Origin of the sequence: Dokdonella aquatica (assembly GCF_051987395.1) — a bacterium.
Lineage (GTDB): Bacteria > Pseudomonadota > Gammaproteobacteria > Xanthomonadales > Rhodanobacteraceae > Dokdonella.
Genome location: NZ_CP197094.1, coordinates 114303 through 171973 on the forward strand (window position 1 = coordinate 114303; position 57671 = coordinate 171973).

Consider the following 57671-nt stretch of genomic DNA (forward strand, 5'->3'; position numbering starts at 1 on the left):
CGAGAACCCCTTCTTCCATGCGGTAGCGCTCGAGCACGCCGAGCCGATGCAGCCAGAGGCTGCCGTCCGCCGCGAACGCGGACGTGTCGACAGGCCCCGGAGGGCCGCCGCGGACATCGTCGAAGCGGTCGAGCAGCGCGTCGTGGCGCTGCAGCCCCGCACCGCCCGCGACCCACGGCACGCCACGCGCATCGAGCCGCAAGGCACCCAGATCACTGCTGCGCAGCGTGCCTTCGCGCGGCGTATAGCGGCGTACGCCGAGCGTCGCCGCATCGATGCGTGCGACGCCACCGCCCACCACCACGGCCCAGACGACGCCGTCCGGTGCCTCGGCGAGGATGCCGACGTAGCCGACCGGCAGCGCGTCCGGGCGCGCGGCGTCGACGTCGAGTTCGACGGTATCGCCGCCATCGAGCGCGTAGCGGCGAAGGCCGGCCTGGTGGCCGATCCATACATGGCGGTCACGCGGCAGCACCGCACGCACGACGTAGCCACGTACGCCGAGCCGGCTGCCCCAGCGCTCGACTTCGCCGCTGCCGGCGTCGATGCGATCCAGGCCGTCACGCCCGCTGGTCGCCCAGACGTTGCCCTCGTGGTCGAGCGCGACGCCACGGATGCGCGCGTGGCGCAGGCTGTCGTCCTGGCCCGGCCGGTGACGCCATGCGGCGAAATTGCGCCAGTGTGCGCCGAGCCGCGCGATGCCGCCGTCGGCGAACGCGAACCACATGCCGCCCTCGTGGTCGCGCAGGATGTCGGCGACCTGGGTGCCGGGCATCTCCCCGGGGATGAATTCGCTCGAGTCGTAGCGGTGCTCACCCTCGCCATCGACGTGCACGACGCCTCCCGAGGTCCCCGCCCACAGTCCGCCTGCGGCGTCGCGCATCATCGCGCGCACGACCAGCCCCGACGAGTCGAACACCTCGCCCGCGAACGCCAGCGAGGCGTCGACGCGCGCGATGCCGAGACTCGTGCCGACGAGCATCGTGCCGTCCGGCTCGTCGAGCAGGCTCGACACGAGCAGGCCTCGCGGCCCTGCCCGCTCGAACGGAGGCAGCGCGACATGCACGATGCGACCGTCGCCGAGACGCACGTCGAGGCCCTGGTCCGTTCCGATCCAGAGCCGGCCGCGGCCATCGGCGCGCAACGCGAGGATCACATCCGAGCGCAGGCTCGACGGATCGTCCGGATCGTGCACCACGCGCTCGACCCGCCCGTCTTCGTGCAGGCGGTTGAGGCCGCCGAGGTAGGTTCCCGCCCAGACCGTGTCGTCGGGGTCCACGGCGAGCGCGAACACGTCGTCGCTGCCGAGGCTGTGCGGATCGGCGGCGGCGTGGCGGAAGCGGCGGAAACGCCCGTCGGGCAGCAGCAGGTTCACGCCCGCGGCCTCGCCACCGCACCAGACCCGCCCGCGCGCATCGATCGCGAGCGCGGACACGTCGTTGCCGGCGAGCGAATGCAGGTCACGCGGATCGTGCTGCCAGACGCGGAAACCGAGGCCGTCGTAACGCGCGAGGCCATCACGGGTGCCGATCCAGACGAAGCCGTCCGGCCCCTGCTCGATGGCGGCAACGACGCTCGATGGCAGGCCGTCGGCGACACGCAGGCTCTCGAACAGCGGCGGCGCCGGCGGCAGTTCGGCCTGCACGCAGGCGGCAGCGAGCGTACAGGCCAGGATCAGGCCGATCCTCGAAGACATTCCGTGTCCTCCCGATGGTGCGCGTGGCCATGGTGCCAGTGCACACGCGGCACGGCCAGTGTGCAGCGAGGCTAGAATCGCCGGCATGTCGACACCCCGCATCCCGTTGCGCCTCGTCCTGTTCGCCGTGATCGCGATCGGCGGCGTGCTGCTGGTCGGCTTCCTCGTCGGGCTCGCGAACAGCCTGCTCGAACTCTACGAACGCATGGCCGCGCTGCCACTGCTGCTGCGCGTGCCACTGCTCGTCGCGCTCGCCCTCGCCGTCGTCGCGACCGGCGTGCTCGCATGGCGGTTGATGCGGCCTGCAGCGCGCGACGACGCGAAGGCTCCGGTCGGTCGCCCTGTCGCGGCCTCGCGCGACGCGATCGAGGTGCGCGTCGCCGACCTACAGGCGCGCGACGCCGCGGCGGCCTCGCTGCGCGACGAGCTCGCCGAACTCGACCGCCGCCGCGCCGAGGGCGACTGCCACGTCGCGCTGTTCGGCGAGATCAGCACGGGCAAGTCGAGCCTCGTGCGCGCACTCGCCGCCGATGCCGCCCCCGATGTCGATGCCCTCGGCGGCACCACGCGCGCGGTCCACCACTACCGCGGCCGCCTGCCCGACGGCCGCGACCTCGTGCTCGCCGACATGCCGGGTACCGCGGAAGTCGACGGCCTGCAGCGCGAGCAGCTCGCGCGCGACGAAGCCCTGCGCGCGCACGCGGTCGTCTACGTCGTCGCCTCGGACCTTACGCGCCAGCAGGATGCCGAACTGCGCTGGCTCGGGACGTTCGGCAAGCCCGTGGTGCTCGTGCTCAACAAGGCCGACCAGCTCGGCGATGCCGAACGCGCGCAACTGCTCGCGCGCTTCGACGAGCGCTATCGCGACATCGTGCGCGAGCGCGTGATCGCACGCCCTGGCGGCCGCGAGCACATCGAGCGAAGGCTCGCCGACGGCAGCGTCGAGACCGTCGAGCGCGAGCGCGAGGCCGACGTCGGTGCCTTGCGCGAGGCTTTGCAGCGCCTCACGCGCGGCGGCACCGAAGCGCTCGAACCCGCGCGCGAGGCCGCCGTGCTCGCGCGTGTCGCCGAGCGCAGCGACGCGATCGCCGCGGACATCGCGGCACGCGAGGCCGAGGCCACGATCGCGCGATACACGCGCCGCGCCGTCGTCGGCGCGATGGCCGCGGTCGCGCCGGGCAGCGACGTGCTGATCCAGGGCGCGCTTGGCACCGGCCTCGTGCGCGAGCTCGCGCGCCTGCACGGCGTGCCGGTGCGCGAGCTCGATGTCGAGGCCCTGCTCGCGAGGCTCGGCCTGACCGTGCGCAACACCACCGCGATCGTGCTCGCGATCGCCGGGAACGCGCTCAAGGCCTTCCCGGGCCTCGGCACGCTCGGCGGCGGTGTGCTGCACGCGATCGCCTACGGCCTCGTCTTCGACAGCCTCGGCCGCGCTGTCGCGGCGACCCTGGCCGAGCACGCACGCCTCGACCAGGCCGATACCGAGCAGCGTGTACGCACGCTGCTCGCCGAGCCCGGCCAGGCCCGCCTCGAACGCGTCGCCCGGCTCGTGCTCGACAGCTGGCGCGAACGCGACGAGGCGCCGCGCAAGGATTGATCACGCCGCGGCGACACACCGTCCCGCGGCCGCCGGTGGCGGCGACCACGGGTTTTTGCCAAGCTGGCCGCATGCGCCGGACCGCCGCCCTGATGCTGCCCTTGCTGATCGCCGCCGCGCCCACCACGGCGCGCGCCGCCGACACGACGACGTGGCGGCTCGACACCACGCATACGCAGATCGTGTTCTTCGCGGACCACCTCGGCCTGTCGCACGGCATCGGGCGCGTGCGCGTACGCGAGGGCTGGTTCCGTTTCGATCCCGATGACTGGTCGAACACGCAGGCCGAGGTCGTGATCGACCTCGCCAGCGTCGACCTGGGCGACGCGAAATGGAGCGACGCGGTGCGCTCGGGACAATTCCTCGACGTGTCGCGCTGGCCGACCGCGCGCTTCACCGCATCACGCCTCGAGAAGACCGGCGACGCCAGCGGGGTGCTGCACGGCGAGCTGAGCCTGCGCGGCAAGACGCAGCCGGTCGAGCTCGCGGTCACGTTCAACCGCATCGGCCGCGATCCCTACGCGTTCCGCACCAAGGCCGGCTTCACCGCGACGACCACGCTCGCACGCAGCACCTTCGGCATGACGCGCTTCGCCGACGTGGTCGGCGAGAACGTTTCGCTGCGCATCGAGGTCGAAGGCATCCGCGACGCCAAGGCAGAGGAGAAGACCACCGATGGCACTGAAGAGCAGCACTGAGCGCTGGGGCGGCGTCGCCAAGACGTTCCACTGGGTCATGGCGCTCGGCATCATCGGCGTCGGCATCCTCGGCCTGTACATGACCGGCATGGACCGCGGCATGGCCAAGGTCAACACGTTCGCGCTGCACAAGTCGATCGGCCTGACCCTGCTCGCGCTCGCGCTGCTGCGCCTGGCCTGGCGCTTCGTCGACCGCAAGCCGCGCGACGAGGCCATGCCGCGCTGGCAGCGCATCGCCGCACACGCCACGCACGGCCTGCTCTACCTGCTCATGCTCGCGATCCCGCTCAGCGGCTGGCTGTTCAACTCCGCACGCGGCTACGCGCTGCAGTGGTTCAAGCAGTTCAACCTGCCCGCGCTGGTGGAGAAGAACGAGTCGCTCGGTGACCTCGCCATCACGTTGCACGTCGCGTTCTTCTGGATCCTCGCCGCGCTGCTCGTCGCGCACGTCGGCGGCGCGCTCCTGCACCACGTCTTCGAACGCGACAACACCTTGCTGCGCATGCTGCCGTTCGCGCGCCTGCGCAAGCGCCCTGAAGGAGAGACGACACCATGATCCCCCGCATCCTCGCCCCGCTGCTCGGCCTGCTCGTCGCCACGCCCGCGTTCGCGGCCGACTACACGGTCGGCGCCGGCAGCACGCTCGGCTTCACCTCGAGCTTCCAGGGCGAAAGCTTCGACGGCACGTTCAAGACGTTCGAGGCGACGATCCGCTACGACCCTGCCGACCTCGCGACGGCCTCGTTCGACGTCAGCGTCGACCTCGCCAGTGTCGTCACCGGCGACGCGGACCGTGACGGCGCGCTGCCCGATGCCGAGTTCTTCGACGTCAAGAAGGCACCCAAGGCGCACTTCAAGACCACCGCGTTCCGCAAGGAAGGCGCCGGCGTCGTCGCCGACGGCACGCTCACGCTCAAGGGCGTGACCAAGCCGGTCACGCTCGCGGTCACGTTCACGCCGGCCGGCAATGGTGCAACGCTCGACGTGACGACGACGCTCAAGCGCCTCGAGTTCAATGTCGGCACCGGCGAGTACGCCGACACGTCGACGATCGCCGACGCCGTCAAGGTCAAGGGCAGCCTCAAGCTCGTCGCGAAGTGACCTGCGCCGCGGGCCGGCCGCGCTTCCCGCGCCGCCGGCCCGCGCTTACCATCGCGGCGTGAACGTCCTGACCTCGCTGTGGCGGCGCCTGCGTGGCGACCGCACTCCTGCCGACGCCGTCCAGGCACCGCGCGGCGGCACCTCGCGGCATCATGCGCAGGCCACCGACAGCCTGCGTGCGCTGGTCGGCGACACCGCCATCCCGCCCGCGATCCGCGCCTCGCTCGCGGCCGATTTCGAACGCCTCGAGGCGATGCTCGACAAGCTCGAACGCGACGAACTGCATCTCGCCGTGTTCGGGCGTGTCAGCGTCGGCAAGTCGGCGCTGTCGAACGCGCTGCTCGGCGAGGATGCGTTCGAGGTCGGCGTGCTGCACGGCACGACGCGTGACGCGGTGCCGAAGCGCTGGCGCGACGTGGCCGGCGGCGGCGTGCATCTCATCGACACGCCCGGCATCGACGAGCTCGACGGCGAGGCGCGCGAGAAGCTCGCATTCGAGGTGGCCGGCATCAGCGACCTCGTCGTGTTCGTCGTCGACGGCGACATGACCACGCGCGAACGCGACGCACTCGCGCTGCTCGCACGCACCGAGCGCCCGCTTCTGCTCGCCCTCAACAAGGCCGACCGCTACGGCGACGACGAGCGCATGCGCCTGCTGCAGCGCCTGCGCGAACATGCGCAAGGCTTCGTGCGCCCCGAGGACGTCGTCGCGGTCGCCGCGCGGCCCGCACCGACGCGTGTGGTGCAGGTCGATGCAGACGGCAGCGAACGCGTCGTCGAGCGTGCCGCGGCGCCCGACATCGCTGCACTGCGCGAGCGCCTCATCGATGTGCTCGCACGCGAGGGCCGCACGCTGTCGGCGCTCAATGCGAGCCTGTTCGCGGGCCGCCTCAGTGACGCGGTCGGTTCGCGCATCGTCGAGGCGCGCCGCGAACTCGCGGGCAAGGTCATCCGACAGTACTGTCTCGCCAAGGCGATCGCGGTCGCGCTCAATCCGATCCCGGTCGCGGACCTGCTCGCCGCAGGCGCGCTCGATGCGGCGTTGGTCGTGCACCTCGCCCGCGTGCACGGCCTGCCGATGACGCGTGTCGAGGCCGGCGGCCTGCTCGCGACGATCGCCGCGCAGCTCGTCGCGCTGATGGGTGCGGTCTGGGGCGTGCATCTCGTCGCGTCGGCGCTCAAGGGCGTCAGCGCCGGCGTCTCGACCGTGCTGACCGCCGCCGCGCAGGGCGCACTCGCGTGGTACGCGACCGAGATCGTCGGCCGTGCGGCCGAGCGTTACCTCGCGGCCGGGAAATCCTGGGGCGAGCAAGGCCCCAAGCGCGTCGTTCGCGACATCGTCGCAGGGCTCGACCGCGATTCGATCCTGCGCGAGGCGCGCGAGGAGATCCTGTCGCGCCTGCGCGGCGCCGAGGCGTCGCGCTGAACCTTCACGCGGCGTCGAGGAACGCGCGCACGCGCGCGGCGTCGAACGGCCAGTCGAGTTCGCGGCCCGAGGCCGCGTCGTGCAGCACGGGAATGCGGATGCCGTAGCGCGCCTCGAGGGCGTCGTCGCCGTCGATGAACACGCTCTCGAACGCCGGTGCGCGCGCCGCCGCGAGGATGCCGAGCGCCTCGTCGCAGAGGCAGCAGTCGTCGCGCTGGTAAAGCAGCAGGCTCATCGGGCGGGCGCTCGTCGGGGCGGCGTAGAATACGCGACCTGCCACGGACCTGAACGCGCATGTCCATCAGCGTCTTCGACATCTTCAAGATCGGCATCGGCCCGTCGTCGTCGCACACGATCGGCCCGATGCGAGCGGCCGCGCGCTTCGTGCAGCGCTGGCTCGACGAGCGCGGCGTGCTCGAGCGCACCGTGCGCATGCGCGCCGACCTCTACGGCTCGCTCGCGCTGACCGGCCGCGGCCACGGCACCGACAAGGCCGTGCTGTGCGGACTCGAGGGCGAGTGGCCCGACCGCATCGATCCCGACATCGTCGATCCCAAGCTCGCACGCATCCGCAAGACGAAGCGCCTGCTGCTCGGTGGTCGCCACGAGATCGCGTTCGACGAGAAGGCCGACCTCGTCTTCAACAAGCGCCAGAAGCTGCCGTACCACACCAACGGCATGCGTTTCACCGCCTACGACGCGGAAGGCAACGAACTCGCCACGCGCGACTACTACTCGGTCGGCGGCGGCTTCGTGGTCAACCACGACGAGGCGGCCGAAGACCGCATCGTGCCCGACACGACGCCGCTGCCCCATCCGTTCCACTCGGGCGACGAACTGCTCGCGCGCTGCGAGGCCGCGGGTCTCTCGATCGCAGGCGTCATGCTCGCGAACGAGAAGGTCTGGCGCAGCGAGGCGCAGATCCGCGAAGGTTTGCTCACGATCTGGAAGGCGATGCAGGCCTGCGTCTCGCGCGGCCTGCGCCAGCCCGGTGTGCTGCCGGGCGGGCTCAAGGTGCAGCGCCGCGCGCCGACGATGTACTCGGAGCTGTGCTCGCGCCCCGAGATCGCCCTGCGCGATCCGCTGACGATCCTCGACTGGGTCAACCTGTACGCGCTCGCGGTCAACGAGGAGAATGCAGCGGGCGGTCGCGTCGTCACCGCGCCGACCAACGGCGCGGCCGGCATCATGCCGGCGGTCATGCACTACTACGACCGCTTCGCGCCGAACGCGAACGAGGACGGCATCGTCGACTTCCTGCTCACCTCGGGCGCGATCGGCATCCTCTACAAGGAGAACGCCTCGATCTCGGGCGCCGAGGTCGGCTGCCAGGGCGAGGTCGGCGTGGCCTGCTCGATGGCCGCAGGCGGCCTCACCGCCGCGCTCGGTGGAACCATCTACCAGGTCGAGAACGCCGCCGAGATCGGCATGGAGCACAACCTCGGACTGACGTGCGACCCGATCGGCGGTCTCGTGCAGATCCCGTGCATCGAACGCAACGCGATGGGCTCGGTCAAGGCGATCAACGCCCAGCGCATGGCCATGCGCGGCGACGGCAAGCACCGCGTGTCGCTCGACAAGGTGATCAAGACCATGCGCGACACCGGCCGCGACATGCAGGACAAGTACAAGGAAACCTCGCGCGGAGGCCTCGCGGTCAACGTGATCGAGTGTTGACGCGGCGCTTCCGGCGGGCATGAAAAAAGGCGGGGTTTCCCCCGCCTTTTTCTTTGCGCTTCAGGCGAGCATGCCGGCCGCGCGAGCGCGACCGGCATGCTCCGTGATCACGGGATCGTGATCGCGGCGCCCGAGTTGTCGTACGCGTAGCTGACGATCGTCGCCGGGAAACCCGTCGTGCCGGTCGTCTGCATGCGCGCGTAGCCGTAGTTGACCTGACCGGTCGTGGTGTTCTGGAAGCGGAAGCCGAAATAGCCGTTGACGTTCGCCGCCTGGCGCCAGTTGGCTGCGGCGGTAGCCGCGGCAGAGGCCGAGAAGGTCGACGACGGGCCGATGCTCGCACCCGACGTCAGGACGCTGTAGACGGACCCGACGGCGACGCCGCCGTGCGTGTTGGCCGGCGTGCTCACCGGGAAGAAGAACGCGAGGTTCCCACCGGTCGCCCAGCCATTGAACATGTACGGCGAGGTGTCGCACGCGCAGGTCGCACCCGTCAGCCAGTTGATCGCACCGCCCGTTCCGTCTGCCGGAATCGAGAAGTTGACGTTGTTGACGACGACGATGTTGCTGCCGCCACCACCCGGCTGCACCGTGAACGTGACCGGCACGACGACGCGCGGGCGCGCCGTGTCGTTGCTGTCGATGCAGAGGTTGGCGGTGTGCGTGCCGGCCGTGAGGCCCGTCGGGTTCATGCTGACCGACACCGAGGTGCTGGCACCCGCCGCGACCGTGCTGGTCGTCGGCGTCATCGACAGCCACGAGGCGCCGCAGGTCGCGCCGGCAACGGTGCCGGTGAGCGTCATCGCGGCTTCCTCGATCACGGTGCCGAGACCGCCCGTGCCCGTCAGCGTCCACGTCGGAACGTTGAACAGCGACGCCGACGGCGAGATCAGCTTGGAGCCGGTCACGCGGATCGGAGCGGCCTGGAACCAGTTCCAGCGCGCGGCACCCGTGGCGGTGATCGAACCCGCGTAGGTCGGGAACACCGTGAGCCAGTACGTGCCCGGCGTCAGGTTGACGGTCTGTCCGGCGGCGACGAGGTTGAGGCGGATGTTGTTGCCCGTCGTCGTGATGCCCGCAGCGGTCGGAGCTGCCGAATACGTCCACACGGCGGTGCCGGGAGCGTTCTCCGGGTTGCCGGAGGGCGAGCCCGAGGCATCCGGATAGATCGCCCACGTGATCTGGCTCTGCGCCGAGACCTGGCCGACGTTGTCGAAGCCCGGCGTGAAGATTTCCGACAGCGACGTGTTGCCCGTGATCACGAAGTCGGCGGCCGTGTAGGCACCACCGGCCTGCGAGGTCGAGTACGACGACACGATGCCGCTGGTGCCGTTCTGCGGGACGTCCCAGAACGCGGTCGCGCCCGGCGAACCCGAACCCTGGCTCCACGTCAGCGGGCTGCCGCCCGTGTTGGCGATCGACAGGTTCGTCGCGACGGCGCTGCCGCCGACCGTACCCGTGGCCGACAGCGCGGTCGGGGTCACCGTGATCGCGGCGGGGCCGCCACCGGCGTTGCCGCGGATCGCCGCCGTCATGCGCAGCGCGGGCGAGCGGTTGGTCGCTTCCGTGAAGTTGACCTCACCGAAGCCGATCGCCGTCATGTTGCTCGTCGGCGTCGCGGTGATCGTGATGACACGCGTTTCCGGAGCGACCGGAGCGTCGAAGCCGTTGGCGAAGATCGTGTCGGCGGCGCCGATGCCCGCACCCGTGAAGCTGAAGGTGCTCGGCGACACGGTCACGTTCATGCCGGAGCTGATCGCGGCGGCGGACACGTTCCAGGTGCTGGCGCCCGGCAGCGTGTTGCGCACCGTGCGCGTCCAGGTGCAGCTCGGCGTGCACGCCGTGTTGCGCATCGACGGCAGGTTGAGCGCACGCTGGGCGGCCTGGTTGCCGCTGGCGGCGAGGAAGTTCGCGTAGGTCTCGTTGAGCACGAGGCCCGAACGCGCCGCCTTGGCCATGTCGATGCGGCCGTTGCCGACGTCATCGGCATCCCACTGGCCGCTGTTCGGCGTGCCGTTGGTGTAGTCCTTGAGGCCTTCCTTCTTCGCCGTCAGCTGCATCGCCGACTTGATCTCGGTGACCGTCCAGTTCGGGCGCAGGCCCTTCACGAGCGCGGCGCTACCGGCGAGATGCGGGCTCGACATCGACGTGCCGGACAGGAACTCGTACGAATTCGCCGCGCCCTGGTAGGCCGCGAAGATGTTCGTGCCGGGACCGGTGATGTCGGGCTTGGTGACTTCGATGCCACCCGCGATCGGACCACGCAGGCTGCCCGAGTTGAGGTTGTCACCGACGGTCGGGTCGATGCCGACCACGGTCGTCGACGAGATCGTCGCCTGCGCGGTCGCGTTCGACGCGATGAAGGTCGAGATCGCCTGGCCGTTGGCCTGGCTGGTCATGACCGACGGACGCGCGGTGGCCGTGCCGAGACCCATCGGGATCGGCGGAGCGGGCGTGTTGTTGTAGATGATCGTCGCGATCGCACCGGCGGCGACGGCGTTGTTGATCTTCTCCTCGAACGTGCAGTTGCCACGGCGGATCAGCGCGATGCGACCCGTCATGCTGCCTGCCGCGAGGCCACCCGTCGCCGTGCAACCTTCGACGTTGCCGGCCGTGGCGGCATCGGCGATCTGGCCGACGACATTGCTCGTGAACGCCGCATCGCTCTTGAGCGAGTACAGGTTCTGCGGGCCACCGGCGATGCTGATGCTGTTGTTGTTGATGCGGTCGTGCGTGCTGTTGGCGACCGTCAGCACCCACGGGCCACGGTGGTTGACCTGGCCGATCGGGTTCGTGATCGTCGCGTTCGTGTTGCCCGCCGACGCGGCGACGAGCGTGCCGTTGTTGACGAGGTCGAGGAAGCCGCGGTCGTTGTCCGTCCACGGGTTCTGGCCACCCGAGATCGAGAAGTTCAGCACGTCGACGCCGTCGACGATCGCGGTCTGGATGCCGGCGGCGATCGCGGCGCCGTCACAGGTATCGGTCGCACAGACCTTGTACGTGATCAGCTGCGCGCACGGGGCGACGCCGGCGATCTGGGTTCCGGCGAGCGCGCCACCGGTGGCGACGTGCTGGTTGCCGCCCGCCGTCGACGCGGTGTGCGAGCCGTGGCCGTTGGTATCAACGGGGTTCGCGCCCGTGCAGGTGGCGCTGCCGATGCAGTCCTTGCCCGCGATGAGCTTCGGGAACGATGCGCTGAAGCCGCAGGCCGCGTCGTTCGCGAACGACGGATGGCCGAGGTTGACGCCCGTGTCGAGCACGCCGATGACCTGGCCCTGGCCACGGTAGCTGTTGCCACCCGGGGTGGCCGTGCCGTTCCAGATCTGGTCGGCGCCGATGAACTGCGGGCCGCGGTCGGTCGCGAGCTCGTAGTTGCCGACGATGGCGACGTTACGCACGTTCGGCTGCGCGGCAAGCTGCGCGGCCTCTTCGGCGGTCATGCGCACGGTGATGGCGTTGTCGAGGATGTCGTAACGGTAGTCGACGACGAGCGCGCGACCGAGCACCCCTTCGAACTGCGCGATGCGCTCGTCCTGGAGCTGCTTGAGGTGGCTGCGATAGCTCGCGACTTCGCTGCGGTCGGCCTTGAACTTCTCGCCTGCGCGATCGGACGCCGTACGGTTGAGGCCGGCGACGCCTCCTTCGTACTTGGCTGCACCCGGTTCAGTGAAGTAGACGAAATAGTTGCTGACGGCGCTCGCGGCGACCGACTCGGGCTGAGCGATCAACGCCGAAGGCGTGACCGTACCCAGCGCGAGCATGGTCGCGACGGCCAGTGACCGCGCGGTAAGAGACACTCTCATGAATGACCACCTTCTTGAATGAGGACAGGATGCCGCCCCGGGCATCCTCATTTCTTATAAGGCAAAGTCAGCAGGCATTCATGTTGCCCTGCAGCATAGCCGCGCAGCCTCGTGGCGACGTGATGACATCCCGGTCTGAACGGACACCGGTGGATGGCTCGGCAAGGCCGTACCGGAGTTTCAAGAGTCGTCCGCAACGCTCGGTGTTTTCAAGGGAAACCGTGTGCGCACGCACATACGAAGCCGTACGGACTTCGTGAGGTCGATAACCCCACCGCATATGTAAAGATATGAAAAGGCCCCCGTGAGGGGGCCTTTTCGATGGAACGGCGGAACGGAGGACGATCAGGGGGTCGCGGCGGCCGTCACCGCGGCGTCGCACGCCGCCTGGTTGGTGCAGGTGATGTGCACGCCTGCGCAGGTCACCGGCGACGCCGCATTGCTCCAGCGCGCATTCGGCGACACGTCGTCGGCGAAGCTCTCGGTCCACTCCAGCCGCAGGATGCCGTCGCTGCCCGCGACGATGTTGCCGAGTCCGTAGTCGGCGAACAGCAGCACGCCGTCGGTGCTGAGGTTGGTCTCGGTGCCCGATGCCTCGGTATCCGACATCGTCAGGAAGATCGCTTCATCACCCGCTGCGCTCGACGAGAACGTCACCGCGGTCTCGGAGAGCCAGCTCGGCGAGAGCGCCTCGATCGACACGTCGGCCGATGCACCGGTCATCGCATTGCCTGCACCGATGTTGAGCGTGAGGACGCTGTTGCCCGGGCTGCCCGAATTGAACTCGTCCTGCGAGGTCTTGCCGTTGACGCTGAGACAGGCCGTCGTGCCGCCACCACCCGCGGCGTCGAAGCCGTCCTTGAAGATCTGGTCGACGACGCCCTGGCCCTTGATCACGGAGGTCAGGTGCAGGGCCGGCGACTGCGCGGCGTCCTGCGGGGTCAGCACGATGTAGCCGAATGCCGGGTTGGCCTGCGTCGCGGTCACGGACGCCGTGATCGTGATCGCCTGGGTGCCGCCGGCCGCGACCGTGAACGTCGCCGGGCTCACCGCCACCGTCACGCCCGGGGTGCTGCCGACGTACGACGCCGTCCACGTCGAGGACGCACCGAGCTTGCTGGTCAGCGTACGCGTGAACGTGCAGTTGCCGTTGCAGGCCATGTTGCGCACCGAGGCGAGGTTGAGCTGCTTGACGTTGATCGAACCGCCCGAGGGATTCGCCGCCACGAAATTCGCGTAGGTCTCGTTGAGCACGAGGCCCGCCGCGGCGGCCTTGGTCAGGTCCGCGCGACCGCTGCCGACGTCGTCGATGTCCCACGGCGTCGTGCCGTTCTCCTTGAAGCCTGCGCGCTTGGCGGTCATCTGCAGTGCCGACTTCACTTCCGGCGGCGTCCACGTCGGGTGCACCGCGCGCACGAGGGCAGCCGCGCCGGCCACGTGCGGGCCCGACATCGAGGTGCCGCTCTCGAGGTAGTAGTTGCCGTCGGCCGCACGACCGGCGGCGTAGATGCTCACGCCCGGCGCGGTGATGTCCGGCTTGGTGAGGTCGGCGAGCGTGCCCGGGGTCGGACCACGGAAGCTGAAGTCGCCGAGGACATCGCCCTGCACGTCACCGACGATGCCGGCCGACAGGCTGGCGGTCGTGGGCGTCGCGCCGTTCGTGGCGATGAACGCGGCGAGCGCCGTGCCGGCGTCCTGCGTGATCGAGTACGCCGGGATCGTCGCGCCGTCGGTGTTCATGTTGATGACGCCGAAGGTGTTGTTGTAGATGAACACCTGCTGCGCACCGGCGGCGGCGGCGTTGGCGACCTTCTCGGTGAAGTTGCACGTGCCGCGGCGGATCAGCGCGACGCTGCCCGTGAAGTAACCGGCCGGAAAACCACCCGACGCCGTGCAGCCCTCGACGTTCGTTGACGTGCGGATCGGCAGGTTCGTGAACGTGGTCGGCGAACTGATGTGGCTGCCGAGCGAGGTCAGCAGGTTCTGCGTGTTCGCAGGCGGCGTGCCCGGGCCGGTGGCGCTGAGGCCGGGGCCGAGGTCCTTGTCCTGCGTGGAGGCGGCGACGGTCATCACCCACGGGCCGCGGTGATTGACCTGGCCGACCGGGTTGGTGACGGTCGCGCTCGTGTTGCCTGCGGACGCCGCAACGAAGATGCCCGCATTGACCATGTCGAGGAAGCGGCGGTCGTCGTCCGACCACGGCGACGTGCCGCCCGAGATCGAGAAGTTGATGACGTCGACGCCGTCGGCGATCGCGTTGTTGATGCCGCCCGTGATGGCCGACGACGGGCAGGTCGTGCCCGGGCAGACCTTGTACGAGCGGATCGACGCGCACGGCGCCACGCCCGACATCTGCGTGTACGGCGCCGGCAGGTTCGGCGACGGCGTCGCGGCATTCGTCACCGAGTTGCCGCCGGCCGTGCTGGCCGTGTGCACGCCGTGGCCCGAATCGACGGCTTCGGCATTCGGACCGTTGCAGACATTGCCCGACGTGCTCGCGCAGTCACGTGCGCTGAGCAGCTTGGGGTCTGCCGCGGAGAAACCGCACGACGTGTCGTTGGCGAACGACGGATGCGTCGAGTTGATGCCGCTGTCGAGCACGCCGATGACGATGCCCTTGCCGCGGTTGGTGGTGCCGCCCGGCGTCGCGCCGTTCCAGATGGTCGGCGCACCGATGAACTCGGGACCGCGGTACGTGTCGAGATGGCGCAGCTCGTCGATCTTGACCGAGGTCACGCCGGAAACCTGGGCGATCCTCTTCGCCTCGCCGGCCGTCATCTTCGCCGCGATGCCGCTGTGCGTGATGTCGTAGCTGTGCGTGACGACGAGTTCGCGGCCGAGCGTGCTCGCGATCGACGCGATGTGCGCCTGCTGCTGCTGCTGCACGAACTGGCGGTAGGCGGCAACGTCCGCGCTCTTGGCGTTGAAGCGCTCGCCCGAGGCGGCCTTCGGCGCCGTGCCGCGCAGCTGACCGGTACCGCCGTCGTAGTGCAGTGCACCCGGTTCGACGAACTCGATGAGATAGGTCGACTCGGCCTCGACACCGGCCGCGTCCGCGGCAAGCTTGAAGGACGGAGTCGACCATGCGGTGGTGGCGGCGAGGCCACCGAGACTGGCCGTGACGAGCACGGCGAGCGCTTTCACGCGAACGGCGTTGTGCATGAAACCTCCAACGATAGGGTGCACCCCGCCGCACGAGGCGCTCGGCGCCTCGCGTGACGGTCCAACGTGCAGGGTGTGTTGCGAACGGCGGATGGAATCGGTCGGGTCAGGCGTCCGAGTTGGCGATGGAGAATGAACTCGTCCTGAGTGCGTCGAGTTATAGCAGCGCGCGGAGAGCGCGCTCAACGTACTTCCGGCATACATGCACGGCTGGAGCACCCGACTTCATCGAATCTCCACACAGGTGCAGAAGCCGTGCAAATGATTGCATGGCTCATTATTCAGATGTCGTGTGATCCACGTCACCGAAGAACGTCGCGACATCGCCGATCGCCGCGGTGGCACGCATGGGCGGCAGGCTGGCAAGGAACAGCCGACCGTACCCGCGCGTGCGCAACCGCGGGTCGCACAGCACGAGCACGCCACGATCGTGGATGTCGCGGATCAGGCGCCCGGCGCCCTGCTTGAGCGCGATGACCGCGTTCGGGACCTGCCACGCCATGAACGGCTGCACGCCCTGTTCGCGCAGGCTCTCGAGGCGCGCGACGAGCACGGGGTCGTCGGGGGCCGCGAACGGCAGCTTGTCGATCGCGACGACGCTGAGCGCATCGCCGGCGACGTCGACACCTTCCCAGAAGCTCGCCGCGCCGAGCAGCACGCCGTTGCCCGACGCACGAAACGCCTCGAGCAGGCGATGACGCGGCGCACTGCCCTGCACGAACAACGGATACGGCACGCGACCCTCGAGCCGCTCGGCCGCGATGCGCAGCGCGCGATGCGAGGTGAACAGCAGGAAGGCCCTGCCCCGCGAAGCCTCGAGCACGGGCAGCAAGGCCTCGACGACGCGCTCGGCATGATCGGGCGCCGCCGGATCGGGAAGGCCGGGCGGGAGGTAGAGCAAGGCCTGGTTCGGATAATCGAACGGGCTGTCGACGCGCAGCACGTGCGGATCGTCGAGTCCCATCTGGCGCGCGAAGTGCTCGAACGTGCCGCCGACCGAGAGCGTCGCGGAGGTGAAGATCCACGCCGCATGGCTCTGCTCGCGCAGCTGCGTCAGCGGCGCCGACAGGTCCAGCGGCGTCGCATGGAACGCGAAGCCTTGCGGGGACAACTCGTACCAGAGCACCGTGTCGCGCGCAGCGCTGTCGCGCAGGTGGCCGAAGCGCACGGCGAGTGCACCGGCCCGTTCGAACACCGCACCGAGCCCGCGGCTGCGCTCGGCGTGCACGGCGAGGGCATCCGCCAGAGCATCGAGTGCATCACCAAGACCATCGAGCTCGCGCTCGACATCGTTGTCGCGCTCGATCGCGACGAACGGCCCCTTGGCCGGGAAGCGATCGAGCGCGAGACGAACGCGCTTCACCGCCGGTGCGAGCGTCTCGACCACCGGCAGCAGCGCGCCGGCCGCACCGCTCGCCGCCGACGCCTCGGCGAGTGCGTCGCGCGCGAGCTCGGTGAGCTGGCGCGAGGTGACGCTCACCGAGAAGAACTGGCCCGCGAGCTCGGGGACCTGGTGGGCCTCGTCGAGGATGAAGGCCTGGGCGCCGGGCAGGATCTCGCCGAAGCCTTCCTGCTTGATGGCGAGGTCGGCGAACAGAAGATGGTGGTTGACGACGACGATGTCGGCTTCCTGCGCGGCACGACGCGCCTTGACGACGAAACAGTCGGTGAAGGACGGGCACTCGCTGCCGAGGCAGTTGTCGGTCGTCGACGTCACGCGCGGCCACAGCGGCGAGTCCTCGGCGAGATCGGCGAACTCGCCACGGTCGCCGCTCGCGCTGCGCGACGACCAGGCATGCAGGGCCTGCAGCTGCACGGCCTCGTCGCGCGAAGCGAAACGCCCGTCCTTGCGTGCCTGGTCCAGCCGATGCAGGCAGACGTAGTTCGCGCGCCCCTTCAGCAGTGCGGTCGACACGCGCGTGCCGAGCACGCTGCGCACGCGCGGCAGGTCGCGATGGAACAGCTGGTCCTGCAGCGCCTTCGTGCCGGTCGAGACGATGACGCGCCGCCCCGACTGCAAGGCGGGAACGAGGTAGGCGAACGTCTTGCCGGTGCCCGTGCCGGCTTCGGCGACGAGGGCATGGCGATCCTCGATCGCCGCGGCGACGGCCACCGCCATCGCCTGCTGCGCCTCGCGCGCGACGAAGCCCGGCACCTCGCGCGCGAACGGACCGTCCGGGCCGAGGATGTCGTCGACGCGCTCGGTCATGCGCGTGGCGCGACCTACATGCGGACCGGACGCTTGACCTTGCAAGCGTCGCGCTTGCCTTCGGCGGTACGGCGGTACTCGTCGTCGCCGAAGATCGTGCGCGCCTCGACGGCGGTCTGCCAGTTGCGCGCGCACAGCGTGCCGAGCTGCGGTCCTTTCTTGAAACTCTCATAGGCGAGCTTCTCGGCCTGCACCGTATTGCCGCGCAGGAACTCGATCTCGGCCTCGTGCTGGAGGATGTCCGGCGCGTCGGGAGCGAGCTTGCGCGCGCGCGCGATCGCGGCGAAGGCATCGTCGTAGCGACGCTCGGCCTCGGCCTTCTCGGCGTCGCGCAGGAAGCCCTCGACCGCAGGATCGCGCAGCGGCGTGACCTGCAGCGCGGAATCCTCCTCGACCTCGAGCGCACGGATGCGCTGCACGACCGCGACGCGGTCGGGATCGGGCCGCGCGGCGGGTGCTTCCTGGCGTGCAGGCGGCGTCGACGACGAGCAGGCGGCGAGGACGGCGAGCAGGCTCGCGGCAAGGACGATGCGGGCGTTGGGCGTAACGTTCATGGACGACAAGCAGGTCACGTGGAAACCGTCACTATCGCGAATTTCCGCGCGCCCGTCACCTGCGCGCGAAACCTGAATGCGATCGCTCACTCGCCGTCGCGGCCGAACCAGCTGCGCAGCTTGTCCATCGGGCATCCCTCCTTGTCGCGCGGTGCGTAACCGGCCACGAACGGGAACTCGCGGCTGCCCTCGCAGACCTCGTCGGTACGCTTGCCCATGGCCGGTTCGATCCACGCGCGCTCGATGCCGTCCTGCGGCACGACGAGCGGCAGGTTCGGCAGGCGCGAGAACAGTTCGATCCAGATGCGCAGCGCGCCGGTCGAACCGAACAGCGCGGTCGGCTTGTTGTCGTCGCGACCGACCCAGACCACGCCGAGGTGGCTGCCCGTGTAGCCGGCGAACCACGAATCGCGCTGCGTGTCGCTCGTGCCGGTCTTGCCGGCCGCGGCGAGCGGGCCGAGCCCCGCGGCGACGATCGACCGCGCCGTGCCACGCTCGACCACCTGTTGCATCGCGAGTGCGACGAGCCGCGACGGCACGACGTAGTCGCCCGTGCCCGGCGTGGTGCCGTAGCGCGTCAGCGTGCGTCCCTTCGCATCGACGACACCGCGCACGGCGCGCAGCGGCACCGCGTGGCCGTCGGCGGCGAAATACTGGTACAGCTGGGCGACGTCGAACGGACTCAGATCCACCGCGCCGAGCAGCAACGACGGATTCGGGTTGATGTCGCGCCCGAGGTTGAACGACTGCAGCAGCCCGCGCACCTTGTCGACGCCGAGACGCAGGCCGAGCTGCACGGTCGCGAGATTGAGGCTGCCGACCAGCGCGTCGAGCACGAAGACGCGGCCGTTGACGTTGCCGTCGGCGTTCTTCGGCATCCACGTCGAGCCGTCGCGCTGCGGCAAGGCCACCGGCGCGTCCTCGACGATCGAGGCCAGCGAATAGCGCTGCGGCTGGGCCAGTGCCACGAGGTAGACGAACGGCTTGACCAGCGAACCGATCGGCCTGCGCGCCTCGAGCGCGCGGTTGAAGCCCTGCGCATCGGTGCTGCGCCCGCCGATGATCGCCTCGACCTCGCCGCTGCGCGCATCGGTGAGCACGAGCGCCGATTCGACAGCGGCGTCGCGCGCACCGAGGCCGGACAGCGCGCGCGTCATGGCCTGTTCGGCGAACAGCTGCGCCGACGGCGACAGCGTCGTGTGCACGACGAGGCCGGCCGTGCCGAGCTCGGTGTCGGGGTAGTCGCTGCGCAGCTGCGTGCGCACGAGGTCGAGGAAGGCCGGGAAACGGTTGCGCGGCAGTGCGCCCGCCGCGGCGACACCGAGCGGTCGGGCACGCGCGGCCTCGAGCGCGCGCGCATCGATGAGGCCGGTCTCGAAGAACTGCCCGAGCACGCGGTTGCGCTGCGCGAGCGCACGCTGCGGGTTGCGGCGCGGGTCGTACCAGCTCGCGCCCTGCACGAGCCCCACGAGCATCGCGACGTCGTGCGGCGGCAGCGTGGCGACGTCGCGGCCGAACCAGAACTCGCTCGCCGCGGCGAAGCCGTGCACGGCCTGCCCGCCCTGCTGGCCGAGGAAGATCTCGTTGCAGTAGGCCTCGAGGATGCGGCGCTTGTCGTAGCGGTACTCGATGATCAACGCGATGAAGGCTTCGTTGAACTTGCGCACGAAGCTCTGGCCGCTGTCGAGGAACAGGTTCTTGACCAGCTGCTGGGTCAGCGTCGATCCGCCCTGCACGACGCGTCCCGCGGTCAGGTTGGCCCAGGTCGCACGCAGGATCGCGACGACGTCGACGCCGCGATGGTTCTTGAAGTCGCGGTCCTCGACGGCCTGCAGGCCCATCACCAGCAACGGTGGCAGCTGTTCGAGCTGCACGATGCGGCGTTCTTCCTGCTCGGCGCCGTACAGCGTCGCGATGCGCGCGGGATCGAGCTGCGCGCGCGACAACGGCTGGCCGTCATCGGCATTGACGAGCGCGGCGACGCGACCGTTCTCGAGCGTGAGCGCGATGCGCAGCGGCGCGTTGCGTCCCTCGAGCCCCGTGAACGCGCGGCGCGCGATGACGAAGCGCGACCCGGCACGCGCATACGTGCCCGGCGTGCGCGCCTCGGCGTCGACCGCATAGCGCGACGCCTCGAGTTCGAGCAGCAAGGCCTCGGCGGTGAGTGCGGCGCCCGGCGCGAGCTCGAGCGGCCGCGCGATCACGCGGCTCGGGATCTGCCAGCTCAGGTCGTCGAAGCGTGCGCGCACCTGCTGATCGAGGTAGACGCCGTAAGGAACGCCGAAACCGAGCACCGCACCGATCACGACGAACAGCGGCACGCGGAGTACACGCCATCCGAGGGACAGCAGGCTCAGGGATCGCGACGGTGGTGGAGGAGCTTTCTTCTTGGCCAAGGATCGTGTTCGGAAGCGGGAACGGAGCGCCGTTCGCGCAGGCCGTGGCACGGCGCGCGCGGCGTCCGTGACGACCCGCCTGCGGCGGCCGCGAGTGTAGCCGATCCGTCCGTGCTGGCAGCGCCGGTGGTCATCCCCGATAATCCGCGTCCGTCCATGGTCGGGACCACCGTGCCGAAAACGCTTTCCGCACCTTTCTGCCTGTGCATCCGCGGTGACGTGGCGACGCGCGAACGCTGGCTCGACGACGTCGTGTCGCGGTTGCCCGCCGGTACGCCGCACGTCCTTGCTCCCGCGTCGTCCGCATCGCCGACGATGGTCTCGTTCGCCGGTGCGCGCATCGACGCCGCGACGCGCGACCTCCTCGCGGATGTCGCGCACGACCACCCGAACCACCATGCGGTCGTGCTCGAAGCCGGCGTGCACGTCCCGCCGCATGCGTTCGAACGGCTGCTCGCCGTCCTCGCCACGGACGGCATCGGCTCGGCCAGCGGCCTCGACGACATCGACCCGGCGCGTTCCCCGCTTCCGCCCGGCGTCTCGACCGATGCCTCGGCCGAACGCATCGACCGTCTCTGCCACGCGTTCTCGTCGCGAACATACGTCGACGCGCCGTCGCCGTCGCCACTCGCCTCGTCCTGGCATGCGCTCGCCCTCGCCTCGCTGGCCGGCGCCGCCGAATCCGCCCGACGCTGGCGCCATGTCCTCGTCGATGGCCTCTACGTCGCACGCGCCACCTCGCCGCTGCACGGCCCCGCACAGGGCAAGGACCTTCGCGATCCGCTGCCACCCTCGCCGCTCGCGCCACTCCGTGAAGCCGTCGCGCGCGCGCTCGAGGGCATGTTGTCGCCCGGTTACGCCGGACTCGACGGACGCCCCGTGCTGCTGCACGTGCTGCATGGCTGGGGCGGTGGTGCCGAGCGTTGGGTCCGTGATCTCTGCGCGTCGTTCGAAGGCGTGCACCATCGCGTGCTGATCGCACGCGGCAGCCACGCTCGACGCCGACACGGCGAATGGCTCGAACTGCTCGACGGCTCGTTCCAGGGGCCGCCGTTGCGCCGCGTCGCACTGCACGACGCGATCGCCGACACCGCGATCGAGCACGGCGGCTACGCCGCGATCGTGCACGAGTGGATCGACGATGCGCACGTTGATGCCGTCGTCGTGTCCTCGCTGATCGGCCACGCGCTCGACGTGCTGCGCACGGGCCTGCCGACCGTACGCGTGATCCACGACCACTATCCGTTCTGGCCGGCCCTGCATCGCGATTTCGGCGATGCCTCGCTCGCGTTCGACGACGCACAACGCGCGGCCGACCTCGCCGCGCTCGGCCCCGACCGCGAGTTCGCGAACGACGACCCTGCCTACTGGAAGGCGCTGCGCGACGCCACGGCGAACGCGCTGCACGACATCCACGCGACGCTCGTCGCGCCGAGCCGCAGCGCGCTGGCCGACGATATTCGCCTCGCGCCCGAACTCGCCCTGCTGCCCGCGCACGTGATCGGCCATGGCCTCGAGGCATGGCCGGCCGGCACGGCGCGCGTATCCGCGCCACCTTCGCGCGACCGCCTGCGCCTCGTCGTGCCGGGCCGCGTACGGCGCGGCAAGGGTGCGGCCCTGCTCGAACAGGCGCTGCCGGGCCTGCTCGAGTACGCCGACGTGTTCCTGCTCGGTGCCGGCGGCGACGCGCATGCGTTCTTCGGACGCAGCGGCGTGCACATCGTGCTCGACTACCGCCGCGAGCGCCTGCCCGACCTGCTCGCGACGCTCGCGCCCGATGCTGCGCTCTTGCTGCCGACCGTCTCGGAAACGTTCGGCTACACGCTGTCGGAGCTGCGCACGCTCGGCGTGCCGGTCGTCGCGACGCGCATCGGAGCATTCGCCGAACGCATCCACGACGGCGTCGACGGCTTTCTCGCCGACGTCGACGCGGCCGCCATCGTGGCCTGCATCGCCAGCCTCGCCACCGACCGCGCGCGGCTCGAGGTGGTCCGCACGAACCTCGCGGCGTTCCAGGAGCGCGACCTCGCCGCGATGGCGGCCGACTACGCCGCGCTCGGTGTCTGGCGCGACGACGCTCCGCGTATCGTGGCCCCCGGCCTCTGCCTCACGCTGAGGCTCGAACTCGCCGAAGCCGTCACCGCACATCGTCGCGCGGTCGAACACGGTGGCGTCCTCGACCGCAAACTCACCGATGCGCGCGCCGAGAGCGCGCGTCGAGGCGCCTGGGGCCATGCGCTCGATCGCGACCTCGCCGGCGCACGCACGCGCATCGACGCGCTCGGCCAGGATCTCGAGACACGCACGCAGTGGGCGCTCGGCCTCGATGCCGAGGTCGCCGCGCAGCGCGAGCGCATCGGCGTGCTCGAAGCGGTCGCACGCGAGCGCGACGCGATGCTCGTGAGCCGCTCGTGGCGAGTGACGGTGCCGCTGCGTACCGCCACGACGTTCCTGCGCCGTGTGCGCGCGAGCCTGCGCTTCCGCGCCGGGCGCGCGCTCGGCCTCGCACGCCGCGTGCGCGGCAGCGTCGCACGCCATGGCCTCGCAGGCACGTGGCAGCGCATCCTGCGCGAGCTGCGTGGCGGCACGCCGGCGCCACGTACCGCGCGCACCTACGACGCACCGAGCGAGACCTTCGAGCCCTTCACGGTGCCGGGCAGCGCTACACCGCGCGTGTCGATCGTGATCCCCGTGCACAACAAGTTCGCCTACACGGCCGCTTGCCTGCGCTCGCTGGCCGAGCACGCCAGTGAAACGACGTTCGAGGTCATCGTCGTCGACGATGCCTCGACCGACGCGACCTGGGAGAACCTTGCTCGCATCGACGGCATCCACCCGATCCGCAACGCGGCCAACCTGGGCTTCGTCGGCTCGTGCAACGCCGGCGCAGCGGCCGCACGCGGCGACTACGTGCTGTTCCTCAACAACGACACCGTCGTCACGCCGGACTGGCTCGATGCCTTGCTGCGCTGCTTCGACGAGGAACCCGACGCCGGCCTCGTCGGCTCGCAGCTCGTCTACCCCGACGGGCGACTGCAGGAAGCCGGCGGCATCGTGTTCGACGACGCCTCGGGCTGGAACGTGGGCCGCTTCGGCGATCCCGACGACGCGGCGTACCAGTACCGGCGCGAGGCCGACTACTGCTCGGGCGCGGCGATCCTGCTGCGCCGTGCGCTCTTCGAGACGCTCGGCGGCTTCGACATGCGCTACGCACCGGCCTACTACGAGGACACCGACCTCGCCTTCGCGGTGCGCGCCCACGGCCTCAAGGTGTTCTACGAGCCCGCATCGCGCGTGATCCACTTCGAGGGCATCACCGCGGGTACCGACACCGGCAGCGGCATGAAGCGCTTCCAGGTGGTCAACCAGGCCAAGTTCCTCGACAAGTGGCGCGATGCGCTGCGTGACCAGCCATCCCCGGGCACGCCGATCCCCGTCGCCTCGACGCACCGTGCGCGCAAGCGCGTGCTGATCATCGATGCGACGACGCCGGCGCCGGACCAGGATTCGGGCTCGCTGCGCATGGTCAACCTGATGCGCGTGCTGCGCGCCAGCGGCGTCCACGTGACCTTCATGGCCGACAACCGCGCCTGGGTCGAGCGCTACACGCGCGACCTGCAGGAGCTCGGCATCGAGGTGCTGTACCACCCGTACGTGAGCGATCCGGTGCGCTGGTTCCGCGAGCGTGGTGCCACACTGGACGCGATCATCCTGTCGCGCCACTACGTCGCCGCGAATTACGTCGGCATCGCGCGCCTGCACGCACCGCAGGCCCGCCTCGTGTTCGACACGGTCGACCTGCACTACCTGCGCGAGCAGCGCGCGGCCGAACTCGAGGGCAAGCCCGACCTCGCGCGCCAGTCCGCGGCCACGCGCGTGCAGGAGCTCAAGCTCATGCGCGAGTGCGACGTCACGCTCGTCGTGAGCCCGGTCGAGCAGGCGATCCTCGCCGTCGACGCGCCAGGTGCCGCCGTCGACGTGCTGTCGAACGTGCACGAGGTCTACGGACGCCGTGCATCGTTCGCGTCACGCCGCGACCTCGTGTTCGTCGGCGGCTTCCAGCATCCGCCGAACACCGATGCGGTGACGTGGTTCGTCGCCGAAGTGATGCCGCTGCTGCGCGCGGCAGGCTCCGGCCTGCGCTTCCACGTCATCGGCAGCAAGGTGCCCGACACGATCCGCGCGCTCGCGGCCGACGACGTGATCGTGCACGGCTTCGTCGAGGACATCGCGCCGTTCATGGACGGCTGCCGCCTCTCGGTCGCGCCGCTGCGCTACGGCGCCGGCGTCAAGGGCAAGGTCAACATGGCGATGAGCTACGGCCTGCCGGTCGTGGCGACACCGATGGCGGTCGAAGGCATGCACGTGCGCGCAGGCGAGGACGTCGTCGTGGCCGAGACACCGCGCGCATACGCCGATGCGATCCTCGCGCTCGATCGTGACGAGGCACTGTGGACGCGGCTGTCCGACAACGGTCTCGCCAACGTGCGCGAGCACTTCTCGTTCGAGGCCGCCGAGAAGGCGATCCGGCGCATCGTCGGCTTCTGACTCAGGCCTCGTGCCACTCCGCCTCGGCGTTGGCGCACTCCCAGGCGACCTCGCCGGTGCGCGTGCCACCCGGACCGAAGCTGCGTTCGCGCAGCAGCAGGCGCCGGTCGGGATCGCGCATGACCAGCGTCGCGGCACGCGTGCCGTAGTGTTCGCCCTCGATGAACACGGGCGCGAGCGTGCGCTCGAGCACGAGGCCTACGCCGGTATCGGGCAGGCGTGCATCGTCGGGCTGGAAGGTGTCGTGCAGCAGGCCGAGCAGGCGATCCTCGTCGCGCCCGCCGTGTGCGGTGGCGCCCGTGAAGCGGTCGCGCAGGCGTTCCATCTTCGGCCAGTGCACGTCGGTCGCCCCGTTGCTGACCACGTGCACGCCCGAGCCGAGGCGGCGCGACGTGCCGCGCACGCCGTCGACGAGCCACGTGCCGCGCGCGTCGCCGAGCACGAGGTTGAAGCCGCCGTATTCGTCACGTCCCGCCAGCGCGGCATCGGACGCCTCGCGCGCGTCCGCACTGCCGAGCAGGAAGTCGCGCACGAGCGCACCGCGTGAACGCGGTGCGCGCGCCGGCACGCCCGAGCGCAGGTTGGTCACCGCGGCGAACGCGCCGTCGTTGCGCACGCCGAGCCATGCGCCGCCGGCGACGAGATCACGCCCGCCGAGGCAGTCCGGCGCCTCGCGCCACGGCGCGGCGTCGGTGCTTGCGCGGGCGTGGAATTCGTCGCGATTGCCGAGCAGCACGAGTGGCCAGCCACGCACGTGGTCGATCGCGACGAGCAGGATGCACACGACGATTCCCTCGGACGCTCAGCCGCGCCCGTTGGCCGAGCGCCACGCGCGCAGCTTCTGCTCGAGCGGGGCGAGGCGCGGGCTCGACGGCGCGAGCTGGCGCGCGGCGTCGATCGCGCGCGCGGCATCCTCGCCTTCGTTGGCACCGATGCGCGCGTCGGCCTGGTCGAGGTAGGCCGTCGCGAGACGTTCGTTCATGCCGCCGAGCGACGCATCGGACGGTGCGAGCTGGCGCACCGCGTCGATCATGCCGCGCGCGCGCGGCAGGTCACCGTCGCGCAGGCTCGCATCGAACAGGTCGCGTGCCCGTGCGGGAAGCTTCTCGAGGCCGGTGAGTGCGGCCGTATTGCCGCCGTCGATCGCGAGGGCGGCGCGGAACTTGTCGTAGGCGCAGTTGCCGGGCGGTTCGATCAGGCGACCGTTGTCGGCGGCGAGGTTCGCGTCGGCGACGAGGCGCTGCAGGCGCTGCTCGTCCGCGGGCGTCAACGTCGGACGCGCGGCGGCGATCGCCACGCGCTCGCGCAGTTCGCGCAGACCGACGCGTGCGCTGCGCAGGTCGGCGAGTTCGGGCGAGAGCCGTTCGGCCTGGCCGAGCAGACGTTCGGCGGCGTCCGCATTGCCGTCGTCGATCGCCGCACTGGCCTGCACGACGAGCGCCTGCGCGACGCGGCGCAGTCCGGCACGCGCACGCACGTTGTCGCGATCGCGCGCGAGCACCGACTCGAACAACGCCTGCGCGGTGTCGCCGGCGCCGCTCGCGCGGCCGCCGCGCAGGTGCGCCTCGGCCTTGGCGAGATCGGCCTCGAGCGCGGCCGCGGCATCCTCGCGCTGGCGCGTCACGCGCGCGCGCAGCTCGGGCAGCCCCGGATGGTCGGGCACGATGCGCGCGATCGCCTCGATGCGCGCCATCGCGGTCGCCTCGTCGCCCTTGTCGATCGCCTCGCCGGCCTGCGCGGCCAGCGCCTCGGCCACCTTGCCGGTGCCGGCGCGCGCGAGTGCATTGCCGGGATCGGCCGCCGACACGCGGCCGTACAGTGCGGCCGCGCCGTCCTTGTCGAGCAGACGACCCGCGGCGAGCGCCTGCCGCGCCTGATCGAGCAGGCCTTCGATCTCGTCGCCCTGCGACTGGCGGTCGCCGACCTGTTTCGCGAGCGCATCGACCTCGGCGCCGCCGCCGAGCAGTTCGCGGGCATCGGCGACGAGGCGCGAGGCCGTGGCGACGTCGTCGCGCGCGAGCGCCGCGCGGGCATCGTCGAGCAGGCGCCGGCCGACATCGGCGAGCCCGCTGCGCGCGAGGTCGTTGTCGGGATCGATCGAGCGCGCCTGCTGGAACAGCTCGCGCGCGCTGTCGCCTTGCGAACCCGAGAGGCGTCCGGCATCGAGCGCCTGCTGGGCACGCGCGAGCACGGTGTTGAGTTCGGTGTTCGGAAGCAGCGCGCGCAGACGATCCTGGTTCCGCCATGTCGCGGCGCCGGCGACGACGAGCACGAGGACGACGACCGCAGCGGCGATCCAGGCGCCTCCACGACGCTTCGGCACCCGTGCCGCGGCGTGGCGTCCCGATCGACTCGCGCGCAGGATGTGCTCGTCGGTCGCCGCCATGATCTCGTCGAGGCGGCCGAGGTTCGGTTCGGCGCGTGAAGCTCGTGGCGTGCCGTCGGCTGGCGAATGGCGCGAGGCGCGCATCGACGGCATCGGTGGCGTCGCCGGCGACACGCTCGTGTCCATCGAACGCACGTCGCGCGCGAAACCCTCGGGCTCGCCGTCGAGGCCCTCGAGTTCGCCGCTCGCGATCGCCTTCTCGTAGCGCGCGATCGCGGTCGCCGCATCGTGGCCGGTCTGGAAGCGGTCCTCTGCCTCCTTCGCGAGCAGGCCGTCGACGAGCGGCTGCAGCACCTCGAGCGCCTCGGGCAGCTTCGGCACGGGCTGGGTGATGTGCATGATGCCGACCGCGAGCGAATCCTCGGCGTGGTACGGCACGCGTCCGACCAGCATCTCGTAGAGCACGATGCCGAGGCTGTAGAGATCCGAGCGTCCGTCGATCTGCTTGCCGCGCGCCTGCTCGGGACTCATGTAGTGCGGCGTGCCGACGACGGCACCGGTGCGGGTCATGCGCGTTGCCGAATCGCTCGCGCGCGCGATGCCGAAGTCGGTCAGCGCGGCCGAGCCGTCGTCGCGCAGCAGGATGTTGTCGGGCTTGACGTCGCGGTGGATGAAACCCTTCTGCTGCGCGTAACCGAGTGCGGTCGCGATCTCGCGGATAACGCGCAACGCGAACGGCACCGAGCGCGGCTGGCCGTCCTTGCTCAGGACCGGCCCCGCAGAGAGGTACTCCATCGCGATGTAGTGGTAGTCGCCCTGGCGTCCGACATCGTGGATGCCGACCACGTGGCGGTGGTGCAGGCGCGCGGCGATGCGCGCCTCGCGCTGGAACCGCTCGCCGAAGTTCGGATCGGCCAGGAGCGCCGGCGACATGACCTTGAGCGCCACCTCGCGATCGACCGATTCCTGCATGGCGAGGTAGACCGTGGCCATGCCTCCACGGCCGAGCTGGCGCAGCAGTCGATATCCGGGAATCTCGATCACGGTTCAGGCGTCGTCCGTTGCAGGGCGCCCGCGTTCATGCGGGCACACGGCGGCAAGCATATCAGGGAGCCCCGGCCGCTGCGGTCAGGCGAGGCGGCGCGCCTCGGTCACGTTGGGCACCGCGAGCAGGCGCCCGAGCAGCGCCGACAGCTGGCCGTAATCGTTGACGCGCAGCGCGAAGCTCATCTCGACCTCGTTGCCACGCGGATCGACCTTCGCGTTGACCGCGAGCATGTAGACGTTGGCCGCCGCGATCACGTTGGTGACGTCCTTGTGCAGGCCCTTGCGATCGTAGCCGCGCACGAGCACGTTCACGTCGTAGACGTGCTGGCGCGCACCACCCCACTCCACCTCGATGACGCGCTCGGGATCGAGCTCGCGCAGGCGCTGCAGCTGCACGCAGTCGCTGCGGTGCACGCTGATGCCGCGCCCGCGCGTGATGAAGCCCTCGATCGGATCGCCCGGCAGCGGCTGGCAGCAGCGCGCGAGCACGCTGGCGAGGTTGCCCACGCCCTCCACGACGACGCCGTCGCGTGCCGCGGCAGGTGCGCGTGGGGCGCGTGTGGGCGCCGGACGCGGCGCTTCCGCCGCGTGCAACGTGCGGGCGACCTGGGTCGGCGTGACGTCACCGATCGCGAGCGCGACGAGGAGGTCGTCGAGCGTGCGCAGGTCGAAGCGCGGCGGCAGCGTGTCGAGGTCGACGCCCGCCAGCGCGAGGCGCTTGAGCTCGCGCTCGAGGATCGCGCGCCCGGCGGCGACGTTCTGCTCGTGGTCGGCGCGCTTGAACCAGGTGCGCACCTTCTCGCGTGCGCGGGGCGTGTTGAGGAAACCGTGATGCGACGAGAGCCAGTCGCGCCGCGGCTCGATCGTCTTGCCGGTGAGGATCTCGATGCGGTCACCGCTGGACGGCTGGTGGTGCAGCGGCACGATGCGCCCGTTGACCTTGGCGCCGCGGCAGCGGTGGCCGACGTCGGTGTGCACGAGGTAGGCGAAATCGAGCACGGTCGCGCCGCGCGGCAGATCGAGCACCTGGCCCTTCGGCGTGAGCAGGTAGACGCGATCCTCGACCACGTCGCTGCGGAAGCCGGCGAACAGCGCGCCGTCGTCGTCACGGTCGTCGCGCGCCTCGAGCAGCTGGCGCATCCAGGCGATCTTGCGTTCGAAGCTCGCGTCGCCGCCACCGCCTTCCTTGTAGCGCCAGTGCGCGGCCACGCCGAGCTCGGCGTGGGCATGCATGTCGTGCGAGCGGATCTGCACCTCGAGTGCACGTCCGCCGGGGCCGACCACGGCGGTGTGCAGCGACTGGTAGTGGTTGCCCTTCGGATTGGCGATGTAGTCGTCGAACTCGCCCGGAACGCACGGCCACAGCGAATGCACCACGCCCAGCGCGGCATAGCAGGCCGGCACGTCACGCACGAGCACGCGCAACGCACGGATGTCGTAGAGCTCGGAGAACGCGAGCCCCTTCTTCTGCATCTTCCGCCAGATCGAGTGGATGTGCTTCGGACGGCCGGCGACGTCGGCGTCGAGGCCGGCCTCGCGCAGCGCCTCCTGCAGCGCGTCGCGGGCCTGTGCGATCCACGCCTCGCGGTCGCCGCGACGCTCGTCGAGCAGCGTCGCGATGCGCCGGTATGTGTCGGGCTGCAAATAACGGAACGCGAGGTCCTCCAGCTCCCACTTGATCTGCCAGATGCCGAGCCGGTTGGCGAGCGGCGCGTGCATGTCGGCGGTCAGTTCGGCGAGCGCGCGACGCGCGTCCTCGGGCAGCGAGCCCGCCGCACGCATGCGCACGAGCTGGCGTGCGAGCAGGATGAACACGACGCGCAGATCGCGCACGATCGCGAGCAGCAGGCGTCGCAGGCCTTCCATGCCGCGGACGCTGCCGCGTGCGGCGTGCAAGGACCAGACGCGAGCGGCGGCGCGCTGACCTTCGACGAGCGCCGGGATCGCTTCCCCGAACGCCTTCAGCGACGCATCGTCCAGGACGAGCCCTGTCTCGACGGCGTCGTGCAGCAGCGTCGCCGCGGCGGCTTCTTCACCTGCGCCGATGCGTGCGAGCACCTCGAGCGTGGCCTCGCGTTCGACACGCGAGATCCCCCACGATTCGAGCGCCGGAGGCGCAACCTCCAGGCGCGCGTCGATCCAGCCACGCACGCGCGACAGCGTGTCCGCGGACGGATGGGGGACGTCGAGGTCGCGGACGTTCACGGGATGGAGAAGGCGACCGGGAGGGAGGGGCCAGTGTGGCGCGTCCCGGCGACGGCGGGCTGCGGCGCGTCGCCGCGACCCGTCACCACCGGCGCAGCGAGGCGCCGGTGGCCTGGCAGGACGTCAGTACGAGTACCAGACGCTGTCGTGCGTGTACCAGTCCTGCATCTCCTCGGGCGCGCCGGCGAGCCCTGCGCGCAGTCGCACGATCGCGAAGCCCTGCTTGGGAACGTTGTTGCTGGCCGTGCCGACGGCGTCACGGTAGACGAGAACGTGGAACGGACCGGCGAAGCTCGGGTAGAAGCCGACGCCTTGCCGGGCAAACTCTCCCGTCTGCTTCGACAGGCCCGGGTACACTGCGGAGCTGTCGTCGCACAGCGTGGCGGGAGGCACCGTGCCGCTGACCCAGTCCGGCCTCAGCAGGCACCACGTCGCGGTCGCACCGAGTGCCGTCGCGTTGTAGCCCTCCACGAGCGCCGCGTCGACTTGCGCCGGCGCGGTGGGATCGAGCTGCGCCTCGAGTCGCACGATCGAGACGGCGCGACCCGCGAAGCCCGTGAACTGCTGGGCGGTCACCTTGAGGTTCTGATGCGGGACAGCCGGAGCTTCCTGCGGCGGAGCCGTACCGACCGCGTCGTTGTTCGCGCCGATGTAGTCGCCGAAACCCAGCGTCGGCAAGCCGATGCTGGCCTCCCACGCTTGAGCCGCCCCGCCGCCCGGGGACGCCGTCAGGCAGCGGTACTGGCGTTCGCTCGCCTGGGTCGCATGACCGATGCGGATTCCACCCGGCACGTACTCGAGATCACGGACGTTGACACTCGGCAGCTTCCAGACGTCGTTGCCGAGCGAAGCCGGAACCTGGTAACGCGGCGCCAGCGTGGTCTGCGATCCGCCCGCCAGGGTGTCGATGCAGAACAGGTGGCTGCTGAAATAGGCCAGCGCGATCGTGCCGCCCGAGGCCGGACGGTCGTAGCTCAACGCATTCGGCACGGCGTCGTCGAGGTGTAGCGTCGCCTGGTCGCCGGCGACCGTGTCGCCGCCGACGAGGGCGTAGACACTGGCCTGCGCCGTACCGGCGGCGAGGAAACCCGCCGACACCGCGAGGGCGAGCAGCGGGCGGAAGGCGTTCGAAAGTCGGGTCATCATGGCATCCGTCAAGAAGTCGTCAGGCGGGGGTTTCCATGGCCCCGCAGGTCGCATCGTTTGCAAAGGTCCGGCCAAGCCACGGGGGCCTGGACGCAATGGTAGACTGAGCTGACTCGAATGTAACCACAGAATCGCCGCCCACGCACCTGTTAAGCTGGTGTTGGGAAAGCGTTTTTCACCCCTCGAGACGCCGTTTTGTCGACCGGATCCCATTCATGCGCATTTTGTTCACGATTGCCCTGATCGCGTGTTGCGGCACGCCCCTGCTGCATGCCGCCGAGACCGCCTCCATCGAGGAGCGGATGTCGAAGGCGGAACTCGAGGCCTCCGGACTGGACCGGCTGACGCCGGAGCAGCTGAAGTACCTGAACACGTGGCTGTCGACCAAGGGCATCAGCGCCTCGGTGGCGCCGGTGAAGCGGCAGGACGGCTCGATGGTCTACTACCCCGACGAAACGGCGCGCGAAACGATCGAGTCGACGATCGCCGGCAGCTTCGAGGGGTGGCGCGGCCGCACCACCGTGACGCTCGCGAACGGCCAGAAGTGGCAGCAGAGCGAATCGGCGGCACGCGGCGACGTGCGCATGACCGACCCCGCCGTGACGATCAAGCCGATGGCCATGGGCAGCTGGCTCATGGTGGTCAAGGGCTGCAACTGCAGCATCCGCGTCAAGCGCATCCAGTAACCCACCGAGCCGATCGATCCCATGACGCCGACGACCTCCCGCCACTCCAGGGCACTGCGTGTGCTCATCCTCGCCACGGGCCTCGCGCTCGCACCGACCGTCTTCGCCCAGAAGGGTTCGACGCTCGAAGAGCGCATGTCCGCCGCGCAGTTCAAGGCCTACGGCCTCGACAAGCTCACCGCCGAAGAGCTCAAGGGGCTCAACGACTGGCTGCAGGGCCGCGGTGGCATCGACGACGCAGGCAGCCGCGTTTCGGAAGAGCCGGGCAGCCGCGACCCGAAGTTCGGGTTCCGGGCACAGGACAGCGGCCGTGAGGCCGTGCAGGCGAAGATCGTCGGCACCTTCAGGGGCTGGAGCGGCAAGACGATCTTCAAGCTCGACAACGGCCAGGAGTGGCAGCAGGCCGAGGCCGGCAGCTACAGCGGCCAGACCTACGAGAACCCCGAGGTCACGATCAAGCCCAAGCTCATGGGCAACTGGCTGCTCGTGGTCGAGCCGTGCCAGTGCCGGGTCTCGGTGACGCGCATCAAGTGATCTGCTCGCCGGCCGTCAGGCCGGCGCACCCGCGTCGATCGACTCGAGCGCCTTCGACAGGCGCTTGGGCGATACGGGCGACGGCGTGCCGAGCTCCTGCGCGAACAGCGACACGCGCAACTCCTCGATGAGCCAGCGGAACGCCGCGAGCGAGGCCGGCGTCGCGCCGCTCGCGCGGCGCTTGAGGTACTCGCGCCAGTAGCCGTGTACCTGCAGCATGCGCGCCTGGTCGCGCACCGGATCGTGGCGCAGGCGCTCGGCGCGCAGGCGCATCGCGCGCACGTAGCGCGGCAGGTGGGCGAGCTGCGAGGCCGGCGTGTCGCGCAGGAAACCCGGCGCGAGCAGTTCGTCGCGTTGCTCGCGCAGATCGGCATAGTTCGCCCCCGCGAAACCCATCAGCGGCTGATCGAGCCAGGGCAGCAGCTCCGCGTGCGCCTCGATGATCGCCTCGGCGACCTTGAGGCGCTCGACCGCGGCCGGGAACAGTTCCGTCGCGATCGTTGCACGCACCGCCTCGAAGGCCTCGCGCGTGCGCGCCTCGGGCGCGTGGTGGTGCAGGCGCTCGGCGAGCGCGGCTTCGACGAGATCGACGCGCAAGGTCTCGGCGCTGCCCAGCGCAGCCCAGCGCAGCGCGACCGAGTTGGCGAGCGGCAGCTGGCGGCGCGCCTGCTTGGTGCGATCGGCGAGCGCACGCCGCAGCAGGCGCTCCACCCCGTGGCGGTGCTCGGCGCGCGCCTCGTCGGCTCGCTCGAACACGCGCAGCGCGACGCTGTCACCGAGGTCGACGAGCGCCGGGTAGGCCGCGAGGCCACCCGGCGAGACGATGCGTTCGGGGATCGCCTCGAGATCGAAGCCTTCGACCTCCTCGCGCGTGAGGTCGGCATCGGCCTGCGCCGAGAATGCGCTGCGCGCGGCCTGCCCCCACTGCGCCTGGAGCGCGGCGAGGTCGCGCCCTTCGGCGAGCGTGCGGCCGTTCGGATCGTGCACGCGGAAGCGCATCGACAGGTGCGTCGGAACCTCGATGCCGTCGAAATCGGCCGCGCCGATCGCCACGCCGGTGACGCGCTGCAGGTAGTCGGCGAGCACGACCGGCAACGCGCGCTCGCGCGAGGCCGGCACCAGCGTCTCGACGAACGCGCGTGCGAAATCGGGCGCCGGCACGAAGTTGCGACGCAGTGCCTTGGGCAGTCCGCGGATCAGTTCGGCGACCTTCTCGGCCAGCAGGCCCGGCACGAGCCAGTCGGCCTGCTGCACGCCGAGCGCGTTCACGAACGCGAGCGGGACGTGCACGGTCACGCCGTCGGCGGCGTCGCCGGGCACGAAGCGGTACTCGAGGCGCAGGCGCTGCCCGGCGACCTCGAGGCGGGTCGGGAAATCCTCGGCCGCGATACCGGCGCGCGTGGCCATGAGGTCGTCGAGCGACCAGCGCAGCGCGGCCTGTTCGGCCGGCGGCGACTTGCGATACCAGGCCTCGAGCGCGGCGGTGGAGTTCACCTCGACCGGCAACTTGCCGGCGAAGAACGCCGCACGTTCGGCCGGCTCGCGCAGCAGGCCCGAACGACGCTGGCGGGCCTCGATCTCGAGTGCCTCGGCGAGCACGCGCGCGTTGGCGCGCACGAAATCGGCGCGCGTATCGATCTCGCCGGTAGCGAGCGCCTCGCGCACGAAGATCGCGTGGGCTTCTTCGGGATCCTGGCGCGCGAACGTCACCACGCGGTTCTCGGCCAGTGCGAGACCGAACAGGTTGACGTGCTCGTAGGCGAGCACTGCGCCGCGCTTGCGCGACCAGTGCGCATCGCGCCACGAGCGCCGAACGAGGTGCGCGGCCTGCTGCTCGATCCACGCCGGCTCGACGCGCGCGTTCTGCATCGCGTAGATCTTGCCGATGTCGAGGATCTGTCCGGCGAGGATCCACTGCGGCGGCGACTTGGCCAGTGCCGAGCCCGGGAACACGCCGAAGCGGCGCTCGCGCGGGCCGCGGTACTGGCCGCGCTCGTCCTTGCGGCCGACCTGGGTGGGCCAGCCGGACAGCAGGCAGCGGTGCACGGCTTCATGCAGCGCGTCGCCTTCGAGCGGTGACGCCGCGTCGCGCGCCTTCGCGCGCGGACGTGCCGGACCGTCGTCGCCGAGCACGACGAGCTGGCGGTGCAGCTCGCGCCACTCGCGCATGCGCAGGAACGACAGGAAACGCTCCTGGCACCAGTCGCGCAAGCGCGACTGCGTCAGTTCCGCGTGCGCCTCGCTGTACGCCGCCCACAGCACCAGCACGCCCAGGAAATCGGATTTCGCGACCACGAACGGCGCGTGCGCCGCATCGGCCTGCTGGCGTGCGTCGGCCGGGCGCTCGCGCGGATCCTGGATGCTCAGGAACGCCGCGAGCACGAGCAGTTCGCGCTCGACGCCGAACCGCGTCGCCTCGACGAGCATGCGTGCGAGCGAGACGTCGACCGGCACGCGTGCGATCTCGCGGCCGACCGGGGTGAGCCGGCGCTGCTCGTCGATCGCGCCGATCTCGAGCAGGCGCCGGTAACCGTCGCCGATCGCGCGCTCCGACGGCGCCTCGACGAACGGGAACGCGTCGACATCCCCGAGGCCTAGGCTCAGCATGCGCAGGATCACGCCGGCCAGCGACGTGCGCAGGATCTCGGGATCGGTGTAGCGTGGCCGCGTGGTGTAGTCGTCCTCGGCGTAGAGGCGGTAGCAGATGCCGGGCCCGACGCGACCGCAGCGGCCCTTGCGCTGGTCGGCCGCGGCCTGCGAGATCGGCTCGATGTGCAGGCGCTCGAGCTGGCTGCGCTGGCTGTAGCGCTTGACGCGCGCGGTGCCCGTGTCGACGACGTAGCGGATGCGCGGCACGGTCAGCGAGGTCTCGGCGACATTGGTCGCGAGCACGATGCGGCGCTTCGTGCCGGGACGGAAAACGCGGTCCTGCTCGCTCGCCGACAGGCGCGCGTACAGCGCGAGCACTTCGGTCTCGCGGTACTGGCGGCGCGCGAGCGCGAGGTGCGCATCGCGGATCTCGCGCTCGCCGGGCACGAAGATCAGCACGTCGCCGCGCGGGTCCTCGGCGGTGATCTCGTCGATCGCGGCGACGATCTGCTCGGTCGTGCCCGATTCGCGCGGCGTGCGCGGGCCGTCGTTGCGACGCGCACCCTGCCCGCCCGGCGGCGACGCCTTCGCGGATTCGCGCTCGCGCGACTCGAGCGGGCGCCAGCGCACCTCGACCGGATAGGTGCGGCCTTCGACCTCGATCACGGGCGCGTTGCCGAAGTGCTCGGCGAAACGCGCGGTGTCGATCGTCGCCGAGGTCACGACGAGCTTGAGGTCGGGACGCTTCGCGAGCAGGCGCTTGAGGTAGCCGAGCAGGAAGTCGATGTTGAGGCTGCGCTCGTGCGCCTCGTCGAGGATGATCGTGTCGTAGGCGCCGAGCCAGGCATCGCCCTGCGTTTCGGCGAGCAGGATGCCGTCGGTCATGAACTTGACCAGCGCGTCCTCGCCGACCTGCTCGGTGAAACGCACCTGGAAGCCCACGAGGTCGCCGACCGTCGTGCCGAGTTCGCTGGCGACGCGGCGCGCGACCGTGCGCGCGGCGATGCGGCGCGGCTGCGTGCAGCCGATCATGCCGGCGCGGCCGCGTCCCGCCGCGAGGCACAGCTTGGGCAGCTGCGTGGTCTTGCCGGAGCCGGTCTCGCCGGCGAGCACGACGACCTGATGGTCGCGGATCGCGGCGACGATCTCGTCCGCGCGCGCGGCGATCGGCAGCGATGCGTCGATGGCGATCACGGGCACGCGTGCGGCGCGGCGCGCGACGATCGCCGTCGAGGCCTCGATGTCGGCGGCGAGCTTGGTGATCGCGTCGGCATTCGCCTCGCCGGGGCGCGACAGCCTGCGCAGGCGGCCGATCAGGCGCCCGCGGTCGCGGCTGAGCACGCCGTCGAGGGCGGACTGGAGGGTTTTCAGGTCGGGCATCGGGACAGCGGTACCTGCAGGCGACGGCGTGCGGGACGACCGCACGACGCGCTGGTTTTCCGTTCAGACGGACCGCATATGATAGCCCGCCGGCCCGGCCGGGCACGAACGACCGCCACGCACGCGCCATCCGCCACGCGACGCCACTCCACCTGCCTCGAGGAACGATCCATGGCCATCGATATCGGTATCTCCGCGAAGGATCGCAAGAAGATCGCCGACCACCTCTCCAAGGTGCTCGCCGACACGTACTCGCTGTACCTCAAGACGCACAACTTCCACTGGAACATCACCGGGCCGATGTTCAACAGCCTGCACGTGATGTTCGAGACGCAGTACAACGAGCTCTGGACGGCCGCCGACGTCATCGCCGAGCGCATCCGCAGCCTCGACGTGTACGCGCCGGGTTCGTACACGCAGTTCGGCAAGCTCACCTCGATCAAGGAAGAGACCGGCGTGCCGGAGTGGAAGGACATGGTCCAGCAGCTCGTCGACGGCCACGAGACTGCCGCACGCACGGGCCGCGCCGCGTTCAAGGCCGCCGACGCGGCCGACGACCAGCCGACCGCCGACCTCATCACGCAGCGCCTCGAGGCGCACGAGAAGACCGCCTGGATGCTGCGCTCGCTGCTCAAGTGATCGCCGGGCGGGTCGCGCGTCACGCGCGGCCCGCCATCCGCTGTCCTCGCACCGCGCGGCGCAATGCCGCGTCCACCTTCGCGAGGACGATGCAGTGCCGCCGCGACGCCGTGCGCCGCCGGACCCGATCCGGCACAATCCCGCGCTTGCCCGGCGCCCCGCCGGGGCGACACGTGGACCCATGACCCTGCAAGGCAACTACGAACAGATCGCGCTCAAGGACTACGCCGAGCGCGCCTACCTCGACTATTCGATGTACGTGGTGCTCGACCGCGCGCTGCCGTTCGTCGGCGACGGCCTCAAGCCGGTCCAGCGCCGCATCGTCTACGCGATGAGCGACCTCGGCCTCGGCGCGACGGCCAAGCCGCGCAAGTCGGCGCTGACGGTCGGCGAGGTGCTCGGCAAGTACCACCCGCACGGTGACAGCGCCTGTTACGAGGCGATGGTGCTGATGACGCAGCCGTTCTCGTACCGCTACCCGCTGATCACGGGCCAGGGCAATTTCGGCTCGGCGGACGACCCGAAGTCGTTCGCGGCGATGCGCTACACCGAGGCCAAGCTCACCCCGATCGCCGAACTGCTGCTGCAGGAGCTCGGCCAGGGCACCGTCGATTTCACGCCGAACTACGACGGCACCCAGCAGGAACCGTCGTGGCTGCCCGCGCGCGTGCCGCACGTGCTGCTCAACGGCTCCACCGGCATCGCCGTCGGCATGGCCACCGACATCCCGCCGCACAACCTGCGCGAGATCGTCAGCGCCTGCATCCGCCTGCTCGACGATCCCGAGGCGAGCATCGCCGACCTCTGCGAACACGTGCTCGGTCCGGACTACCCGACCACCGCCGAGATCATCACGCCGCGCGCCGACCTCGTCGCGATGTACACGACCGGCACGGGCTCGGTGCGTGCGCGCGCGACCTACGTGCGCGAGGACGGCAACATCGTCATCACGGCCCTGCCCTACCAGGTCTCGCCGTCGAAGATCATCGAGCAGCTCGCCGCGCAGATGCGCGCCAAGAAGCTGCCGATGATCGAGGACCTGCGCGACGAGTCCGACCACGAGAACCCGATCCGCCTCGTGCTGGTGCCGCGCTCGAACCGCATCGACGCCGACGAGATCATGCCGCACCTGTTCGCGACGACCGATCTCGAGAAGAGCTTCCGCGTCAACCTCAACATGATCGGCCTCGACGGCCGTCCGCAGGTCAAGAACCTCAAGCAGATCCTGAGCGAGTGGCTGCGCTTCCGCACCGACACGGTGACGCGACGCCTGCAGCACCGCCTAGCCAAGGTCGAGCGCCGCCTGCACCTGCTCGAAGGCCTGCGCATCGCCTACCTCAACCTCGACGAGGTGATCCGCATCATCCGCACCGAGGAAGATCCGAAGGCCGTGCTCATGGCGCGCTTCGGCCTCAGCGAGGAGCAGACCGACTACATCCTCGAGACGCGCCTGCGCCAGCTCGCGCGCCTCGAGGAGATGAAGATCAACGGCGAACGCGACGCGCTCGAGGAAGAGCGCGCGCGCCTCAACGTGCTGCTCAATTCCAAGGCGCGCCTGAAGACACTCATCAAGGACGAGCTGCGCGAGGACGCCAAGGCCTTCGGCGACGAACGCCGCTCGCCGCTGGTCGCGCGTGCGGTGGCGCAGGCGCTCGACGAGAGCGCGCTCGTGGCGAGCGAGCCGGTCACGATCGTGCTGTCCGAGAAGGGCTGGGTGCGCGCGGCCAAGGGCCACGACATCGACGCCGCAGGCCTGAGCTACCGCGAGGGCGACGCCTACCTCGCCTCGGTGAAGGGCCGCACGACCCAGAACGTCGCCTTCATCGACTCGACCGGGCGCAGCTATTCGGCCCCCGCGCACACGCTGCCCTCGGCACGCGGCAACGGCGAGCCGCTCAGCGGCCGCTTCGGCCTGCCGGCCGGCGCACGCATCGACGCACTCGCTGCGGCCGATCCGGCCACGCGCCTCGTGCTCGCCTCGGACCTCGGCTACGGCTTCGTCACGCGCTTCGAGAACCTGCTCGCCAACAAGAAGGCCGGCAAGCAGCTCATGAACCTCGACGACAAGGCGCGCGTGCTCGCGCCGGCGCTGGTCGCCGACTCTGCACGCGACCGCATCGTCGTCGCGACGACCGCGGGCCACCTGCTGATGTTCTCGGTGGCCGAACTGCCCGAGCTCGACAACGGCGGCAAGGGCAACAAGCTCGTCGAGATCCCGAAGCCGAAGCTGTCGGCCGGCGAGCGCGTGGCCGGCATCGCGGTGGTCGCCGAGGGCAAGGGCGAGGTCACGATCTACGCGGGCCAGCGCAAGCTCGTGCTGCGCTGGGCCGACCTCGTCGAGTACGGCGGCGGCCGCGCCACGCGCGGCAACCTGCTGCCGCGCGGCCTGCAACGCGTCGAGCGTCTCGAGACGACGGCCTGAGGGCGGGCGGGCGTCCACGCGTGCCGGGTACCGAAGACGGAGCGCCGCGTCGCGGGAGATCCGCCACGCCGACGGACCGCGCGCCGGTGGTCACGGGCAGGCCGCCCGCCATGCGGCGATGCAGGCGCGGCATCGCGAGGACGTGCGAGGTATCCGGCGCCACGAGGGTCTGGTATTGAATGCCGTGGCCGCGCCAGCGCGCGGTCACCGCCTCGCCAGCATCCCGGAGCTCGACCTTGAAACGCATCGCCCTGCGCAGTGGCCTCGCCGTCGTCGTCGTCCTCGCACTGGCCTGCATCGCCGCCTGGTTCGCGCTGCGCGGCAGCCTCGCGCGGCTCGACGGCGAGATCGTCTCCACCGCCCTGCATGCGCCTGCGAGCGTCGAGCGCGATGCGCTCGGCACGGTCACGGTGCACGGGGCAGATCGCCACGACGTGACCTGGGTACTGGGCTACGTGCACGCGCAGGAGCGCTTCTTCGAGATGGACCTCATGCGCCGGCAGGCCGCCGGCGAACTCGCCGGCGTGTTCGGCGGTGCCGCGCTCGAAGCCGATCGCGCGGCACGCGTGCACCGTCTGCGCGCTCGCGCGCAGGCGGCCCTCGCCCTGCTCCCGCAGGCCGACCGCGACCTGCTCGACGCGTACCGCGACGGTGTCAATGCGGGACTCGAGGCACTGCCGGTGCGCCCGTTCCCCTACCTGCTCGCGCGCGCGACGCCCGACGGATGGCGCAGCGAAGACAGCCTGCTCGTCATCCACGCGATGTACTTCGCGCTCAACGACGCCGGCAACGCGCGCGAACTCGGGTTCTCCTACCTCGACGCGGCGTTGCCTGCCTCCGCGGTCGCATTCCTCACGGCGTCGGGTGGCGACTGGGATGCCCCCCTGCAAGGTCCGTCGCTGGCGTGGCCCGCGCTTCCTTCTGCGGACGAACTCGACCTGCGCGCACTCGATCCGTCGCTGCTGCGCGGCACCGAGCCATCGAGCGGCATCGTGCCCGGCAGCAACAGCGCCGCCGTGGGCCGCAGCCTGACCGGTGGAGCGGCCCTCGTCGCCAACGACATGCACCTGCAGTTGCGCGCGCCGAACCTGTGGTTCAGGGCGCGCCTCGTGTACCCCGATCCGCGCCGCCCGGGCGAGGCGATCGACGTGACCGGCGCGAGCCTGCCGGGGGCGCCGGCGATCGTCGCGGGCAGCAACCGCCATGTCGCATGGGCCTTCACGAACAGCTACGGCGACTTCACCGACTGGGTGCGCGTGCCTGCGGTCGAAGGCGATGCCGACCGCTATGCGACACCGGAGGGCAGCGAGGCGATCGTGACGCACGTGGAGAGGTTGCGCGTACACGGCGGCGACGACGAGACGCTCGAGGTGCGCGAGACCCGCTGGGGACCGATCACGGCGACCGATGCCGACGGCACCCCGCTCGCGCTCGCGTGGACCGCGCATCGCGAAGGTGCCGTCAACCTCGACCTGCTGCAGCTCGAGGCGGCCACCGGCGTCGACGAGGCCGTCATGATCGCGCAGCGTTGCGGCATGCCAGCGCAGAACCTCGTCGTCGGCGATCGCGCCGGCAACATCGCCTGGACGATCGCCGGACGCATTCCGCAGCGACTCGGGCATGACGATCCGCGCCGGCCGATGGACTGGAGCCACGCCGGCACGGGCTGGGCGGGCTGGCTCGAACCCGAGGCCTACCCGCTCGTGCGCAATCCGCCGGGTGACCGCCTGTGGACCGCGAACGCCCGCCTGCTGCCGGAGGGACACCAGCTCGAGGTCTTCGGCGACGGCGGTTACGACCTCGGTGCGCGGCAACGCCAGATCCGCGACGGCATGCTCGCGCGCGGGCGGTTCGCGGCCGCGGACATGCTCGCGATCCAGCTCGACGACCGCGCACTGTTCCTCGAGCGCTGGCACGCGAGGCTCGACGCGCTGCTCGCCTCCGCGGAGGCGACGCCCTCGCGCACGCGCCTGCGCGAGGCGCTCGCGGACTGGAGCGGCCACGCGTCGACGGGTTCGGTCGCCTACCGGGTCGTGCGCGAGTGGCGCGACGAGGTGACCTCGCGCGTGCTCGACGGCTTCGCTGCCGCCGTACGCGTGCAGCACGCCGATTTCACGATGCCCAAGCTGGGCCAGGCCGAGCATGCCGTGTGGATGCTGCTCGAGGCGAAACCCGTGCACCTGCTGCCGCCCGGTCCGGCCGATTGGGAAGTGCTCATGCTCGAAAGCGCGGATCGCGTGGTGCAGCGGCTGGATGCCCGCGAGGGCGGACTCGCCGCGCAGACCTGGGGCGCACGCAACACGGCGCGCATCCGCCATCCGCTGTCACGCGTGCTGCCCGGCTGGGCAGCGCGCTGGCTCGACATGCCGGCCGACGCCCTGCCGGGCGACGCCAACCTGCCGCGCGTGCAAGGGCCCTCGTTCGGCGCCTCGGAACGATTCGCCGTGGCGCCGGGCGACGAGGAGAACGGCTACTTCCAGATGCCGGGCGGCCAGAGCGGCCACCCGCTGTCGCCGTTCCATGCCTCCGGCCATGCCGACTGGGTCGACGGCACGCCGACCCCGTTCCTGCCGGGACCCGCGCGCCACGTGCTCGCCTTCAGACCCCGCTGAGGCACGACGGCCCCTCGACGGGGCGTCGTGCACACGGCGACCTCAGGGTGCGCTTTCGAAGCCGTCCACGAAGATCGGATCGGGAAGCGGCGCGACCGGTGCGAGCACGCCGGCATCGTAGGCTGCCGGCGTACCGGCCTCCGCGACGCGCAGCGAGGCGGTCACCTCGCCCGGCGAGACCGGTGCGACGAACGAGAAGCGGAACATCGTGCCCCAGTTGAGGGGGTTCAGCACCGCAGGTACGTCCGCGATCGGCGCCGGATTCACCGGCGCGGTCCAGGTCGCGACACCGCCGTCGGACGAGAACGTCCAGTCGTTGGCCGCATCGAGGTCGCCGTCGCTGAACACCACGTTCGTGAGGGTCGTGCCGGCGGGTACCGGGACGCCGAAGCGGTCGAAACCGAAGTTGTGGATGACACGCAGGTTCGGCTCGGCACCCGACGTCTTCGCGCGTGCGAAATCGAGGTTCATGACGACGTAGTCGTAACGCCAGCTGCCATTGCCGAGGTCGGTGGCCTTCACCGCGACCTTGGTGTGCCCCTCGGTGCCGGCGAGCTCGACCGAGCGCGCGTTCGCGCCCGGGTTGGCCGGGTCGACCCAGCGGTCGATCACGGGACCGAGGCGGTACTGGTCGTTCGCGCCGACACTCCAGCTCGTCGAATTGCGCGTGAACGTCGCGCGCTTGCTCGCCATCGAGTTGTAGATGTCGATGTCCTGGCGCGCGAGGTACCACGACTCGAACTGGTAGGTCGCACCGGCCTGCGCGGGACCGCTGAACTGCGACTCGCGCACGACGAGGCGCTGGTCGTACTGGCTGTTGCCGCCGGCATTCTGGACGCCGTCGCAGTTGGTGTCGTAGATCGAGCCGCAACGGCCCCACTGGTTGGTCGCCGGGATGATCTCCGAACGCGGCCCGAGGTCGGAGCTGCTGTCGTTGTTGCCGGTGCCGTAGGTGTCCGTGCAGCCGAGGCCGAGCACGTGGTTGTTGCCGGGGTTCTGGATGCAGCCTGTGTTGGTGGTCAGGAACGCGTGCTTGACGCCCGAACGGCCGATCTGGTCGATCGTGCCATCCGCGTTGAAGCGGTAGAGGTTCCAGATCAGGTACGGATGCTGGTCGTTGTTGTACGGCGCGAAGATGCCCGAGAACTTGCCGAACCACGGGATGTCCGCCGACCAGAGCGCCGCGCTCGTGCCGCGCGGGTCGCCCGGGATCGTCGCCTGCGAGGTGCCGTTGTTGACGTTGTTCTTGAGCGTCGACGACGGCGTGAACACGACACGCCCGTTGCCGCCCTCGCCCGTGCAGCCGTCGCAGCGGCTGTACTGCGTGCCGAAGGTCTGCATGAACAGGTCGGCCTGGTAGGTGCCGCCGCTCGAGGCGGTGCCGTGCCAGCGGTAACCGCCTGCGGGCTGTTGCGGATTGGCTCCCTGGCGCTGCACCTCGGTGCTCATCTCCATGTCCGCGATCGCCCAGTCGGCGACCTCGGGGTGGCCGAGGCGCACCGCGAGGTCACGGCTGATGCGCAGGTCCATCGTGCGCACGGCGAGAACCTTGTTGTCGTCGACCAGTTCGTACATGAGGCGATCGATGTAGAACCACGCCTTGCCGTCGGCCCCGACGATGTCGAGGATCAGCGGGTCGTGCTCGCGCGGGCGCAGGCGGAAATCGGTCAGGTCGATGTCGCCGCCGCCCGTCGCGATCACGTAGCCGCCGCGCGCCTGCACGGAACCTCCCGCGAACGCGGCGAGACTGCCGCTCACGACGTGGAACTCGAGGCTGCCCGAGCGGCGCAGCTCGAAACGCTCGTGCTCGCGCCAGCTCAGTCCATCGAGCACCGAACGCGCCTCGCCGAGGCCGAGGCCGATGTCGCCAGCAAGTTCACGATTCCAGCGGATGCCCACCGTGCCGCCCCACGCGGCCCAGGTCTGGGCCTGCGCGGAGGCACCCGGCGTCGCGTCGGCGGCATCCGCATGGGGGGATGGGACGACCGCGGCGAACGCGACGGCGATGGAAACGGCGAGGAGACGGTTCATGGATCGCTACCAGGGAAGGGAAAGGCCCGACGATACGCTCACTCGAAGTCGCCGCGGAAGATCGGCCAGTCACCGACGCGCGTGATTGTGGGACCGCCCTGCTTGCACACCATCGAGTTCTGGGGCTCGCAGCTGCCGCCACTGCAGCCGGCCGGCCAGTTGTTGCCATTGGCATCGCGCACGCTGAGGCGGTACCAGAACACGACGTCGTTGTCGGCGATCGCCTCGTTGTTGGCGATGTTGGTCGCGACCATCTCGCAGTCGCTGAGGTTGTTGTTGGCCTTGTCCGAGTACTCGTTGTTCTTGAACACGCTGCCGATCACGTCGACGGTGTGGAAGTTGCGGCCCGATTCGTTGGGTGGCGTGTAGTCCCCCGAGCCCGACACGATGCGGTAGCCGAAACCGCCCTTGTTCGTGACGACATCCCAGTGCGTCGGGCCACCATCGGGACCGCCGGTCAGGCTGCGCAGGCCGGTGAACTCGGTCGACTGCGGCTGGCCGTTGGCGAGGATCGCGTTGTTGTCGGCGCCGTCGATGTCGAAATCGAAGCGCCAGTAGTTGTGGTGCCAGTGCGTGAGGTTGTTGTTGGTGCCGTTCGAGTTGCCGAAGCCGAACTCGGGCTGGATGTCGCCGTTCGCCCAGAACACGAAGCGGCTCGTGTACTGGTACCAGCTGGCCGAATACTGCGTCGTGAGCACGACGTGGTCGCCCATGTCCTCGATCGCGACGCCACCGGGGGAGCCGATGCAGTCCGCAGACGTGAACGAGGTGCCCGGCGCGTTCGCGAACGGGCAGGATCCGTATGACGCGGTCGGCTGGGTCGAGACGTCGCAGCTCGTCGTGGCGAGGAACGGCGTCGGCACGCCGAGCTGGTTGCGCACGGGCGGCGAGGCCACGAAGCGCGCATCGGCATCCTTCCAGTCGCGGTAGCAGGTGTTGCTGCCGCGGTATTCGGCGAACAGGATCGGCGCGTGCATGCGCTTGGCGACGAGGATGCCGTTGTAGTGCACGTCACGCAGCTCGAGGCCGGAACCCTGCACGCCGACGCTGTTGCCCGGACGCACCCAGCACATTTCCCAGACCGGCTGGCTGGCCGGCCACTTCAGGAGCGTGCCGCCCCACGCCGCGCAATCGGCACCGGCCGCGTGCGCGCCGGTGGGAAAATGGGCGACCACGAGCAGCAGCAGCGCTGCACACCACCGCAATACGTTGTTCGACACGAGTGTTCTCCGAGTCTTCAGGACGACCGGGGCGGCGGGTCCGGGCCCCGTTCCGGATCGAGTTGGGCATGGATGACGCGACGCGTCATCAGGTCGACGATCGCGTGTGCGACATGGCGCTGGCCGTCGCCGGCCGACACGATGACGTGCACGCATCGCGAACGTTCCTGGCATCCCTGGTCGGATGCCTCGCGGTAGGGGAAACCCGCGTAGTAGTTGAGTCCGTCCGCGGTGAGCAGCGGGGCGAGCTGCGCGTCCTCGCGGGCGAGTGCGATCGCGAGTTCGAGCTCGCGATCGGTGAAATTGAGCGTGTAACCGGGCTTCTCGGTGCGCGACAGCTCGTGGCCCGCCTCGTCGTAGACGTGCTCCACGACCAGCCCGGCCTTGTAGTCCCAGCCGTACTCGACCACGACCTTGCGGTTCGCGCCGTCCAGCGTGAACACGTCGTGGTAGCGACGCACGGGCACGTAGTCGGGCAGCCGGATGCCCGCCGACGCGACATCGGTGCGCACAGCGCCGCCACCGACACCTGCCGAGGCCGAGAGCGGCGAGAGGTCGGCGACGGGCTCGCCGGCCTCGGCCGCCCCGCGGACGGCCGGACCGGAACAGCCCGAAACGCAGGCGATCGCGATCGCGGCGAGACCGAGACGGGCGACGGTGAAGAGGCGGAAGGCGGTCATGTCAGTTCGTCGTCGTCGCACTGGAAACGTTGCCCGCGGTCTCCGGCGGCGACTTGCCGTAGACGGGATTCGACCAGAGTTCGTACATGTACTCGCCGCGTGACAGCGACTGCGGACCCACCGTGAACGGGCGGTCGGGCCCACCGGAGCACATCGTGTTCTCGGCCGGGATGACCGGCGCGGTGACGGCCTGGTCGCGCAGGAACTCGATGTAGTCCTTGCTCGAGATCTGGAAGTTGAGCCTGGCTTCGACGCGGATCGGGCGCGCGGTACCGGCCGGCAACGTGAACGTGTAGTCGGTGACGTCGTAGTTGACCAGCGTGCCGGAACCGGGCGACGTCTCCGGATAGGTGTGCGCGACCGGGCGCATCTCGTCGCCGTTCGGATCCGTCGGACTCTTCGGGCGGAAGCCGAGCGGCGGAATGCGGTTGTCCTTGCGGATGCAGTTGTTGAGCACGAAGTGGAACTTCTTCTTGCCGCCGACCTCGGTCACGCACTCGCCCGGCGAACCCGGCGTCCAGATGCCCTGCAGCGTCTCGTAGACCTTGGCCTGCGCGTCCATCGTCAGCACGGCGGTGGTGGCGTCGTAGGCGGCGCTTTCGGCGACGACCGCATTGGCAGGCGTGAGCGCCTTGACGTTGAGCCACATGCGGCGGCCTTCCGCGTAGCCGGTCGGCAGCTTGTGGCCGCTGAGGTTGGTGACCTTGACGCGCACGCCGATCGAGCCCGGGACCGAAGCGGTCGGCGCGGTGTACGAGGTGATCGTGGTCTGCACGTCCGCGCTCGACTGCAGCATCGCGCGCGCGCTGGCGATGGTGCGATCGAAATCGTCCTCGCGACCGAAGCCCGGCGTGGCGTACTCGCGCTTGATGATCGCCGGCACCCAGGCGTTCGCACCGACGAACTCGTGGATCGGCAGGTTGCCGGTCCGCGATCCGTCCGGGTTCTGGCTGCAGGCCTTCGCGGCGGGGTCTTCCGACGATTTCATGTGGCAGGCCTGGCAGTGCTGGGCCTTGGCGATCGCGGGCATTCCGGTCGGGCCGTCACCGACGCCGTCGCGGAAGATCGCGTCGGCGAACAGGCTGGCCTTCCATTCCGAGTAGGTCCGCTCGATCGGCATCGGGCGCGTGGTCGTGACACCGCCCTCGAGCACGAGGGTCTTGAGCGGGCCCGCGTCGGTATCCGGCGTCGAGACGTCGTGGCAGGTGCCGCAGATCGCCGAATCGGAGTGGTACGCGGAGTGCTTCCAGCCATGCGGCGGGTCGAGCGTGCCGTTGGTGTACGAGTACGGACCGTGGCGGCACGGGCCGCCGTAGCTCGATCCGTCCGGCGTGTTGCATTCGGTCGAATTGTCGACCCAGATGTTCGCGTTGCCGATCATGCCGGGCTCGCCGGCGGGGCCGGTCGGCAGCATGCGATGGCAGAAATGGCAGGTGACGCCCGAGTAGTCGTTGCCCTTCCAGTCGGACGCGGAGTAGTTGCCAGTGAGCTGGCAGCCGCTCGCGCCGCCCGGACCGCTGCTGCCGCCACCGACGGCCTTGACCACGCGACCTCCCAGCCAGCCCGGGGGCGTGTGGCAGCGCAGGCAGTAATCACCCACGCCGGGGACATCCTTGTTGGCGACGTCGAGTGCGGCCCAGAACAGCGGGTCGCGCGCGGCGTTGGCCATCATCGAGCCGCCCCACGTGCTGTGCGGCATGAAACCGGGCGCGTTGCCCGAGAACCCGCGGTGGCAGGACGAGCAGGAGTCCGGCTCCTCGAGTCCCCAGAGCAGCCCGGGCTGGGTGCCGCGCGGCGTGAAATCGAGGCCGAGCGCCGTCGCCGTGGCGAGGGTCGCGAGCAAGGCGACGACAAGGACGGGCCAATGGAACACGCGCAGATGCAACGGACGATTCTCGCGAACCAACACGACTACCCCAGATCGGCTCCGGCCACTCCGCCGGGTTTCGCGCGCGATCCCTCAGCGCCCTGTCGCCGACGCGCCCCTGGCGCGGATCCCATGCACCCGCCGTCCCGGCGGGACCGGAGCGACGTGGCCGCCCCCGGATCCGGCACCGCTTTCGCGTCGCCCAAGCGGACGATTAATAGCACGAACCTCGCGCGCCCGCATCCCGGGACCACCGGGGATGCCCACGCCGTCACTCAACGAGGAGGCGCCGCAGGATCGCTTCGAACACTCCGGGCAGGCGCTCGAGGTCGTCGACCCGGACGTGTTCATCGATCTTGTGGATGCTCGCGTTGACAGGCCCGAACTCGACGACTTCGGCGCCGAGCGGCGCAATGAAGCGCCCGTCCGAGGTGCCACCACCGGTGCTCTGCTCGGGCTCGCTGCCGCAGTGCTCGCGCAGCACGTCGACCACGGCACGTCGCAGGACCCCGTCCTTCGTCAGGAACGGCAGGCCCGAGACCTCCCAGTCCAGCGTGACGTCGAGGCCGTGCCGGTGCAGGCACGCCTCGACGCGCGCACGCAGCGACTCCGGCGTACTCGCCGTGCCGAAGCGGAAATTGAATGCAAGTTCGAGACGGCCCGGGATCACGTTGTTGGCGCCGGTGCCGGCGTGCAGGTTCGGGATCTGGAACGAGGTCGGCGGGAAACCCTCGTTGCCTTCGTCCCAGCGCGTCGCGACGAGCTCGGCGAGCGCCGGCGCGGCCGCATGCACCGGATTGAGCGCCTTCTCGGGATAGGCGACGTGGCCTTGCACGCCGTGCACGACGAGGTGCCCGGTCATCGAGCCGCGCCGGCCGACGCGGATGAGGTCGCCGAGCACGTCGCGCGAGGACGGCTCGCCGACGATGCACCAGTCGATGCGCTGGCCGCGCTCGCGGAAAAGCTCGGCGACGCGCCGCACGCCATCGACCGACGGGCCCTCCTCGTCGCTCGTCACGAGCAGCGCGACCGTGCCGGGATGATCCGGATGCGCGCGCACGAAGGCCTCGAGCGCGACCGTCATCGCGGCCACGCCCGACTTCATGTCGGCCGCGCCGCGGCCGTACAGGCAGCCGTCGCGCACGACCGGCTCGAATGGATCGCTCGACCAGGCCTCGAGCGGCCCGGTCGGCACGACGTCGGTGTGGCCGAGCAGCACGAGCACCGGGCCTTCGTGGCCGTGGGTCGCCCACAGGTTGTCGACCTCGCCGAAGCGCAGATGCTCGATCGCGAAGCCCGCCGTCGCGAGGCGTTCCGCGAGCAGCGCCTGGCAGCCGGCGTCGTCGGGCGTGACCGAACGCCGGCGGATCAGGTCGCTGGTGAGCTCGACGACGGCGGATGCGGCGGGTTCGGTCATGGCGAAGGGCTTCGATCGGTACGGACGGCGTCGGCGTGCCGCGCACGTCGACGCACCAGGCTCACGCCGCGGGCGCGGCGCCGAACAGCTTGCCGTAGAGCTTGTCGGTGAAACCGAGCGTGATCGTGCCGTCGGCCGCGACCGCGACCGGACGGCGCACGAGCGCCGGGTACTCCTTGATCAGCAGCGTCCACTCGGCATCCGAGCCGGGCGACTTGCGCGCTGCCGGCAGGTTTCGCCACGTCATGCCGGTGCGGTTGACGAGCTTCTCGAAGCCGCCGACCTGGGCGGCCCAGGCCTTCAGCGTCGGCGCGGGCACGCGCTCGTCGCGGTAGTCGACGAAGCGATGCGCGACACCGTGGCGATCGAGCCACGTGCGCGCCTTCTGGCAGGTGCTGCACTTGGCGAGGCCGTAAACCTCCAGACTCATGGGTCAGGCCCTCAGCAGTTCGTTGATGCCGGTCTTGGCGCGCGTCTTCTCGTCGACCTGCTTGACGATCACGGCGGCGTAGAGGCTGTGGCTGCCGTCGGCCGCGGGCAGCGAACCGGCGACGACGACACTGCCGGCCGGCACGCGGCCGTAGCTGACCGTGCCCTTCGCGCGGTCGTAGATGCGCGTCGACTGGCCGAGGAACACGCCCATGCCGATCACGCTGCCACGCTCGACGACGACGCCCTCGACGACCTCCGAGCGCGCGCCGATGAAGCAGTCGTCCTCGATGATCGTCGGCGAGGCCTGCAGCGGCTCGAGCACGCCGCCGATGCCGACGCCGCCGGACAGATGCACGCGCGCGCCGATCTGCGCACACGAGCCGACCGTGGCCCAGGTGTCGACCATCGTGCCGGCGCCGACGTGCGCGCCGATGTTGACGTAGCTCGGCATCAGCACGGCGTCCTTCGCGACATGCGCGCCGCGGCGCACGAGCGCGCCCGGCACGACGCGCGCACCGAGCTCGCCGAAGCCTTCCGCACCGGCATCGCCGAAGCGCAGCGGCACCTTGTCCCAGGCCTGCGACGGGCCGCCGTCCATGACGCGGTTCGCGTTGAGGCGGAAATACAGCAGCACGGCCTTCTTGAGCCACGCGTTGACGCGCCAGCCGCCCTCGCCGTCCGGCTCGGCGACGCGACGTTCGCCGCGCTCGAGCAGGTCGAGCGCCTGCTCGACGGCGGGGCGGATGCTGGATTCGATCTCGTGGTCGTCGAGTGCGGCGCGACGCTCCCAGGCGTCGTCGACGAGGTTCTCAAGAGGCGGCATGGCGGGGCGTGTTCTCCGGCGCGGGACGCGTGTCGAGCCGGTCGATGAGCGCGGCACGCAGGCCGTCCTGCGCGGCCGCGTCGAGCGGACGGTCGCTGTCGTCGGTGAGGTGGAAGAAGTCTTCGACGCGTTCGCCGAAGGTCGCGATGCGCGCATCATGCACGCGCAGGCCGCGCGAACGGAAGATCTGCGCGACCGAGGCGAGCAGGCCCGGGCGATCCGAACAGACCAGGCCGACGCGCGTGCGCGTACCGTCGTCGCCGAACGTCACGCGCGGCGCCATCGGGAAATGCCTGAGTGCACGCGGCAGCGCGCGACGCACCGGCGCCTCGTCGAGCGACGCACGCGCGAGCGCCGCATCGAGCGCGCGCTCGACGTCGGCGACCGACCCGGAATCGAGCAGCGGCTTGCCGTTGACGTCGAGCACGAGGAACGTGTCGAACACGGTGCCCGAATCCGAAGCGACGATGCGCGCCTCGACGACATTGAGATGGAAACGGTCGAGCACGGCGGTGATCGTCGCGAACAGGCCGTCGCGATCGCGCGAGTGCACGAACACCTCGGTCGTGCCGCGCACGCCGCGCGGGTCGATGCGCACGAGCGCACGCGCGGGATCGTCGTGGCCGGCGATCGCGGCGGTCTGCCAGGCGATCTGCTCGGGCCGGTAGCGCAGAAAGCTTTCCTTCGGGAAGTCGGCCCAGATGCGCTCTGTGGTTTCGGCCGGCAACCCGCGCGCGGCGAGCAGCGCGTGCGCGCGCAGGCGCGTCTCGGCGACGCGATCGTCGGCAACGGGCAACTCGCCCGAGGCCTGGCGCAGCACGTAACGCGTCGCCGAATAGAGGTCGGCGAGCAGGCGGTCGCGCCAGCCGTTCCAGAGCTTCGGGCTGGTGCCGTTGATGTCGGCGACGGTGAGCACGTAGAGATAGTCCAGGTGCTCCCAGTCGCCGACCTGCGCGGCGAAACGGTGCACGACCTCGGGATCGGTGATGTCCTGGCGCTGCGCGGTCACGCTCATGACAAGGTGCCAGCGCACGAGCCAGGCCACGAGGTTCGTCGCGGCGGCGCCAAGGCCGAGCTTCGCGCAGAACGCGCGCGCATCGTCCTCGCCGAGCACCGAGTGGTCGCCGCCACGGCCCTTGGCGATGTCGTGGAACAGGCCCGCGAGCAGCAGCAGCGAGACGTCCGGCAGGCGACCGAACACCGCGTGGGCGAGCGCGAAGTCGCGCGCGCCGTCGTCGCCCGCGAAGCGCGCCATGAAGCGCAGCACGCGCAGCGTGTGCTCGTCGACCGTGTAGACGTGGAACAGGTCGTACTGCATGCGCCCGGTGACGCGCGCGAAGCCCGGAACGAGGCGCGCGAGCACGCCGTGGCGCGCCATTGCGACGAGCGATTCGACGGCCGGCGCACCACGCTCGAGCAATGCACGCAGCGCGGCGAAGACCGAGGAATCCTCGAAGTCCAGCGAAGGATCGGCGAGCGCGAGGCGCACCTGACGCAGCGCGCCGGCGCGCAGGCCGCGCACGCCGGGCTCGCTCGCGAGCAGCGCGTAGAGTTCGATCAGCTTGCCCGGATGCGCATGCAGCGTCTCCGTGTCGACCACGTCGAGGCGGTCGCCGATGCGCACGAAACCGCCCGGCAGCACCTGCGCGGTGGACGCGGTCGGCGCGAGCAGTTCGGCGCAGCGCGCGAGGAGCTCCTCGTTGGCGCCCGCGATGCGCCGCGCGGCACGGTAATACTCCTGCATGCACTGCTCGACGCCGAGGTTGTCGGCGTGCTCGTCGCGGTAGCCGAGCGTGCGCGCGAGGTCGCGCTGGTAGTCGAACAGCAGGCGCTCCTCGGCGCGCCCGGCGAGCAGGTGCAGCGCGTAGCGGATGCGGAACAGCGTGGCCTGCGCGGCGGCGAGCGCGTCGCTTTCGCCGGCGTCGAGCAGGCCGGCCTCGATCATCGTGGCGGGATCGGCGGCACCGGTCAGCGCGCGGCCGAGCCAGCGGATCATCTGCAGGTCGCGCAGGCCGCCAGGGCCTTCCTTGAGATGCGGCTCGAGGTTGTAGGCGGTGTCGCCGAAACGCTGGTGACGCACCGCCTGCTCGGCTTGCTTGGCCGCGAAGAAGCGCGCCGCCGTCCACAGCGACTCGTCGGGCAGGCGCGACAGCAGTGCATCGGCGAGCGGTCGCGCACCGTCCAGATGACGCGCCTCGAGCAGGTTCGTGTAGACGCTGACGTCCTCGGCGGCGAGCGTGCGGCAGCCCTCGAGGTCGCGCACGGCGAGCCCCGGCTTCATGCCGAGGTCCCACAGGCAGGCCGAGAACGCCTCGATCGCGCGCACGACGCGCGCATCCGGAGCGCCCACCGTGAGGATCAGCAGGTCGACGTCCGAATACGGAAACAACTCGCCACGGCCGAAGCCGCCGACTGCGAGCAGCGCGGCCTGCCCGGTGTCGCCGAGCCAGGCCTGCCAGGCGTAGCCGAGCACGCGGTCGACCGCGTCGGCGCGCGCACGCACGACGGCGACCGCCGGCACGCCGTCGCGGAAGGCGCCGGCAAGGTCGCGGTCGTAGTCGGTGAGGTATTGCCGCAGTGCGAGCCGCGACGGACCGACCACGCCGGTCCGCGGCACCGGCGCCGCGAGCCTCGGCAGCGCGGGAATGCGCGCGGCGGGGTCGGCGGCGGCCGGCACGGCGGGCCTCAGGCCGCCTGCGGCCAGGGCGTGAGGATCTCGAAGCCGTCGTCGGTGACGGCGATCGTGTGCTCCCACTGCGCCGACAGCGAATGGTCGCGCGTGACCACGGTCCAGCCGTCGGGAAGCAGGCGCGTCTGCGGCTTGCCGGCGTTGATCATCGGCTCGACCGTGAAGGTCATGCCCTTGCGCAGCTCGAGGCCGGCGCCGGCCTGGCCGTAGTGCAGCACCTGCGGATCCTCGTGGTAGATCTGGCCGATGCCGTGGCCGCAGTACTCGCGCACGACCGAGAACTTCTCCGCCTCGGCGAACTTCTGGATGGCGTGGCCGATGTCGCCGAGCGTGGCGCCGGGCCGCACCTGCGCGATCCCGTGCAGCATCGCGTCGCGTGTCGTCTCGACGAGCCGGCGCGCGAGCACCGAGGGCTGCCCGACGAAATACATGCGACTCGTGTCGCCGTGCCAGCCGTCCCTGATGACCGTGACGTCGATGTTGATGATATCGCCGTCCTTGAGCACCTTCGACGGGCTCGGGATGCCGTGGCAGATGACGTGGTTGACCGACGTGCAGAGGGTCTTCGGGAAACCCTTGTAGCCGACGTTGGCGGGGATCGCCTTCTGCACGTCGACGATGTAGTCGTGGCAGATGCGGTCGAGCTCCTCGGTGCTGACCCCGGGCTTGACGTGCGGCGCGATCATCTCGAGCACCTCGGCAGCCAGGCGGCCGGCGACGCGCATCTTCTCGATCTGCTCGGGGGTCTTGATCGTTACGGGCATGGGAATAAGGTGTCTTGTGGCGGGAACGTGTGGCGGGGTAGAATTGTACGGATTTGTCGGCCCGCAACGTAGGTTGTTGACCGCAAACGAAAAGCGGCCCCGTGCGTCACGCCCGGGACCGCACGGCGATCCTCGCCGAATCCGCACACGTACCGTCACCGTCTTCGGGGTGCCTCGTTCGCGAGGTCGCAGGCGGCGGGTACGTGGAGGTCCAACCCCGGGCAACCCGCGCCAACACACATGCGCGGTTGTCCCCTATGGAGCACCACCATGCCTCAGGTCACCATGCGCCAGATGCTCGAAGCGGGCGTCCACTTCGGCCACCAGACGCGCTACTGGAATCCCCGCATGTCGCCGTACATCTTCGGCGCGCGCGGTCGCATCCACATCATCAACCTCGAGAAGACGCTGCCGCTGTTCAACGATGCGATGAACTTCGTGTCGGGCCTCGCGCAGAAGCGCGGCACGCTGCTGTTCGTCGGCACCAAGCGCTCGGCGCGCGAAGCCGTGAAGGAAGAAGCCACGCGCTGCGGCCAGCCGTACGTCGCGGCCCGCTGGCTCGGCGGCATGCTGACCAACTTCCGCACGGTCAAGCAGTCGATCGCGCGCCTCAAGGAAATCGAGGCGATGGCCAGCGACGGCAGCTTCGGCAAGCTCGTCAAGCACGAGGTGCTGCAGATCGAACGTGAGCGCGAGAAGCTCGAGAAGTCGCTCGGCGGCATCAAGGACATGCCGCGCCTGCCGGACGCGCTGTTCGTGATCGACATCGGCCACGAGAACATCGCGATCCAGGAAGCCAAGAAGCTCGGCATCCCGGTCGTCGCCGTGGTCGACACCAACTACGACCCGAGCCTCGTCGATTACGCGATCCCGGGCAACGACGACGCGATCCGCGCCGTGCAGCTCTACACCAGCGCCGTCGCCGACGCCGTGCTCGAGGGCAAGGCCGCCGCGCCGGCCGTCGCCGTCAACAACGACGAGTTCGTCGAACTCGACGGCGAAGGCAACCCCGTCGCCAAGGCCGCCGACGACCGTCGCCGCCAAGCGCCGCGTGGCAAGGCTCCGGCCGCCAAGCGTGGTGCCGGCGCGCCGGCCGGCCGCCGTGGTCCGGGCGGTCCGGGTGGCAAGCGCGACGGCAAGCCGGGCGAGTCGGCTTCCGAGTAAGCGTTACCTCGCGCGGCGACCGCCCAGCCGGTCGCCGCGCAGCCGAAACATGCAGGTCACGCGGCCCGGCCACGCTGGGCACCGCGACGTCGCCGCCCTGCGCGCGGCGGACCCGCGTCATCCTCCGGTGCGCGCCGCGCACCGCAAGCCAATCGAGGTTCTCCGATGGAAATCACCGCACAGATGGTCAAGGAACTGCGCGAGCGTTCCGGTGCCGGCATGATGGAATGCAAGAAGGCGCTGTCCCAGAACGACGGCAATATCGAAGCCGCGATCGAGTGGCTGCGCAAGCAGGGCCTCGCCAAGGCCGACAAGAAGGCCGACCGCGTCGCCGCCGAAGGTCGCATCGTGCTCGCCCAGGACGCCGGCAAGGCCGTGCTCGTCGAGGTCAACAGCGAGACCGACTTCGTCGCCAAGGACGAGAACTTCCTCGCCTTCGCCGACAACGTCGCCAAGGCCGCGCTCGGCGCCGCCGACGTCGAGGCGCTCAAGGGCGCCGCGTACGCGGGTGGCGGCACGGTCGAGGAAGCACGCGCCGCGGTCATCGCCAAGGTCGGCGAGAACGTGCAGGTGCGTCGCCTCGTGCGCATCGACAGCGCCAACACGGTCGCCGGCTACCTGCACGGTGGCCGCATCGGCGTGCTCGTCGAGGTCAAGGGTGGTTCCGCCGACCTCGCGCGCGGCCTCGCGATGCACATCGCCGCGATGAACCCGCCGTACATCGCCGAGAAGGACGTCCCGGCCGAGTTCGTCGCCAAGGAAAAGGAAATCGAACTCGCCAAGATGACCGACAAGGACAAGGCCAAGCCGGCCGAGATCCTCGAGAAGATCATCAGCGGCAAGATCGCCAAGATCGTCAACGAGGTCACGCTGACGGGCCAGCCGTACGTGCTCGACACCAACGAGACCGTCGGCGCCGTGCTCAAGAAGGAAGGCGCCGAAGTCGTGACCTTCCACCGCATCGCGGTCGGCGAAGGCATCGAGAAGGTCGTCGAGGACTACGCGGCCGAGGTCATGAAGCAGGCGGGCCTGGCCTGAGGTTCTTGCGATCGTCCCTGATCGCCACACCGTGGCGGTCGAGGATCGTGCGGCATGCTTCACTCCGCACGGGCGCCGGAAGCGGCCATCCCTGGCCGCACTCGGGAGTGACGCACGGTTTCGTTGAAGCGTGATGCTGGGGTTGGATGCGCTTCGATGGGGCGATTTCATACCCCGAGGCAGTGAAGACGACCTTGATTCAATGAGAAGCCCGCGGGTGACCGCGGGCTTTTTTGTGGGCGGTGGAAGCCCTTTTGCGATCGTCCTTGATCACTGGTCTTGGCTAACAAGGATTGCTCCTGGATCTCGTGCTCAGGATGCAGCTCCAGAAGCGGCCGCTGCTCTTGGCGATCAGGGCTCGTCCCGGGTTACGTGCTTCGGCCGCGGCGCCATAAGCGGCCATCCCTGGCCGCACTCGGGAGTGACTCACGGCCTCGTCGAGAGTCTGCCTTTCGGCTGGATCCGGTTTGTCGAGGCGATTCAAGCCGGCAGAAGCGACGGCGCCGAAAGTCTCTCCGTGGCTGCGACGAAAAACCCGCGGGTGACCACGGGTTTTTTTGAGGGCGTGGCACGGCGGCCGCTATACTGCATCGGTTTGCCCGCAGCCCGGAGAGCCGTCATGCCCGAGATCAAGTTCAAGCGCATCCTTCTGAAACTCTCCGGCGAGGCGCTGATGGGCGAGGCCGACTACGGCATCGATCCCAAGGTCATCAGCCGGCTCGCGCGCGAGATCATCGAGGTGCAGCGCGTCGGTGTGCAGGTGGGCGTGGTGATCGGCGGCGGCAACATCTTCCGTGGCGCGGGCCTCGCGGCCTCCGGCATGGACCGGGTCACCGGCGACCACATGGGCATGCTCGCGACGGTCATGAACGCGCTCGCGATGCAGGACGCGATCGAGAAGGCCGGCGGAACCGCGCGCACGATGAGCGCGATCAAGATCAACGAGGTCTGCGAAGACTTCATCCGCCGCCGTGCGATCCGCCACCTCGAGAAGGGCCGCATCGCGCTGTTCGCGGCCGGGACCGGCAACCCGTTCTTCACGACCGACTCGGCGGCCGCGCTGCGCGCGATCGAGATCGGCGCAGGCCTGCTG

The 57671-nt window shown here is 70.2% G+C and carries 36 protein-coding genes and 1 pseudogene (2 of these 37 cut by a window edge); 16 read left to right on the forward strand and 21 right to left on the reverse strand.

The annotated features are described in order from the left end of the window. Nucleotides 1-1696: the 5' portion of a two-component regulator propeller domain-containing protein gene (locus ACQQ2N_RS00505; protein ID WP_440223707.1), read on the reverse strand. 1865 nt of this gene lie to the left of the window's left edge; the window shows 1696 of its 3561 coding nt (coding positions 1-1696); its start codon is at nucleotides 1694-1696; its stop codon lies beyond the left edge, outside the window. An 85-nt stretch (nucleotides 1697-1781) separates the two neighbouring features. Between ACQQ2N_RS00505 and ACQQ2N_RS00510 the strand changes: the two genes are divergently transcribed. The 5 genes from ACQQ2N_RS00510 (at nucleotide 1782) to ACQQ2N_RS00530 (ending at nucleotide 6518) form a co-directional block, all read left to right on the forward strand. Then, nucleotides 1782-3293 carry a GTPase gene (locus ACQQ2N_RS00510; RefSeq protein WP_440223708.1) on the forward strand — a complete coding sequence of 504 codons (1512 nt, stop codon included), beginning with the start codon at nucleotides 1782-1784 and terminating at the stop codon, nucleotides 3291-3293. A gap of 92 nt (nucleotides 3294-3385) precedes the next feature. Beyond that, the gene (locus ACQQ2N_RS00515; protein WP_440223709.1) at nucleotides 3386-3991 is read left to right on the forward strand and encodes a YceI family protein; all 606 of its coding nucleotides are present in this window, start codon (nucleotides 3386-3388) and stop codon (nucleotides 3989-3991) included. Then, nucleotides 3969-4547 carry a cytochrome b gene (locus ACQQ2N_RS00520; RefSeq protein ID WP_440223710.1) on the forward strand — a complete coding sequence of 193 codons (579 nt, stop codon included), beginning with the start codon at nucleotides 3969-3971 and terminating at the stop codon, nucleotides 4545-4547. The genes ACQQ2N_RS00515 and ACQQ2N_RS00520 overlap by 23 nt, the downstream gene beginning before the upstream one ends. Beyond that, entirely contained in the window at nucleotides 4544-5092 is a 549-nt protein-coding gene (locus ACQQ2N_RS00525; protein ID WP_440223711.1) for a YceI family protein, read from the forward strand. Before ACQQ2N_RS00520 ends, ACQQ2N_RS00525 begins: the two co-directional genes overlap by 4 nt. 58 nt (nucleotides 5093-5150) lie before the next feature. After that, nucleotides 5151-6518, forward strand: coding sequence for a DUF697 domain-containing protein (locus ACQQ2N_RS00530; protein WP_440223712.1), 1368 nt, complete (start codon nucleotides 5151-5153; stop codon nucleotides 6516-6518). Between the two features lie 4 nt (nucleotides 6519-6522). Here ACQQ2N_RS00530 and ACQQ2N_RS00535 read toward each other — a convergent pair whose 3' ends face one another. Then, complete coding sequence (locus ACQQ2N_RS00535) at nucleotides 6523-6753, reverse strand: glutaredoxin family protein (protein WP_440223713.1); 231 nt, start codon at nucleotides 6751-6753, stop codon at nucleotides 6523-6525. Between the two features lie 59 nt (nucleotides 6754-6812). Between ACQQ2N_RS00535 and ACQQ2N_RS00540 the strand changes: the two genes are divergently transcribed. Then, the gene (locus ACQQ2N_RS00540; protein WP_440223714.1) at nucleotides 6813-8195 is read left to right on the forward strand and encodes an L-serine ammonia-lyase; all 1383 of its coding nucleotides are present in this window, start codon (nucleotides 6813-6815) and stop codon (nucleotides 8193-8195) included. A gap of 107 nt (nucleotides 8196-8302) precedes the next feature. On the opposite strand, the gene ACQQ2N_RS00545 is transcribed toward ACQQ2N_RS00540, so the two are convergent. The 5 genes from ACQQ2N_RS00545 to mrcB form a co-directional block, all read right to left on the reverse strand. Continuing rightward, nucleotides 8303-11998 carry a S8 family serine peptidase gene (locus tag ACQQ2N_RS00545; protein WP_440223715.1) on the reverse strand — a complete coding sequence of 1232 codons (3696 nt, stop codon included), beginning with the start codon at nucleotides 11996-11998 and terminating at the stop codon, nucleotides 8303-8305. A 345-nt stretch (nucleotides 11999-12343) separates the two neighbouring features. Next, the gene (locus tag ACQQ2N_RS00550; RefSeq protein WP_440223716.1) at nucleotides 12344-15160 is read right to left on the reverse strand and encodes a S8 family serine peptidase; all 2817 of its coding nucleotides are present in this window, start codon (nucleotides 15158-15160) and stop codon (nucleotides 12344-12346) included. Between the two features lie 277 nt (nucleotides 15161-15437). Beyond that, entirely contained in the window at nucleotides 15438-17369 is a 1932-nt protein-coding gene (locus tag ACQQ2N_RS00555; protein ID WP_440223717.1) for an ATP-dependent DNA helicase, read from the reverse strand. 14 nt (nucleotides 17370-17383) lie between these two features. After that, nucleotides 17384-17923, reverse strand: coding sequence for a tetratricopeptide repeat protein (locus ACQQ2N_RS00560; protein WP_440223718.1), 540 nt, complete (start codon nucleotides 17921-17923; stop codon nucleotides 17384-17386). An 86-nt stretch (nucleotides 17924-18009) separates the two neighbouring features. Continuing rightward, nucleotides 18010-20244, reverse strand: coding sequence for a penicillin-binding protein 1B (mrcB, locus tag ACQQ2N_RS00565; protein ID WP_440223719.1), 2235 nt, complete (start codon nucleotides 20242-20244; stop codon nucleotides 18010-18012). A gap of 915 nt (nucleotides 20245-21159) precedes the next feature. Here mrcB and ACQQ2N_RS00570 point away from each other — a divergent pair. After that, nucleotides 21160-22290 (forward strand): annotated as a pseudogene (locus ACQQ2N_RS00570) (glycosyltransferase); the annotation flags it as partial. 480 nt (nucleotides 22291-22770) lie between these two features. Then, nucleotides 22771-24867 carry a glycosyltransferase gene (locus ACQQ2N_RS00575; RefSeq protein ID WP_440225690.1) on the forward strand — a complete coding sequence of 699 codons (2097 nt, stop codon included), beginning with the start codon at nucleotides 22771-22773 and terminating at the stop codon, nucleotides 24865-24867. Nucleotide 24868: 1 nt separating this feature from the next. Here ACQQ2N_RS00575 and ACQQ2N_RS00580 read toward each other — a convergent pair whose 3' ends face one another. From ACQQ2N_RS00580 to ACQQ2N_RS00595, 4 genes are all read right to left on the reverse strand, one after another. After that, nucleotides 24869-25651, reverse strand: coding sequence for an NRDE family protein (locus tag ACQQ2N_RS00580; RefSeq protein ID WP_440223720.1), 783 nt, complete (start codon nucleotides 25649-25651; stop codon nucleotides 24869-24871). A gap of 18 nt (nucleotides 25652-25669) precedes the next feature. Further along, complete coding sequence (locus tag ACQQ2N_RS00585) at nucleotides 25670-28237, reverse strand: protein kinase domain-containing protein (RefSeq protein WP_440223721.1); 2568 nt, start codon at nucleotides 28235-28237, stop codon at nucleotides 25670-25672. Nucleotides 28238-28321: 84 nt separating this feature from the next. Then, complete coding sequence (locus tag ACQQ2N_RS00590; RefSeq protein WP_440223722.1) at nucleotides 28322-30445, reverse strand: RelA/SpoT family protein; 2124 nt, start codon at nucleotides 30443-30445, stop codon at nucleotides 28322-28324. 123 nt (nucleotides 30446-30568) lie between these two features. Continuing rightward, nucleotides 30569-31588 carry a hypothetical protein gene (locus ACQQ2N_RS00595; RefSeq protein WP_440223723.1) on the reverse strand — a complete coding sequence of 340 codons (1020 nt, stop codon included), beginning with the start codon at nucleotides 31586-31588 and terminating at the stop codon, nucleotides 30569-30571. 218 nt (nucleotides 31589-31806) lie between these two features. On the opposite strand from ACQQ2N_RS00595, the gene ACQQ2N_RS00600 reads away from it, so the two are divergent. Continuing rightward, complete coding sequence (locus tag ACQQ2N_RS00600) at nucleotides 31807-32277, forward strand: hypothetical protein (protein ID WP_440223724.1); 471 nt, start codon at nucleotides 31807-31809, stop codon at nucleotides 32275-32277. Nucleotides 32278-32298: 21 nt separating this feature from the next. After that, a complete protein-coding gene (locus ACQQ2N_RS00605; protein ID WP_440223725.1) occupies nucleotides 32299-32811 on the forward strand; it encodes a hypothetical protein in 513 nt (170 codons plus the stop codon). Between the two features lie 15 nt (nucleotides 32812-32826). Here the strand turns inward: ACQQ2N_RS00605 and hrpA are convergent, their stop codons facing one another. After that, entirely contained in the window at nucleotides 32827-36780 is a 3954-nt protein-coding gene (gene hrpA, locus ACQQ2N_RS00610; protein WP_440223726.1) for an ATP-dependent RNA helicase HrpA, read from the reverse strand. Nucleotides 36781-36951: 171 nt separating this feature from the next. Between hrpA and ACQQ2N_RS00615 the strand changes: the two genes are divergently transcribed. The 3 genes from ACQQ2N_RS00615 (at nucleotide 36952) to ACQQ2N_RS00625 (ending at nucleotide 42453) form a co-directional block, all read left to right on the forward strand. Further along, nucleotides 36952-37419, forward strand: coding sequence for a Dps family protein (locus tag ACQQ2N_RS00615; RefSeq protein ID WP_440223727.1), 468 nt, complete (start codon nucleotides 36952-36954; stop codon nucleotides 37417-37419). Between the two features lie 181 nt (nucleotides 37420-37600). Beyond that, on the forward strand, nucleotides 37601-39841 hold the full coding sequence (gene parC, locus ACQQ2N_RS00620; protein WP_440223728.1) for a DNA topoisomerase IV subunit A: 2241 nt from the start codon (nucleotides 37601-37603) through the stop codon (nucleotides 39839-39841). A gap of 236 nt (nucleotides 39842-40077) precedes the next feature. After that, nucleotides 40078-42453, forward strand: a complete 2376-nt coding sequence (locus tag ACQQ2N_RS00625) for a penicillin acylase family protein (protein WP_440223729.1) — start codon at nucleotides 40078-40080, stop codon at nucleotides 42451-42453. Between the two features lie 42 nt (nucleotides 42454-42495). On the opposite strand, the gene ACQQ2N_RS00630 is transcribed toward ACQQ2N_RS00625, so the two are convergent. The 9 genes from ACQQ2N_RS00630 to map all read right to left on the reverse strand — a co-directional run bounded on the left by ACQQ2N_RS00630 (nucleotide 42496) and on the right by map (nucleotide 54376). Then, nucleotides 42496-44484, reverse strand: a complete 1989-nt coding sequence (locus ACQQ2N_RS00630) for a hypothetical protein (protein ID WP_440223730.1) — start codon at nucleotides 44482-44484, stop codon at nucleotides 42496-42498. Nucleotides 44485-44522: 38 nt separating this feature from the next. Continuing rightward, nucleotides 44523-45704 carry a hypothetical protein gene (locus tag ACQQ2N_RS00635; protein WP_440223731.1) on the reverse strand — a complete coding sequence of 394 codons (1182 nt, stop codon included), beginning with the start codon at nucleotides 45702-45704 and terminating at the stop codon, nucleotides 44523-44525. A 17-nt stretch (nucleotides 45705-45721) separates the two neighbouring features. Continuing rightward, complete coding sequence (locus ACQQ2N_RS00640; RefSeq protein WP_440223732.1) at nucleotides 45722-46384, reverse strand: hypothetical protein; 663 nt, start codon at nucleotides 46382-46384, stop codon at nucleotides 45722-45724. A gap of 1 nt (nucleotide 46385) precedes the next feature. Beyond that, a complete protein-coding gene (locus ACQQ2N_RS00645) occupies nucleotides 46386-48257 on the reverse strand; it encodes a hypothetical protein (protein WP_440223733.1) in 1872 nt (623 codons plus the stop codon). A 265-nt stretch (nucleotides 48258-48522) separates the two neighbouring features. Continuing rightward, entirely contained in the window at nucleotides 48523-49668 is a 1146-nt protein-coding gene (gene dapE, locus ACQQ2N_RS00650) for a succinyl-diaminopimelate desuccinylase (RefSeq protein ID WP_440223734.1), read from the reverse strand. Nucleotides 49669-49729: 61 nt separating this feature from the next. After that, nucleotides 49730-50098 (reverse strand): Spx/MgsR family RNA polymerase-binding regulatory protein, encoded by a 369-nt coding sequence (locus tag ACQQ2N_RS00655; RefSeq protein WP_440223735.1) that lies wholly within the window; start codon nucleotides 50096-50098, stop codon nucleotides 49730-49732. A 3-nt stretch (nucleotides 50099-50101) separates the two neighbouring features. Next, a complete protein-coding gene (gene dapD, locus ACQQ2N_RS00660) occupies nucleotides 50102-50980 on the reverse strand; it encodes a 2,3,4,5-tetrahydropyridine-2,6-dicarboxylate N-succinyltransferase (protein WP_440223736.1) in 879 nt (292 codons plus the stop codon). Continuing rightward, nucleotides 50910-53600, reverse strand: coding sequence for a [protein-PII] uridylyltransferase (gene glnD, locus ACQQ2N_RS00665; RefSeq protein ID WP_440223737.1), 2691 nt, complete (start codon nucleotides 53598-53600; stop codon nucleotides 50910-50912). The genes dapD and glnD overlap by 71 nt, the downstream gene beginning before the upstream one ends. Nucleotides 53601-53608: 8 nt before the next feature. Next, nucleotides 53609-54376, reverse strand: coding sequence for a type I methionyl aminopeptidase (gene map, locus ACQQ2N_RS00670; protein WP_440223738.1), 768 nt, complete (start codon nucleotides 54374-54376; stop codon nucleotides 53609-53611). Nucleotides 54377-54646: 270 nt separating this feature from the next. On the opposite strand from map, the gene rpsB reads away from it, so the two are divergent. From rpsB to pyrH, 3 genes are all read left to right on the forward strand, one after another. Next, nucleotides 54647-55540 carry a 30S ribosomal protein S2 gene (gene rpsB / locus ACQQ2N_RS00675; RefSeq protein ID WP_440223739.1) on the forward strand — a complete coding sequence of 298 codons (894 nt, stop codon included), beginning with the start codon at nucleotides 54647-54649 and terminating at the stop codon, nucleotides 55538-55540. A gap of 165 nt (nucleotides 55541-55705) precedes the next feature. Next, nucleotides 55706-56578 (forward strand): translation elongation factor Ts, encoded by an 873-nt coding sequence (tsf, locus tag ACQQ2N_RS00680; protein ID WP_440223740.1) that lies wholly within the window; start codon nucleotides 55706-55708, stop codon nucleotides 56576-56578. A 619-nt stretch (nucleotides 56579-57197) separates the two neighbouring features. Further along, on the forward strand, nucleotides 57198-57671 hold the 5' portion of the coding sequence (gene pyrH, locus ACQQ2N_RS00685; protein ID WP_440223741.1) for a UMP kinase. 249 nt of this gene lie beyond the right edge of the window; the window shows 474 of its 723 coding nt (coding positions 1-474); its start codon is at nucleotides 57198-57200; its stop codon lies beyond the right edge, outside the window.

Bases quoted from the DNA above. Each gene is read 5' to 3' on its own strand.
- ACQQ2N_RS00510 (WP_440223708.1), top strand. From the start codon at position 1,782: ATGTCGACACCCCGCATCCCGTTGCGCCTCGTCCTGTTCGCCGTGATC.
- ACQQ2N_RS00515 (WP_440223709.1), top strand. From the start codon at position 3,386: ATGCTGCCCTTGCTGATCGCCGCCGCGCCCACCACGGCGCGCGCCGCC.
- ACQQ2N_RS00520 (WP_440223710.1), top strand. From the start codon at position 3,969: ATGGCACTGAAGAGCAGCACTGAGCGCTGGGGCGGCGTCGCCAAGACG.
- ACQQ2N_RS00525 (WP_440223711.1), top strand. From the start codon at position 4,544: ATGATCCCCCGCATCCTCGCCCCGCTGCTCGGCCTGCTCGTCGCCACG.
- ACQQ2N_RS00535 (WP_440223713.1), bottom strand. From the start codon at position 6,753: ATGAGCCTGCTGCTTTACCAGCGCGACGACTGCTGCCTCTGCGACGAG.
- ACQQ2N_RS00540 (WP_440223714.1), top strand. From the start codon at position 6,813: ATGTCCATCAGCGTCTTCGACATCTTCAAGATCGGCATCGGCCCGTCG.
- ACQQ2N_RS00545 (WP_440223715.1), bottom strand. From the start codon at position 11,998: ATGAGAGTGTCTCTTACCGCGCGGTCACTGGCCGTCGCGACCATGCTC.
- ACQQ2N_RS00550 (WP_440223716.1), bottom strand. From the start codon at position 15,160: ATGCACAACGCCGTTCGCGTGAAAGCGCTCGCCGTGCTCGTCACGGCC.
- ACQQ2N_RS00555 (WP_440223717.1), bottom strand. From the start codon at position 17,369: ATGACCGAGCGCGTCGACGACATCCTCGGCCCGGACGGTCCGTTCGCG.
- ACQQ2N_RS00560 (WP_440223718.1), bottom strand. From the start codon at position 17,923: ATGAACGTTACGCCCAACGCCCGCATCGTCCTTGCCGCGAGCCTGCTC.
- ACQQ2N_RS00595 (WP_440223723.1), bottom strand. From the start codon at position 31,588: ATGACCCGACTTTCGAACGCCTTCCGCCCGCTGCTCGCCCTCGCGGTG.
- ACQQ2N_RS00600 (WP_440223724.1), top strand. From the start codon at position 31,807: ATGCGCATTTTGTTCACGATTGCCCTGATCGCGTGTTGCGGCACGCCC.
- ACQQ2N_RS00605 (WP_440223725.1), top strand. From the start codon at position 32,299: ATGACGCCGACGACCTCCCGCCACTCCAGGGCACTGCGTGTGCTCATC.
- hrpA (WP_440223726.1), bottom strand. From the start codon at position 36,780: ATGCCCGACCTGAAAACCCTCCAGTCCGCCCTCGACGGCGTGCTCAGC.
- ACQQ2N_RS00615 (WP_440223727.1), top strand. From the start codon at position 36,952: ATGGCCATCGATATCGGTATCTCCGCGAAGGATCGCAAGAAGATCGCC.
- parC (WP_440223728.1), top strand. From the start codon at position 37,601: ATGACCCTGCAAGGCAACTACGAACAGATCGCGCTCAAGGACTACGCC.
- ACQQ2N_RS00630 (WP_440223730.1), bottom strand. From the start codon at position 44,484: ATGAACCGTCTCCTCGCCGTTTCCATCGCCGTCGCGTTCGCCGCGGTC.
- ACQQ2N_RS00640 (WP_440223732.1), bottom strand. From the start codon at position 46,384: ATGACCGCCTTCCGCCTCTTCACCGTCGCCCGTCTCGGTCTCGCCGCG.
- dapE (WP_440223734.1), bottom strand. From the start codon at position 49,668: ATGACCGAACCCGCCGCATCCGCCGTCGTCGAGCTCACCAGCGACCTG.
- ACQQ2N_RS00655 (WP_440223735.1), bottom strand. From the start codon at position 50,098: ATGAGTCTGGAGGTTTACGGCCTCGCCAAGTGCAGCACCTGCCAGAAG.
- map (WP_440223738.1), bottom strand. From the start codon at position 54,376: ATGCCCGTAACGATCAAGACCCCCGAGCAGATCGAGAAGATGCGCGTC.
- rpsB (WP_440223739.1), top strand. From the start codon at position 54,647: ATGCCTCAGGTCACCATGCGCCAGATGCTCGAAGCGGGCGTCCACTTC.
- tsf (WP_440223740.1), top strand. From the start codon at position 55,706: ATGGAAATCACCGCACAGATGGTCAAGGAACTGCGCGAGCGTTCCGGT.